Source organism: Qipengyuania sp., assembly GCF_043423005.1.
Classification (GTDB): Bacteria; Pseudomonadota; Alphaproteobacteria; order Sphingomonadales; family Sphingomonadaceae; genus Qipengyuania.
Genome location: NZ_JBHWMI010000010.1, coordinates 1 through 54,830, shown reverse-complemented (window position 1 = coordinate 54,830; position 54,830 = coordinate 1). Strand labels below are relative to the sequence as shown.

Below are 54,830 nucleotides of genomic sequence, written 5' to 3'. Positions count from 1 at the left end.
CGCCCGCGAGGGCGAAACGCTGCTGGTTCATGGCGGGACCAGCGGGATCGGAACCATGGCGATCATGCTGGGCAAGCAATTCGGTCTTCAGGTCATCGCCACCGCGGGCAGCGCAGCCAAGTGCGCCGCGGCGCGAAAGCTTGGCGCGGATCTCGTCGTGAACTACCGCGAGGCCGATTTCGTCGCCGAGGTGGCGCGTCACACCGAGGGCCGCGGAGCGGATGTCGTGCTCGACATGGTTTCGGGCAGCTATGTCGCCCGCAACCTCGAATGCCTGGCCGAGGACGGGCGGCACGTGACCATCGCCGTGCTGGGCGGGGTCAAGGCGGAACTCAACATGGCAACCATCATGCGCAAGCGGCTGACGCTGACCGGTTCGACCCTGCGACCGCGATCGAACGGCTTCAAGGCGCTGTTGGCGGACGAGATTCGCCGCAATGCCTGGCCGCTGTTCGCGGACGGCACGATCGCGCCGGTCATGGATCGCACCTATCCGCTGGCCGAGGCGGGCGCGGCCCATACAAGGATGGAAGAGGGCGAGCACATCGGCAAGATCGTGCTCGAGGTTGCCGGCGCGGGCTAGGCCGTCTGCACAGGCTTGCCCAAACCAGTGCCTTGGCCTACAGGATCGAGGCTGACGGCCGCTCCGCAAGGGGCGGCCCTTTCATTTTAAGCTTGCCGAGAAAGAGCCCTCCTATGGCCGATCAACCCACCCCGCTGATGCCCCATGCGACCGCCACCTGGCTGATCGACAATACCGGCCTTTCGTTCGAACAGATCGCCGAGTTCTGCGGACTCCACATTCTCGAAGTGCAGGCGATGGCCGATGATCTGGCCGGCAGCAAGTATACCGGTCGCGACCCCCTGCACGCGGGCGAGCTGACCCAGGACGAGATCGCGCGGGGCGAGGAGAACCCGGAATACCGGCTCAGGATCCAGCGCGCTCCGATCGCGGTCAGCCGGACCAAGGGTCCGCGCTACACGCCGGTATCGAGGCGGCAGGACAAGCCTGACGGCATTGCCTGGCTGATCCGCAACCACCCGGAAATGTCGGATGCGCAGATTTCGAAGCTGATCGGCACCACGCGCAACACCATCGGCGCGATTCGCGATCGCAGTCACTGGAACATCCAGAACATCACGCCCAAGGATCCGGTGACGCTGGGCCTGTGTTCGCAGCGCGAACTCGATGCGATGGTCGCCAAGACCGTGAAGAAGACCGCCGGCGACGAGGGCGAAGGCGATGGCGCGGGAGTGGCGGCTTCCGATAACCGGGGCGACGATCGCGCGCGCCTGATCGAGGAACTGCGCGCCGAACGCGATGCCAGCGAGCGCGCCGCCGCCGAAGCGGCACAGGAGGCCGAGGCGCAGGAATGGATTCGCGCAAAATATGCACCCGAGGACCACGGCGGCTCCTGATTTTCCGAGCAGGGAGCGGTCGCCCCTGACCGGGTGCCGGCTTGGGGCTTGTCACGCGGCGTCCGAGCAGCCATGCAACTGACATGTCTGTCAATAAGCGCTTCCCGGTCGCCACCGCCACCTATGTCCACCCCGTGCCGTGGGATGCTCCGATCGACCCCGAGCCCCTGCCGCTGACCTTTGCGCGGCAGGCGCAGCAGCAGGGTGCGGCCCCGCTGACCGACTTTCTCGGGCGCAGCTTCAGTTACGCCGAACTGTACGAGGTGGCACGCGGTTTCGCGGCGGCTCTCCGCGAAAAGGGCGTCGGCAAGGGCGACCGGGTCGGCCTCTTCCTGCCCAATGTCCCAACCTATATCGCGGCCTATTACGGGGCGATGATGGCGGGGGCGGTCGTGGTCAATTTCTCGCCGCTCTATTCGGCCGAAGAGCTCGCGCAGCAGGTGGAGGATTCGGGCACCCTGCTTCTGGTCACGCTCGATTCGCCGCTCCTTCTTCCGACGGCGGTCCAAGTGCTCGACGGGTCGAGCCTCGTCGCCCTGATCGTGGCGCGGCTGGCCGACATGCTGCCTGCCGCCAAGAGCGTGGCGTTAAGGACGCTCGGCCGCCGCCGTATCGCCGCCCTCCCTCCTCGCGGCGATGTCACCCTGTGGGCGGATTGGCAGGGCGACACGGCGAACCTGCCGGCACTCAGCCCGGCGCCGGATGATCTCGCCCTGCTGCAATATACCGGGGGGACGACGGGCACGCCCAAGGGCGCGATGCTCAGCCACGGGAACCTTGCCAGCAACGCCCGCCAGGTCGATGCGATCGATCCCTTCGGCCGCGACGAGCCCGACAGCGTGCTGGGCGCGCTGCCCCTGTTCCATGTCTTTGCCAACACCTGCGTCCTCAACCGCACCATCGTGCGCGGCGGGCGGATCGCCATGGTCCCGCGCTTCGATCCCGGCGAGGTTCTGAAGACGATCACCCGCACCCGTCCGCGCGCCTTTCCCGGCGTGCCGACGATGTTCCAGGCTTTGCTCGACCACAAGGATTGCGACCGCACCGACTGGTCCTCGCTGCGCATCTGCATTTCGGGCGGCGCACCGATGCCCGCGCCGCTGCGCGAGAAGTTCGCCGCGCGGACCGGGGTTCGCCTGGTCGAGGGCTATGGCCTTACCGAAAGCTCGGGCGTGGTCTCGACCAACCCCTATCTCGCCGAGGCCAAGCCGGGGACGATCGGCCAAGTCCTGCCGCAGACCCGCGTGCTGCTGCTGGATAAGGAAGACCCGACCCGCCTCGCGCCCGATGGCGAACCGGGGGAACTGGCGATTGCCGGCCCGCAGGTCATGCAGGGCTACTGGAACCGCCCGGCCAGTGGCCGCAGCGATTTTGCCGGGATGGACGGCGCCACGTGGCTGCGCACGGGCGATGTCGCCACGATCGACGAGGACGGCTATCTCGCCATCGTCGATCGTATCAAGGACATGATCGCGGTCGGCGGCTTCAAGGTCTTCCCGAGCCAGGTCGAGGCGGTGCTGGTGCAGCACCCTGCCGTCAAGGAAGCGCTGGTGATCGGCCGGCCCGATGCCTATTCGGGTGAAAAGCCGGCCGCCTACGTCACGCTGACGGAAGATTACGAGGCCGACGGCGCGGCGCTGGCAGAGTGGCTCAACGCCCGGATCGGCAAGCACGAGCGGGTGAGCGAGGTCGTCGTGCGGGGCGAACTGCCCAAGACGATGATCGGCAAGCTCGACCGCAAGGCCTTGCGTCAGGAAGTCCTCGCCTGACCGGGCCGTCAGCTCGCGACGCTGAGTTCCGGAGTGGCGTGCGCGGCTAGCGGAGAGACGTCGGCCGGTCCTTCGCGGTGCGAAAAGCGGCCCTCGACCTGTGCGCCCTGTTCGATTGTCAGCGCGTCGTACTGCACGTCGCCGAGGATCCGCGCGGTCTTGAGGATGACCAGTTCACGCGCGGTGATCGACCCGCGGACCGTACCGGCAAGTCGGGCGTGATCCGCCGTGACGTTGCCGGCAATCCGGCTCGTTTCTCCCTGCACCAGCTGGGCGCAGGCGATGTCCCCTTCAACCGTGCCGTCGACATGAAGATCGGCCGATGCCCGGATATCGCCGGTGATCGACAGATCCTCGCCCAGCACGGAAAACGTCGTCCCGCCGCGGCCCCCCGTCGCGCGCACCGGACTAGCGGGTGAGGGCGAGCCGGGGAGCTCGGCGGATTTCTTCGAGAACATTCGGCGCGGTCTCCAGAAACTTGCGCGGGTTCACCGCGACATCGTGCAGTCGGACTTCGAAATGCAGATGCGGCCCGGTCGACCGGCCGGTGCTGCCGATGGCGCCGATGACGTCGCCGGCTGAAACCTGCTCGCCGGCCCGCGCCGCAAAGCGTGACATGTGCGCATAGCGGGTCATCAAGCCATTGCCATGGGTGATTTCGACCGTCAGCCCATAGCCCGACTTCTGGCCGACGAAGCTGATCCGTCCCGCCGCCGCGGCGTAGATGGGCGCCCCGGTCGGGCCGCGGAAGTCCAGCCCCTTGTGCATTGCCGCCGCCCCGGTGAAGGGGTCGCGCCGATAGCCGAAGCCGGACGAGATGTATTCGAGGCTAGCCGGCTCGAGATGCGGAACCTGTGTCAATCCGTCCTCGAGCGCGGCCATACGTGCGATCGAAAGCTCCAGACGCTCGAACCGCGGATCGACCGAACCGTCCGCCGCGGTCGCCAGCCGTTCGAGGGGGCCACCCATGGCCGAACGATCGGCCCGGCGCACCATCGCATCGGGATCGAGGCCGAGCGTGCGAAGCGCGGCCGCCGCGGTCTGCGATCGGCTGTCGGCATAGCGGGTAAGGCGGGCGACCACGGCGAGCTGGCGTGCCTCGATCCGAAGCAGCGGGGCGGCGGCGGGGAATGCCGCACCAAGCTTGTCGATGGCCTTTTCGCCGGCGTCGCCCTCGCCTGCCGCAGGCGCGCCGCTCTCGGCATCGGCCTCGGCCGGCAATGCGGCGATCATCGCCTCGATGAACTCCTGCCGGTGCTGGAGATCAGACGTCACGGCCTCCAGATCGTCGCCGAAGCTCGACAGCCGCTGTTCGGACGAGGCGACCCTGGCCTCGCGCGCCTCGAGCGCGGCGAACTCGCTGCTCGCGCGGTAATGCGTCAGGCCCGCCATGACGGTCAGGGCCGCCCAGGCGACGACCAGCATCGCGATCAGGGCGGCGGCTGCCATCTGGACCCGCGAACTCAGGGTGATGAAACGCACCTGGCCCTGCGAGCGAACGAAGAACTCGCGGTCCGGAAACCACGAGCGAACGAGGGCGCGAAGGCCGCGCCCGGCTTTGTAATCAGTCAAACGACCCGTCCCTTGGTCATTGATGTCCCGGGCGGGGCCCATATCGATATGCATAGCGGAGTCGATGCGACAGCGCGCCTGACGCCGTGAACGGAGCCCGAGTTGCGTTAAAATGAACCACGAGCCGTAGGCGTGGGACCGTTTGTCGGTGCGCCGTGGCCCGGGATGCGGGCTCTCGACCGCGATTCGCATTGGCCCTAAGACCCGCGGCACGATGATCGCGAACAGCAAACCGGGCGCGGGGCGGCGCGATTGAACGGCCGCAAGCGAATCGGCCTGCTCGGCGGCAGCTTCAATCCTGCGCACGGCGGGCATCGGCGGATCTCGCTGTTTGCGAGGCAGGCGCTCGGGCTGAGCGAGGTGTGGTGGCTGGTATCCCCCGGCAATCCGCTCAAGCCCAAGGCCGGGATGGCGCCGCTGGCGGCACGTTTCGCCTCGGCCGCGGCGATGGCCCGGCGCGCCCCGATCAAGGTCAGCGCGATCGAGCGAGAACTGGGCACGCGCTACACCGCCGATACGCTGAAGGGCATCCGCAAGCGGTTTGCCGGGAACGAGTTCGTGTGGCTGATGGGGGCCGACAATCTGGCCGAGTTCCATCGCTGGAAGGACTGGCGCGGCATCGCGCGAACCATGCCGATTGCAGTGATCGCCCGGCCGGGCTATGATGCCGCTGCTATCGCCAGCCCCGCGATGGCCTGGCTGCGGCGCTATCGAATGTCTGCCGCCGCCTTCAGGACCAGGGGCAGATGGAGTGCGCCGGCACTGGTGACCTTGCGTTTCGATCCTGATCCCCGTTCGGCTACGGACATGCGCCGTACCGATCCCGAATGGGCGGCACGTCTCCGCCATACCGGGCTGCGCGATCAGGTGACCTTCACGGCTCTTCCCTCCATCCCCATATCGGCAGAGACGGCGCAGGCTTCCTGATGAGGATTGCGGCCGCAACGCTTGCCCCCAGCCAGCCCCCCGGGGCCTTTTCAAGCAGGAGTGTACCGCCCGCCCATGACCCAGGCGAATATCCCGCCGGCATCGTCCGGCCTGTTTCCGAACCCGGCGGCCACCCTGGCTGACGGCGGCGATCCGCTGCTCGCGCTGGTTCTCGGCCAGCTGGACGACGATCAGGCGGAGGAGATCGTGACCATAGATCTGGCCGGCAAGACCTCGATCGCGGACTACATGGTGATCGCTTCGGGCCGTTCGACCCGCCAGGTTGCCGCGATGGCGCAGAAACTGGCCGAGCGGATCAAGCAATCCGGCTTCGGCCCGGTCAAGCTCGAAGGCTTGCCCGCAGCCGACTGGGTGCTGATCGACGCCGGCGACGTCGTGGTGCATCTGTTCCGGCCCGAGGTGCGCAGCTTCTACAATCTGGAACGGATGTGGGCCTTCGCCGATACACCGGCCGCCGCCGGCACGGCCTGACGCACCTCTTGCGCGCGATCCGGCGATGGAACTGCACGTGATCGCGCGGGGCAAGATTGCCCGCACCCCCGAAGAGGCGCTGGTGGCCCGCTACGCCAAGCGCATTGCCTGGCCGCTGCGGCTGACCGAATTGCCCGATACCGGCGGCCGGGTCCCGCCCCCGCAAACCCCCACGCGCACCGTCCTGCTCGACGAGCGGGGCCGCGATCTCGGTTCGGCGGCGCTGGCGCAGACACTCGGCCGCTGGCGTGACGACGGTGTGCGCGAATGCCGTTTCCTTATCGGTGCGGCCGACGGGCACGAGCCGGAGCAGCGCGAGCAGGCCGATCTCCTGATTGCGTTCGGCAAGGCGACCTGGCCGCATCTGATGGTGCGGGCGATGCTCGCCGAACAGCTCTACCGCGCGACGACGATCCTCGCCGGCCATCCCTACCACCGCGCTGGTTGAGCTCATGCTGCGACCATCCTTCCTGACATTCGGCGTGGGCTTGGCTGGGGGGATTCTCGCGCTCGCCGCGGTTCAGGCAGCCCCGACGAACTCGTCTGGCATAACCGAGCGGACCACGCTGACGGGGGCAATCCGCAATGCCCGCGCGCAGCAACTGGCGGCGCAGGCGCGGGCCGAACGTCTCGAATCGCAGGCGCAAGGCCGCACGCAGGCGGCTGACCGGGCCACCGACGAGGCTGCTGCTCTCGCCGCCCGGGTGCAGCAGGCCGAAGCCGCAATACTGGCGGGCGAGGCGGAACTGGCGCTGGTCGCCCGCCAGCGCGCGGCACTCGGCCGGCAACTGGAGGCGCGGCAAGAGCCGCTGCTCCGGCTTGCCGGTGCGCTGCAGAGCATGGCGAGCCGGCCAGTTACCCTCTCGCTGCTGCAACCCGGCAGCCTGCGCGATCTGGTGCACACCCGCGCGGTGCTGGCGAGCGCGGCGCCGGAGATCCGTGCGCGCACCGCAGCTCTCAGAAGCGATATGTCGCGGATGGCGGCGCTGGAGAATCGGCGGGCAGGGGTCCTTTCGGGTCTGCGCCGCGCGGAAAGCGAGCTTGAGACCCGCCGCACCGCGCTGATCGCGATGGCCGAGCGGGAGCGGATCGCCGCCTCGCGCACTCGCGGCACGGCGGCCCGGGAACGGAACCGGGCGCTGGCGCTGGCCGAGGAGGCGCGCAGTATCGACGATCTGGTCAGCACCTTCGACGCGGCTTCCGCCTTGCGCGACCGGCTCGCGGCGCTGCCCGGCCCATTGCCGCGCCCGGCCGATCCGGCGCGAGTGCGGTATCGCTCGGCAGTAGCCCGCCCCGCTGCACGCCAGGCAACAGTCACCCCGCGATTTCAGTTACCCGTGACGGGGCGAATCGTCACCGGGTTCAACGAGCCTACCCGGGGGGATGCGCGGAGTGCCGGCCTCGAAATTTCACCCCCGGCGGATGCCCTCGTGGTAGCCCCCGGGTCGGCCAAGGTGGCATTTGCCGGTCCTTACCAGGGTTATGGCCGAATCGTCATTCTCGAGCATCCGGGGGGGTTCAGCAGCCTCCTCACCGGGCTTTCCTCGATCAGCGTGGCGATCGGGCAGGATGTCGGTGCCGGCTTTCCACTCGGCCGTGCCGGCGGGCAGGGAGCCGTGCTTGGCTTCGAGATGCGGCGCGCGGGCACTCCGGTCAATCCGCTCGACTATCTGCGCCCTTGATCGAAGGACGGCAGCACTCATCTTTCATTCACGGCCTGCGCGCGATAAACCGGGCGGCCAACGAAGGACGTTTCAATGAACATCGCCGCTCTTGCCCGGTCGGCAGCGCTGGTCACAGCCGCTGCCCTGATCCCTGCCACCACTGCGGGGATGGCACAGGTCGAGGCGCGGGCCGGGCCGCAGTTCGGCGAGCTGTTCGCGGTGTATCAGCGGATCAAGGCAAGCTACGTCGAGCCCGTCGAGGACGACGTGCTGATCAAGGGCGCGATCGGCGGGATGCTCGCCGCGCTCGACCCGCATTCCGCCTATCTCGACGGCAACGACCTTCAGCGTCTCGAGACGATGATCGATGGCAATTACAGCGGGCTCGGCCTGTCGGTGGTGGAAGAGGACGGGGCGGTAAAGGTCGTCGCGCCATTCCGCGGCAGCCCTGCCGACAGGGTCGGGATCAAGGCGGGTGACTACATCACCCACCTCGACGGCCAGTTGATCTATGGCCTCGCCCTTGACGAGGCCGTGCAGCGGATGCGCGGGCAATCCGGCACCAGCATCAGGCTGACCGTCTTCCGCCCCGGGCGCGACGAGCCGCTGGAACTCGACGTCGTGCGCGGGGTCATCGAACTCGAACCGGTCACGTGGAAGCTCGAGCCGGGCAATATCGGCCACATCTCGATCAACGAGTTTTCACGCGATGTCGGCGCAGACGTCTTTGCCGCCTGGCGCGATCTGTTGAAGCAGACCAGCGGCGGCGAGCTGGCAGGGCTGGTGCTCGACATGCGGTCCAACCCCGGCGGCAGCCTCGACGAGGCGGTAGCGCTGTCCGACCTGTTCCTGAAGAAGGGCCAGATCGTGAGCCAGCGCGGCCGCACCAGGAGCGAAAACATCTCCTACGATGCGGAGACCATGTTCCGGGGCGACATCGCCGACGGGGTGCCGATCATCGTCCTCATCGACGCCGGCTCCGCCTCGGCGAGCGAGATCGTGGCGGGCGCGCTGCAGGATCACCGCCGGGCAGTCGTCATGGGCGAGCGCAGCTTCGGGAAAGGGAGCGTCCAGTCGCTCCTGCCATTGGGCCGAACCGCGGCGCTCAAGCTGACGACCGCGCGCTATTACACGCCGTCGGGCCATTCGGTGCAGGAAGGCGGGATCAAGCCCGATATCCGCGTGCCGCAATTGTCCGACCCCGATCTGGCGAAGCGGGCCCGGTTCCAGATGCGCGAAAGCGATCTGCGCGGCCATCTGGTCAACGAACTGGGTCTCGACGATGACAAGATGGAAGCCGATCTCAAGGACGATCCGCGCTTCCAGTTCACTGCCGAGGAACTGAAGGCCAAGGGCGTCGAGGATTTCCAGCTCGATTATGCATTGAAGACCTTGCGCCGCGCGGCGCCGACCGCGATCGCGGCCCGCCCGAGCGCGCGTTGAGGCGAGGAGTACCCACCCCCGGCCCGGCTGTGCGACAAGCGCGCGCGCTGGCCCTGCTGGCGCCGGCACTGCTGCTCGCAGGCGCCTATATCTCGCAATACGTCTTCGGGCTGTACCCGTGCGAGATTTGCCTGTGGCAGCGCTGGCCGCACTGGGCGGCACTGGCGCTTGCCGTTCTGGCCTTCGTGCCGCGCCTGCCGGTGCGCCTGCTGACGGCGCTGGCTGCCGGGGGCATCCTCGTCTCGGGTATGATCGGCGGGTTTCACGCCGGCGTCGAATATGGCTGGTGGGAAGGCATCACGTCCTGCGCCGCCACGGCCGGGCCCGCCGCGCCGGGGCAGAGCGCGCTCGATGCGATCATGGACGCGCCCGTTGTGCGCTGCGACGAACCGCCGTTCACCCTTGCCGGCATCAGTCTGGCCGGCTTTAACTTCCTTTTCTCGGTAATCGCCGGCTTGGCGATCTTCCGGCTGTTGATGGAGCGCAGGCGATGACAGGGACCAGCGACACGGTCGCACGGATGATCAGGGTCGATCAGGCGGGCGAATTCGGGGCGACCCGCATCTACGCCGGCCAGCTTGCCGTCATGGGCGACCGGGCGGTCCATTCGGCCGAGATTTCGGGCATGGCCGAGGAAGAGGCCCGGCACCTCGAAAAGTTCAACGCTCTGATGGCACGGCGCGGGGTGCGTCCCACGCTGCTGCAACCCCTGTGGGACCGGGCAAGCTTCGCCCTGGGCGCGGTGACCGCATTGATGGGCCCCGAGGCCGCGATGGCATGCACCGCCGCCGTCGAAACCGAGATCGATGATCACTATTCGAAGCAGCTCGATGCGCTGCTCGAAAGCGGCGAGGACGATGAACTGGCGCAGATGATCGAGGAGTTCCGCGAGGACGAGCGCGAACATCGCGATGCCGCACTGGCGGCAGGCGCCGAACGCGCGCCGGCCTATCCGCTACTCTCCGGCGTTATCCGGCTCGGTTGCCGGGCAGCAATCCGCATTTCAGAGAGGATATGACGGGAACCGGGACGGGTGTCGGGCCGCTTCACCGATGGTTCACGGCGGGGCCGGTCAAATGATCGCTGCCGCAATGCTTACGAGGGTCTGATGTCGAACTACGCACTTCCCGCCGCCGCTGCCGCCTTCTTAACCGCCACTCTTGGCGTGCCGGCCGTTGCCCAGGACGGGGCTGCGCCGGCCATCGACGACAGCTACAATATGGTTATCGTCTATGGAGACGATGCCTGCCCGCAGAGCACCGATGAGCAGATCGTCGTCTGCGCGCGCAAATCGGAAGGGGAGCGGTATCGCATCCCAGAGGATCTGCGCTACTCGACCGATCCCGCCAACCGCAGCTGGGCCGCGCGGGTCGAGACTTTCGAGATGGTCGGGGCGTTCGGCACGATGTCGTGTTCGCCTGTGGGGGCAGGCGGCTATACCGGCTGCACCCAGGAAATGATCCGTAACGCCTATGCCGACAAGGATGCCGCGGCCACGGTCCGTTTCTCGCAGATCATCGAACGACTGCGGCAGGAACGGCTCGGGACGATCGATGCCGAGGCGGAACAGACCCAGCGCGATGTCGAGATGATCGAGCGCGAATACATGCAGAGGCTGGAGCGCGAGCGGGCGGCGGAGCTGCCCGATGAGCAGGCCCCGCCGCCGGTCACACCGTCGGCTGAAGGCGACGACTAGGCGCACGACGCCGGGGGCATGGCGCACAAGGTTCTGACGGTATTCGGGACGCGGCCCGAGGCTATCAAGCTGTTCCCGCTGCTCCACGCGCTGGCCGGAGATGCGCGCTTCGTCAGCCGGACCTGCGTCACCGCGCAGCACCGCGAGATGCTGGATCAGGTGCTGAATTTCGCCGGTATCGTGCCTGACCACGACTTGTCTCTCATGGAGGCGGGGCAGTCGCTCGACCGGCTTACCGCCCGGGCGATCGAGGCTGTCGGCGCCGTGCTCGATGTCGAGACGCCAGACTGGTTGGTGGTACAGGGCGACACGACGAGTGCCTTTGCCGCGGCCCTCGCCGCGCACTACCGCCGCATCCCCGTATGCCATGTCGAGGCCGGCCTTCGCAGCGGCAATCTCGATCATCCCTGGCCCGAGGAAATGAATCGAAGGGCGATCTCGACCTTCGCTGCCCTCCATTGCGCGCCGACCGACTGGGCAGCGCAGAACCTGCTTGGCGAAAGCATCGATCCTGCGATCATCCATGTAACCGGCAATACCGTGATCGACGCCCTGCGATGGACGGCGGATCAGGCGCGGCGCGGGCGGGCGTCCTCGGCCGCGCTGGATGACGCGCTGACGCGGTTTGCCGGCCAGAGGATTGTCGGCGTCACCGTGCACCGGCGCGAGAACTGGTCGGAGCTTGGCGATATTGCGCGGGCCGTCGAGGCGCTGGCGGGCCGCGGCGATGTCGGGATCGTCTTCCCGCTCCATCGCAATCCGGCGGTTCGAGGCGCCATGCAACGGCTGGAGCGGCACCCGAAAATCGCGCTGCTTGACCCGCTCGATTACCCCGATTTCGTCCACCTGCTCGGCCGGGCGTGGTTCATGCTGACCGATAGTGGCGGCGTTCAGGAGGAAGCGCCGTCCTGCGGAACTCCGGTGCTGGTCATGCGCGAGACAACCGAACGGCCCGAGGCCATCACCGCGGGCACCGCAAGGCTGGTGGGTACCTCACCGCATGGAATCGTGCGCGCAGCCGAGCACTTGCTGGACGATGCCGTAGTCCACGCCGCGATGGCGCAGGCCCACAACCCTTACGGTGACGGCAAGGCGGCGGCGCGGATCTGCAACCTCCTCGCCGCGGCCGGTCAGTCCCCGCGGTAACTGCGGAACCAGTCGACGAAGCGCGGGATCCCCTCGTCGATCGTGACTTGGGGGCGATAGCCGAGGTCGGCGGTAATGGCGTCGATATCGGCATAGGTGCGGGGAACATCGCCGGGCTGCATCGGATGCATCTCGATCTGCGCCTTGCGGCCGCAGGCTTCCTCGATGAGGGCTATCACCCGGGTCAGCTTTTCACTTCGGTGATTGCCGATGTTGTAGAGCGCATGGGGCTTGACGCTTCCCCCCGCCTTGATTGCGCCGTCATCGACCGGCGGGTGGTCGAGGCAGGCGATCACGCCGCTGACGATATCGTCGATGAAGGTGAAATCGCGCCACATCTCGCCATGGTTGAACACCTTGATCGGGCGACCTTCGAGAACGGCATCGGTGAACAACCACATGGCCATGTCGGGCCGGCCCCACGGCCCGTAGACCGTGAAGAAGCGCAGGCCAGTCAACGGAACGCGGTATAGGTGGGCGTAGGTTTCGCTGATCAGTTCGTCGGCCCGCTTGGTCGCGGCATAAAGCGATACCGGGTGATCGGTCCGATCGGCGACCGAGAACGGCAGGGTTTCGTTCCCGCCATAGACCGACGAGGAACTGGCATAGACCATCGGCACGGCGCCGCGATGCCGGGCGATCTCGAGCATGTTGACATGGCCAAGCAGGTTCGAGGCGACATATGCGCGGGGGTTTTCGAGGCTGTAGCGCACCCCGGCCTGGGCGCCGAGATGGATGATGGAATCAAACGCCTCGTCTGCCAGCATCCGGTCCAGCGCCTCGGCATCGGCAAAATCGACCTCGGCGAAGCGGAAGGCGCCGCTGCTTGCCTGTTCGACATGGCGCAGGCGATCCCGTTTCAGCGACACCGCATAGTAATCGTTGAGATTGTCGATCCCCAGCACCTCGTCGCCGCGCGCGCAAAGCCGCGCGGAGACCGCGGCGCCGATGAAGCCTGCCGCCCCCGTGACCAGTACCCGCACGGGGATCAGCTCTTGTCGAGCGCGATGTCGGGGGCGTCTTCCTGCTTCATGCCGACCACATGATAACCGGCATCCACATGCATCACCTCGCCGGTAACGCCCGAGGCGAGGTCCGACAGCAGGAACAGCGCCGCCCCGCCGACTTCCTTGATGGTGACGTTCCGGCGGAGCGGCGAGTTGAGCTCGTTCCAGCGCAGGATATAGCGAAAGTCGCCGATGCCGCTGGCCGCGAGCGTCTTGATCGGACCGGCGCTGATCGCGTTGACGCGGATGTTTTGCGGCCCGAGGTCGTTGGCCAGATATTGGACGCTTGTCTCGAGCGCGGCCTTGGCGACGCCCATGACGTTGTAATGCGGGATGACCTTTTCCGCGCCGTAATAGGTCAGCGTCAGCACACTGCCCCCACCGCGGCCATCTTCGCCCACCGGCGGCATCATCGCGGCGGCCCTTTGGGTCACCGCGACGAGGCTATAGGCCGAGATGTTCATGGTCATCAGGAAGTTGTCGAGGCTGGTGTCGACATACTTGCCGCGCAGTTCGGCCTTGTCGGAAAAGCCGATTGCATGGACCACGAAATCGAGCGTGTTCCAGCGCTGTTTCAGCGTATCGAACGCCTGGTCGAGGGCGGCCATGTCGGACACGTCGCATTCCAGCAGAAATTCGCTGCCCAGTTGCCGGGCCAGCGGCTCGACACGCTTTTTCAGCGCCTCGCCCTGATAGGAGAAGGCAAGCTCGGCCCCTTCGGCCGCCAGTTTCTGCGCGATCCCCCAAGCCAGCGACTTGTCGTTGGCGAGGCCCATGATGAGCCCCCGCTTGCCCGCCATCAGATCGCTCATGCCTGTTCCTTCTCGTCCCTGATTTCCTGTTCGAGCGCCGCCCGCCGCCGGTCGTCCGTCTGGCCGATCGCGTTGATCTCCTCCTCCGGCGTTTCGGCAAGGGCGGCGTTGAGTTCCGCGCCGATAACCAGCCCGAGGCCGACAAGCCAGAAAAAGAACAGCGCCACCATGATCCCGGCCAGACTGCCATAGGTAAGATCATAGGCGAAAAAGCTGCGCAGCACCGCCGGCAGCAGAGTGGTGACGGCAATCCACCATAGCGTGGTCAAGAGGACGCCCGGCCATTTGGGATAGCGCCGCCGCCGGTACTTCGACGGCGTCAGCGTATAGAAAATGAGGTAGAGCGAGCCGAACAGGCCCAGTGCCGGCACCAGCCGGGCGAGCCGCAGTTCGCTGACCACGTCGAGCAATTGCGGGATATAGGCGTCGATCACCTCCTGCGCGGCGCCGATGACCACCTGCGCCATCAGCGACAGCAGCAGCAGCAGCACCGCACCGATAATGACCCCGCTCGACAGCAGGCGATATTTCCAGAACGCGTGGGTCATCGTGGTGCCGTAGGCACGGCGCAGGATATCCCGGATCGATTCGACCAGGCTGCCGACGGTCCACAGCGCCACCGCGCCGCCGATCCACAGGAACCAGCCGCTGCGCGCCTCGATCACCCCGCGCGCCACCGGCTCGATGACTTCGGCGACGACCGGCGGCAAGGCCATCAGCACCGCATTGATCGAGGCGGCCCGCTCGCTCTCCTCGCCCAGCAGGGAAAAGAGCGCGGCGCCAAGGATGAAGAACGGAAAGATCGAAAACAGCGCCAGATAGGCGAGGTTGCCAGCGTGTATGAACCCGTCGTTGAACGTTCCGACGGCGACCCGCTTGGCGATCTCCCACGCCCGCGTGCCCGGGCCGACATGCTCCGCCATGCGTCCGCGCAAGGTCGAGGCGGCCTTGCGGCGGGCCTCGGGCGAAAGCGACTGGATGGCCCGCCGATCGGCCGGGGGGAGCTGGGCCGCAGGCACGGTCAGACGGCCAGCTTGCTGCGGGGGTCGCTGTCGTCCTTCCATCCTTCCAGGCGCCGCGAGAGGTCGGCCAGGTCGGCCGGCAGCTGGATGGCGAGTGTCACCCGCTGGTCGCCGCGGGTGCCGTCCTTGCGACTGAAGCCCTTGCCCTTGAGACGCAGGACGCTGCCTCCGCCGGTGCCGGGCTTGATCGTCATCATGACCGGCCCGTCGACCGTGGGCACGCGAATCCTGCCCCCGTTGACCGCCTCGTCGAGCGTTACGGGCAGGTCCAGAAGCACGTCGTTGCCCTCGCGCCGGAATACGGGATGCGGGTCGATCGTGATCGTGACCAGGCCATCGCCGGCGCCGTTCGGCCCCTGCTCGCCCTTGCCCTTGAGCCGCATCTGGGTGCCGTCCTCGAGCCCGGGCGGCAGCTTGAGGTCGATGGTCTTGCCGTCGGCGAGGGTAATGCGCTGCGGAGCCATCGTCGCCGCATCGGCGAACGGCACCCGCAGCCGGTAGGTGATATCGGCCCCGCGGCGCGGCGGGGCGGCGCGCTGACCGGCTCCGTTGCCGAACGGGCTGCCTCCACGGCCTCCGCCGGCCCGCCCGCCGAACAGGCCTTCGAAGATATCGCCGAGATCGACCTCCTCGCCCCCGCCGAAGCCCTTGAAATCCTCGGCCCGGAAGCCGCGCTGGCCGCCCCCGGCAAAGCCGCCGCCGTAATTGCCGCGCCCGCCGCCCATTCCGGCGAAGGGGTTCGCCGGGTTGCCATCGGCGTCGATCTCGCCGCGATCGTAGCGGGCGCGCTTGTCCTTGTCGGACAGGAGATCATAGGCGCCGGTCACCTGGCTGAACCGTTCCGCCGCCTTGGGGTTGTCCTGATTGCGGTCGGGATGCAGTTCCTTGGCGAGCTTGCGATAGGCGCTCTTGATGTCTTTTTCGCTTGCCGTGCGGGGAACGCCAAGGGTGGTATAGGGATCGGCCATGGCGGATTAGCTAGGTCGAACGCTTGAGCCGCGCAAGCTTGCCGCTTTCGCATTGCGGGGCGGCGCGGTAAGGGCGCGAGGATGGACGATCAGAGCGCGATCCCGCATGGCGACCCCTTCCTGCTGTTCGAGGTATGGTTCGGCGAGGCCAAGGCGAGCGAGCCGAACGATCCCAATGCCATGGCCCTTGCGACCGCGACGCCCGAAGGCCGCCCCTCGGTGCGGATGGTGCTGCTGAAGGAGCATGGCCGCGAGATCGGCGAGCATGGGGGCTTCATCTTCTATACCAATGGCGAGAGCCGCAAGGGCTCGGAAATCCACGCCAACATGCACGCCGCCTTGCTGTTCCACTGGAAGAGCCTGCGCCGCCAGGTCCGCATCGAAGGTCCGCTGCGCGAGGTGAGCGAGGCGCGTGCCGACGCCTATTTCCATTCGCGCCCGCTGGTCAGCCAGATCGGATCGGCGGCATCCGACCAGTCCCGCCCGTTGCCCGACCGGCGGATCTATCTCGACCGGGTGGCGGCGCTCGAAGCGCGTTACGAAGGCAAGGACACCATCCCCCGCCCGCCCCACTGGACCGGGTTCATGCTCGAACCCCGGCGGATCGAGTTCTGGCTCGACCGGCCCAATCGCCTGCACGACCGGCGCGAATTCGTGCGCACCGAAGACGGCGGCTGGGACAACGTGCTGCTCTATCCATGACCCGGCAGCGTGCAGCCCTGGCCCGTTCGGCGGCGATCGCCTCGATGGCGGTGGCGATCGTGCTGGTCGCGCTCAAGAGCTGGGCTTCGTGGCGGACCGGGTCCACCGCCATGCTCGGCAGCCTCGCCGATTCCGCGCTTGATCTGGTGGCCAGCCTGGTGACCCTGTTCGGCGTGTGGTTCGCGTCGCGCCCGGCGGACCGGGAACATCGCTTCGGACATGGCAAGGCCGAGGCGCTGGCGGCCATCGTCCAGGTCATGCTGATCGCGGTCTCTGCATTCGGCATTGCCGCGCGGGCGATAGCGCAGATGCTGGGCCAGCAGACGACCCAGGCGGCCGAGGAGGGCATCGCCGTCTCGCTGATCGCCATCGCTGCAACCTTCGCGCTGCTGATGTGGCAGCGCCACGTTATCCGGCAGACCGGATCGGTGGCGATCAAGACCGATCACATGCACTACCATTCGGACCTGCAGCTCAATCTCGCCGTCATCGCCGCGCTGGCACTCGACCAGTATGCCGGGTGGGGGTGGGCCGATCCGCTGTTCGGGCTGGCAATCGCGGGCTGGCTGGCGTTCGGCGCCTGGTCCGCGGCGGGGGAGGCGGTCGACCAGCTGCTCGACCGCGAGTGGCCCGCCGACAAGCGTCAGGCCTTCGTCGCGGCGGCGGCGCGCCATCCCGAACTGTCCAATCTCCACGATCTCAGGACCCGCACCAGCGGCACCCATGATTTCGTCCAGTTCCACGTCGACCTTCCGCGTGGGATGACCGTGGGGGCGGCACACGACATCATCGAGCGGGTGGAGAACGACCTCATGTGTCAATTCCCCGACATGGAATTGCTGATCCACATCGACCCCGAAGGCCATGTCGACGAGCCGGACAACCCCCTGGTCGAGGAAAACGAGTTTTCGCGAATGGAGCGCGGGCAATGAGATGGCTCGATTACTGGCACGTCGATGCTTTCGCGAATCGACCCTTTACCGGCAATCAGGCGGCGGTCATCCCGCTCGATGCCTGGCTGGGCGATGACGTCCTGCAGGCGATCGGCGAGGAAAACAATTTCGCCGAAACCGCCTTCGTGGTCCCGGACACCAGCGGGGCGGCGGATTATGAACTGCGCTGGTTCACGCCCACCAGCGAAGTGAGGCTGTGCGGCCACGCGACCCTGGCGAGCGGCCATGTGCTGCTGGTTGACAGCCCCAGCGAGCGGGTGACATTCCGGACCCGCCATGCCGGCGTGCTCGAAGTGCGCAGGGCAGGGGCGGGTTACGAGCTGGCGCTTCCCGTCGGCCACGTCGAGGCGCGTGCGATGCCGGAACTGCTGGCCGCGCTGGGAAATGACGGCAGGACGTTCGACAGTGTAGCCGGGGCCGAGGACACCACCATCGTTCTTTTCGAGGACGAGGCCGCGGTCCGGGCGCTTGCCCCGGATATGCGCGCACTGGAGCGGATCGATCGCATGGCGATCTGCACCGCCCCAGGAACCGCGACCGACGTCGTCAGCCGGGTCTTCGTGCCCGCCTGGGGCGTCCCCGAAGACAGCGTCACCGGCTCGGCCCATGCTGTTTTGGCGCCGTTCTGGGCCGCCCGTCTGGGGCGCAATGCCTTCACCGCTCATCAGGCCAGTCGCCGTGGCGGAAGGCTTACGGTGCGGCTGGACGGCGAGCGCGCCTGGCTCGGCGGAACCTGCGTGACCGTCGTCGAAGGCCGGTTTCGCCTGCCTTAGCGGACCGGATACAGCTCGACGATATCGGCCAGCTCGTCCAGCATCGCCTTGCGCTGGGCGGCATCGGAATGGCCCAGCCGGACGATCGTCAGCCCCTGCTCGGGCGAGACGATCACGTACTGGCCCATGTGTCCGATCATCGCATAGAGGCTGGGCGGGGCGCGCTGGGGGAACAGCGGATGCTCCTCCCCCGTCTCGGTCAGCGGACGGTTGAGCCAGGTCTGCAATCCGTAATGCGGGCTGACCGGGCTGGGCGTGGTCATTTCCGCGACCCAGCTGCGCGGGACCAGCTGTTCGCCCCGGTGGCTGCCCTTGCGGCGCAGCAACTCGCCCAGCTTGCCCCAGTCACGCGCGCTCGCATGAACGAAACTCGATCCGATGAACGTGCCGGCGACATCGAATTCGGCGACGGCGGTGCGCATGTCCAGCGGATCGAACATGCGCGCCTGGAGGTAGTCCGCCACGGCCTTGCGCCGCGCCGCGGCCGATGAATTGCGGGTCAGGGTGCGGGCGGCGATATCGGCCAGGATGACCGTGGTCGCGGAGGAATATTCGAATTGCTTGCCAGGCTCCGCCTCGAGCGGCTGGGCGGTGGCGTAATCGGCCATGTCGTCGCGCCCGTCGAGAAACAGCATCCGCACTTCGCCGCTTTCGTAGGGGGGATCGCCGGCCTCGGTATGCTCCAGCCCGCTGCGCATCTGGAGCAGATGGCGAAGGGTGATGTCGGCGCGCGGATCTCCGCTCCGTTGCCAGCGGGGTTCGGGCGCCGGCATGTCCAGCCGCAGCAGCCCGTCGCCGACCAGCATGCCGATCATCACCGCCGAAAGCGTCTTCGACATCGACCAGCCGACGAAGCGGGTGTCGGGGCCGTAGCCCTCGCCATACCGCTCGGCCGCGATCTCGCCATCGTGGAGGACGAGGAGCGCGCGGGTATCCCCAAGTGCCGGGTCATCGAACAGTTCGTCGACTTCGCGGGCAAGCTGTTCGCGCGGGGCGCCGGCCTTGTCGGTGACGGCCGCCAGAGCCTCCTCGCTCAGCGGAGCAGGCGCATCCGGGCCGGGCGAACCGCAGGCCGACAGGCCGAGGCAAACAAGGCTTGTGAGGCCGAGCAGGGTGGCGATATGGGGTGCGGGCCGCGGCGTCATGCGGCCCACTCGCACAAGGAAATCCCGCTTGGCAATGGCCAACTCCCCCGCCCGCCCGGCGTCCCGGGCATCATCTGGAAGGTCGCGCATGTGGCTGGTGCTTGCCATGCTCGCGGGGCTGGGCGCGATGGCTGGCTGGATGCGCTGGGGCGATGAGTTGAGCCGGACCGCCGCGGCTGGCACTGCCTATGGCGCGCGGGTCGCCTGTTCGTGCCGGTTCGTCGCCGGACGCAGCCTTGAAGATTGCGCGCGCGACAAGGTTGCCGGGATGGGATTGGTGCGCCTCAGCGAAGATCCAGAGGCGAAGAGCGTGACTGCCACGGTGCCGCTGCTCGGTTCGGATACCGCGCGATACCGCGAAGGCTATGGCTGCGTGCTGCCGCCCCAAACCGACTGATTGGCCGGTTCCGTCCGTTCCGCCAGAAAGGCGGCGTAGGCGCCGCGCAACCCGTCGTCGAAAGCGATTTGCGGACGCCAGCCCAGCGCCGTCAGCTTGCGGCTGTCCAGCAGCTTGCGCGGGGTGCCGTCGGGCTTGGAGGTATCGAAGACCAGCCGGCCTTCGTAGCCGATCACCGCGGCGATCCGGAGGCGCGATAGAACCCTAGCACCAAACTGATCGTCAATCGCGGAACGCAACTTCTTTTTTACAAAAAGGCATTGCGAGAGTATACTTCGGTTAACTTCGGAATAGCGTTGTGCGATGCCCAGGCCTCTCGATCTCGATTTGCCATCGCTGTCTAATTTTGGTGCATTGAGATTGAAACACGAATTGATCTCAAAAATGTGCGCTACAAGAGATTATGTATGGAGTTAGGATGGCTAGTTGAGGAAGGCACTAATGCCAAGTTAATGTAATTACTTGTCTTTCCTCATACCTAACAAGCACCTCTATTGGAGCGGTGCTACTTTGTCGGCTCCTCTAGTCTGCTCATATAGAGAAATATGCGAGAGATGAATCGCCAACAGGACATTGACCACGATGACGCAACGAGCGCGATCGACGCAATCGCTGCCTTGGTTCGCCAAGCCCGCGACCTATGCGACCGCCATCGCTTGATCGCAATTGCGATCGATTTGTCGCTCGCATTAGACAAGTTGGAATCAGAAAAAAATTAACGCTATTCGTTTAGTGTTCTTGTGACTCTCAAACATATCACCGGCTTAGTCTCTAGGTAGCTATGGCGAGTCAAAGCGGTGTTACCAAGAAAGGGAATTCCTACACTGGAGTGAAGAAATGGGTTTGGTCGCGCATTTTAATAATCATAAGTCCCAATCAGACGGATGGAGCGTTAATAAAACAGATTTTCTGAACGACTATCAGCTGCGTTTCCACGCAGAGCAGATTCTAGTGATGCGAACCCTTCGAGCGCGTCACCTTTCTGCCGTTCTTTTTGGGGAGGGGGGGTGGAACATTCTTCTTGACCTGTTCATACAGGAAATCGCGGGAAAAGATGTTTCCATTACTTCAGCTTGCATCGCCTCTTTAGCGCCACCGACTACCGGGCTTCGATATGTAGAACTACTCATCGGGCTTGGGCTGATTGCTAGAATAGCGCATCCTAACGACCGTCGTTCAAGTCATCTTACATTAACTTATACGGGCCGCGAGGCCATGCGCTCTTTGCTTAATGAGATGGCGATTGTGCAGTCGACAATTCCCACAAGCGGAAGCTTTTCTGCGCAAAAGGCAATTAACGCGGCGTAAGACGTAAATCGACACTTTCGCGGGATAGAACGGGGTGGTCTCGCGCTGCGGGGTTTCCTGTACCTTGCCGAACATCTCGCTGGTCGAGGCCTGGAACAGGCGTGTGCGCTGGGTGAGCCCGGCAATCCGCACGGCTTCCAGCAATCTCAGCGTGCCGACACCATCGGCATTGGCGGTATATTCGGGCGATTCGAAGCTGACCTGGACGTGACTTTGCGCGCCGAGGTTATAGATCTCGTCCGGCTGCACCTCCTGCACCAGCCGGCTGATGTTGCTGCCGTCGGTCAGGTCGCCGAAATGCAGGTACATGGCCTGGTGGTCGACATGGGGGTCCTGATAGAAATCCTCGATCCGGCCGGTGTTGAACGAGGAGGAGCGCCGCTTCATCCAGTGAACCTCGTAGCCCTTGGCCAGCAGGAGCCGCGCCAGATACGAACCGTCCTGGCCGGTGACGCCGGTGATGAGCGCGCGCTTGGTCACGTCGGGAAGGGTCCTTGTCGAGAGGGGGGCAGACGGATGGTGAGCCTAAATCAGGCGGCGGGCTCGGTTTCCTCGATCCAGCCGCCTCCGATGACCCGCTCGCCAGCGTAAATCACGGCCGCCTGCCCGGGGGCGACGCCGTATTCGGGCGTCTCGAAAGACAGCTCGGCCGCCGCCCCTCCACCCAAGGTGCCAACGATGCCGACCGGAACAGGGCGGGCAAGGCTGCGAACCTTTGCGGTTAATGGCACGTCGGGAATGGGGCCAATACGGTTGGTCGCGGAGAGGCGCGCGCGGCCGACGGCCAGCATCCGCCGCGGTCCGACCATCACCCGTGCTTCGGCGGCATCGATACCGACGACAAAGAGCGGTTCCGGCTGGCCGCCGATCTCCAGCCCGCGGCGCTGGCCGACGGTGTAATGGATCACCCCGCGGTGGCGGCCGAGAACCGCCCCGGACCGCGTGTCGACGATGTCGCCCGCCCGCCCGCCTTCGGGACGCATCCGTTCGACGATCCGGGCGTAGTCGCCATCGGGAACGAAGCAGATGTCCTGGCTGTCGGGCTTGGCGGCATTGCGCAGGCCGGCCTCCTCCGCCAGGTCGCGAACTATGCGCTTGTCCATTCCGCCGAGCGGGAAGCGCAGGAATTCGAGCTGCTCTTCGGTGGTGCCGAAAAGAAAATAAGACTGGTCGCGCGCCGGATCGCAGGCGCGGTGCAATTCGGGTCCGGCCGGCCCTGGCACGCGCCGGACATAGTGCCCCGTGGCGAGGCAATCGGCACCAAGATCCCGCGCCATGGAGAGAAGGTCGACGAATTTCGGGCCCATGTTGCAGCGAATGCAGGGCACCGGCGTCCGCCCGGCGAGATAATCGTCGGCAAACTGCTCGACCACGTCCTCGCGGAACGCGGTTTCGTGATCGTGCACATAATGGGCGATGCCCAGCCGATCGGCGACCAGGCGGGCATCACGGATATCGTCGCCGGCACAGCAGGCGCCCTTGCGCCCGGTCGCCGCGCCATAGTCATAAAGCTGGAGCGTGATACCGATGACCTCGGCGCCCGTGCGGGCGGCAAGCGCCGCGACCACCGAACTGTCGACCCCGCCCGACATCGCGACCACGATCCGGCATTCTTTCGCCGCGCGTGGCAGGTCGAACAGCGCGGCGGCATCGGCAGGCGCAAGGGACAGCGAGGACAGCACGGCGGGCCCATACACGCCTCCCCGGATCAGTGCCAGTGGTACCGCTCTGACCGCGCCCCCGCAACCCTGCGTGGCCCGATCTTCACGATCTCTTTACCACACCTCGCTATCCCCTCATCCCATGTTCGAGGGGAATCTGAAGAAGCAGCTTGGGGCGGGGACGCGGGGCCAGGGGTCGCTCCACTCGTTTCGCTGGACCGATCTTGTCGCGCGGCTTTCGGCCGAACGGGACTTTCGCAACGAATGCGCCAGGCAGGAGGGCGTCGGAGGGTTTGACGGTTTCGCCCGGACGAGGCGCGAAGGGCAGGATCAGGATAAAGCCCGTCTTTACCACGCCGGTTCAACCGATGGCAAAGGTCCGGACGTACATGCCGGTGGCGCTGCGGAAGAACAGACGGTCAAGGCGATCAGGACAGGCGATGATTGAACATCAGGAAATGCGGCCCGCGCAGGTCATCGGCCCACTCGGAGAGCCGCTGACGCTTGCCGATCTGCCGGCCCCCTCGACCAAGCGCTGGGTCGTGCGGCGCAAGGCCGAGGTCGTGGCAGCAGTGAACGGCGGCCTGCTGACGATCGACGAAGTGCTCGAACGCTACAGCCTCACGCTGGAGGAGTTCGCCTCGTGGCAGCGCGCTGTCGACCGGTCGGGGATGCAGGGCCTGCGGGTCACCCGCATCCAGCACTATCGCGACCTTTACGAACGGCAATTCAAGTACTGACCGCAAGTGCCCGCCCTGCGGGCCCGGGAACAATCCCTGCGCTTAATCGCTCCGTCCCCTGTCCGGCACACGCGCCGGGGAACCGTCAGGCCTGTCTGCCCGTTTATTGGCGGCAAGGTGAACGGGAGAAACAGGAGGAACCGTAATGGGTTGGATTATCGCAATTATCGTCGGCGGTGTGGCCGGCTGGCTCGCTAGCCTAGTCATGAATCGCGATGCCTCGATGGGCATCGTCATGAACATCATCGTCGGTATCGTCGGTGCGCTGCTCGGAAACTTCCTCGCCAACCTGCTGTTCGGTGTTCAGGGCAGCATTCAGGAATTCGACCTGACGGGTTTCATCATCGCCGTGATCGGTGCGATCGTGCTGCTTGCGATCGTCAATCTGGTCCAGCGTGGCCGCGTCAGGTAAGACCTTTTACCAAGACGAATAGATCTCGGCGGCGCGGAGCAATCCGCGCCGCTTTTGCTTGGGCGTTGTCGTCGTTCAGCAACGCTCGTCATGTCACGCATCGTCCTCGTCGAAACATGATTGGCCTTGATGCCGGCCCCCACTATAGGCGGGCTTCATACGCCCTTGCATCCGGTGCTATAGCGCCGTAATACACCTGTGTGGGCGGAACAACGGGCAAGACGCGATGATGTACGAAACCGGGATTGATACGCACGGGGGCAAGCCGCTCGACGTGCCGCTGGACGACATCGACAGCGCGGCCCCTGCGGACTCGCCGGCGTCGCGGCGTAAATGGGTAATCGCGGGCATCTCCATCGCCGCGCTGTTCCTGGCCCTTGCGGCCTATTATCTCACCCGGCCCGATGCCGCCCCCGCCGACGATGCGGCGGGCGATCAGGTGCCGATCGTTTCCGTCATCGCCCCGGGCCGGACCACAGTTGCCGGCGAGATCAACGCCACCGGCACCATCGCTGCCCGCCGCGAACTTCCCGTCGGTGTCGTCGGTGAAGGGGGCCGGGTGGTTTCGGTTCCCGTCGACGAGGGCGACTGGGTGCGTCAGGGGCAGGTGCTCGCCGTGATCGACCGCTCGGTCCAGAACCAGCAGAGCCAGGCCGCCGTCGCGCAGATCCGGGTCGCCCAGGCCGATGCCGACCTTGCACAGGCCAATCTCGACCGGGCGCTGAAGCTGGTCGACCGTGGTTTCATCTCGGCCGCCGACGTCGATCGGCTGACGGCGACGCGCGATGCTGCCACCGCCCGCGTCCGCGTCGCGCAGGCGCAGTCGCGGGAACTGGCTGCACGCAACGCCCGCCTGAATATCGTCGCGCCCGCCGCGGGTCTCGTCCTTTCGCGCGACGTCGAACCCGGTCAGACGGTCAGCGGCGGTTCGCCGGCCCTGTTCACCATCGCCCAGGGCGGTGAAATGGAGCTGCTGGCCCGGCTCGGCGAGAGCGAGCTCGCCCGCGTCTCCGTCGGCGAAAGCGCCACCGTTCGCCCGGTTGGCAGCGACGAGGTGTTCACCGGACAGATCTGGCAGATTGCCCCCACCATCGATGCGACCGACCGGCAGGGTACCGCCCGGGTCGCGCTCTCCTATGCCCCCTCGCTGCGCCCCGGCGGCTTCGCCAACGCGACGATCAGCAGCGGCACCGTGGTCGCCCCGATCCTGCCGGAAAGCGCCATTCAGTCCGATAGCGAGGGCAGCTTCGTCTATCTCGTCGGTACGGACAACAAGGTCGCCAAGCGCCGCGTCACCCTCGGCAACGTCACACCTGGCGGGATCGTTATCGCCGCTGGTCTCACCGGGCAGGAGCGCGTGGTGCTGCGGGCTGGCGGGTTCCTGAACGAGGGCGACGCGGTCAAGCCCGCGCTCGAGCGGGCCACCCGGAGCGCGTCCGCCCGATGAATTTCCGCAACATCTCCGCGTGGTCGATCCGCAACCCGATCATCCCGATCATCCTGTTCATCGCCCTGGTGATCGGCGGGCTGCTCAGCTTCTCGCGCATGGAGATCCAGAACCAGCCGGATATCGAGTTTCCCGCGGTCCTCGTCCAGATTTCGCAACCCGGGGCGGCGCCGACCGAAATCGAGAACCAGATCACCCAGCAGGTCGAATCCGCGGTTCGTTCGGTGCAGGGCGTCAAGAACCTCAATTCCACCGCGAACGAGGGGTCGACCACCACCTTCGTCGAGTTCGAGATCGGCACCGACATCGGCCAGGCGGTCAACGAGGTCGAGACGGCCATCGCGCAAATCCGCGGGGAACTGCCCGACGGCATCCTCGAGCCCCGGGTAGAGCGCCAGCAGACCTCGTCCGAGCCGATCGGTTATTTCGCCGTCGCTGCCCCGGACATGACGCTCGAGCAGCTCAGCTGGTTCATCGACGATACCGTGGTCAAGCGCCTGCTGGCGATCGAGGGGATGGCCGAGGTCGGCCGAGGGGGCGGGGTGGATCGCGAAATCCTCGTCATTCTCGATCCGGCCCGGATGCAGTCGCTCGGGGTTACCGCCAGTCAGGTCAATGCCGCGCTGCGGCAAAGCAATGTCGATGCGGCCGGCGGACAGGCCGAAATCGCCGGATCGCGCCAGTCGGTCCGCGTACTAGGCAATGCCGATACCGCTTTCGACCTGTCGCAGACGCAGGTGTCGCTGGGCGGCGGGCGGACGGTCAAGCTGGCCGATATCGCCGACGTCCGCGACAGTTTCGGCGAGGTTCGCTCGCTCGGCAAGATCGACGGGCACCAGGTCGTGACCTTTGCCATCACCCGTTCGCGCGGGGCCTCGGACGTCAGCGTCTATGACGCCGCGACGGCGGAGATGGAGAAGATCGCCGAAGAGAACCCAGGCGTCACCTTCACCCGCCTGTTCACCTCGGTCGATTACACCAAGGCCCAGTACGAAAGTTCGATGGCGGCGATGATCGAGGGTGCGATCCTGGCCGTGATCGTGGTCTTCTTCTTCCTGCGCGACTGGCGAGCGACCCTCATTTCCGCCCTTGCCATCCCCCTGTCGGCCATTCCGACATTCTGGGTCATGGACCTTCTCGGCTTCACGCTGAACCAGCTGTCGTTGCTGGCGCTGGGTCTCGTCGCAGGCGTGCTGGTCGACGATGCGATCGTCGAGATCGAAAACATCGTGCGTCACATGCGCATGGGCAAAAGCGCCTATCAGGCGTCTATCGATGCAGCCGATGAAATCGGGCTGCCGGTGGTCGCGACGACCTTCTCGATCGTTGCGGTGTTCTTTCCGGTCGCCCTGATGCCGGGCGTTTCGGGCCAGTTCTTCAAGAATTTCGGCCTGACCGTGGTGGCCTCGGTGCTGATGTCGCTGCTGGTGGCGCGCATGATCACGCCGATGGTCGCGGCCTACTTCCTCAAGGCCAAGGGCCACGCGGCCCATGGCGAGGGTCCGCTGATGGACCGCTACGAGCGTCTGCTGCGCTGGACCCTGGACCGGACCGGGGCCGACGCGATGCGCAGCCGCCTCGTTCGGCCCGGCTACCACTGGTATTACGGCATCGTCGGGATCGTCCTGTTCACCCTGGTGGCGATCGCGTGGGTGGGCGGCGTCGGCGCGACAATCTGGGCATTCAACAAGTTTCTGGGAGGGATGATCGATATCCGCTTCTGGAAGGATCAGCTGGCCTTTCTGCCCGATCTGGCCGCCCAACTGATCGGTTTCGTCCTCGCGCTGTCGATGATGCTCGTGCTTCTGGCCGTCGCTTTCGTTGCCGGGTTTCTTGCGGCCCGCCTGGCGTCGACCGGACTGCGTCTGGCCAGTCACGCCGGCGGGAGCGGATTTTCGTCCTGGTTCGCCTATCGCCTTGACCGGTTCCGGGCGCGCATGCGCGATCACCGGGTGTGGATGCTGGGAACGGGCATCGCCGCCCTCATCCTGACCGGGATGATCGGCACCGCCTTGCCGGGCCAGTTCTTCCCCGATGTCGACGGGGATTTCAGCCGGGTCAGGATCGAGATGGTCCCCGGCACGACGCTCGAACAGACCGAAGCCGTGTCCGACCGGGTGGCTGCGATCATCAATGCCGATCCCGATGTCGAGGCGGCGCTGCAACGCGTCAACGAAGGCGATGCGCGCTTGTTCGTGACCCTGAAGAAGGAGCGCGAGAAGACTCAGCAGGAGTTCGAGCGCGCTCTCACCCCGGCGTTGCAGAACATTCCCGACGCCCGGGTCAGCTTCCAGTCGCAGCAGGGCGGCGGCGGCACCGGCCGGCCGGTATCGGTGATGCTGTCGGGCAGCGATACCGCATTGCTCAACGATACGGCCGCAACACTGGTCGAACAGATGCGCAGCATTCCGGGTATCGTCGCCCCGCGGATCGAGGCGGACCTCCAGCGGCCCGAGATCATCATCACCCCGCGGCTCGATCTGGCCGCCCAGCTCGGCGTGACGACCGCAGCACTCAGCCAGACCATCCGCATCGCCACGCTTGGCGATATCGATCAGAATGCTGCCAAGTTCTCGCTGTCCGACCGGCAGATTCCGATCCGCGTTCGCCTGCCGGAAGAATCGCGCTCGGATATCGCCACGATCGAGAACCTGCCCGTCCCGTCAACGACCGGCGGATCGGTGCCCCTCTCGCGCGTCGCCGAGATCAGCTTCGGCTCGGGCCCGACCACGATCCAGCGCTACAACCAGAACCGCCGGATCTTCGTCGGCGCCGATCTTGCGCCCGATGTCGCCAAGGGTGACGTCACGACGCTGGTCAACGAATTGCCGATCATGAAGGATCTGCCGGCCGGCGTCTCCAACGCGCCCTTCGGCGAAGAGGAATGGCAGCAGGAGATGCAGGCCAATTTCCAGACCGCGCTCATCGCCGGCATGCTGCTGGTGTTCGCGGTGCTGGTGCTGCTCTACCACCGCTTCGTTTCTCCGCTGGTCAACATGACGTCGCTGCTGCTGGCGCCGCTGGGCGGGTTGATCGCGATCTGGGCCATCGGTCAGCCGCTGTCGATGCCGGTTTTCATTGGCATGCTGATGCTGTTCGGGATCGTCGCCAAGAACTCCATCCTGCTGATCGATTTCGCCGTCGAGGAAATGGCCGCCGGCGTTCCCAAGGCCGAGGCGATCGTCGATGCCGGACGCAAGCGTGCGCAGCCGATCGTGATGACCACTGTCGCAATGACCGCGGGGATGGTCCCCACCGCCCTCAGCCTGGCGGGTGACGGGGCATGGCGCGCGCCGATGGGCACTGTGGTGATCGGGGGGCTGACGCTGTCCACGCTGCTGACCCTTCTTATCGTGCCGGCGGGCTTCAGCCTCGCCGACGGACTGGAAAAGCGCTTCGGCCCATGGTTGCGGACCCGGTTCCTGACCTATACTCCCGGAGACGAGAATGCCGCACCTGCCGGGGGGCCGCGTCCCGCAGGATACGAACCGGCCGAGTGAGGCAGCGCGCAGCATGATCGGCCCGCTTTCCGGGCGCACCCCGACGAAGGGCCTGACGCCGCCGCCGGATCGCGCCCGAACCATGCGCCGCGCGGCCACGGCGATGATCGTCATGATGGCGGCCGTGTTCCTCGTTTCTGGTCGCTATCTCGAGGTTCACCCCGCCTGGGGCTATGTCCACGCCTTCGCCGAGGCGGCGATGGTGGGGGGCCTGGCCGACTGGTTTGCGGTGACCGCCCTGTTCCGGCGCCCGCTGGGCCTGCCGATCCCCCACACGGCGATCATCCCGGAAAACAAGGACCGTATCGCCGATACCATGGCGCAGTTCCTGCGGGAGAACTTCCTGACCCCCGCGGTGGTCGGGCGGCGCATGGCGGGAATGAACCTTGCCGCGGCGGCCGGCCGATACCTTGCCGAGCCCCGCGTCGCGCAGGGCAGCCGCATCCGTTCGGGCGCTGCTGAACTTGCCATCGAGGTGTTGCAATCACTCGATCCGCAGCGCCTCGGCACCCAGGTTCGTGCCGGGCTGGCCGGTCAGCTCGAACGGTTCGAGATATCGCCCCTGCTCGGCTCGATGCTCGACGCGATGATCGCCGACGGCCGCCATCGCGGGATTATCGACAGCACGATTCGCTGGGCCGGGCTGGTGCTGGAGGACAACGAGGCGCTGGTGCGCACGATGGTCCAGAACCGTGCCAATGCGCTGTTGCGGCTCACCGGGCTCGACGAGAAGCTGGCCAATTCGGTGATCGACGGTCTGTACCGAATGCTGGCCGAAGTGCTGGTTGATCCCGAACACCCCTTGCGCGCAAAGATCGAGGAAGGGCTGGCGCGGCTCGCCGTGAACCTGCGCGAAGACCCTGCGACCCGTGCCAAGGTCGAAGGCATGAAGGCGAACCTGATCGCCAACCCGGCGGTCGCTGATTGGTGGCAGGGCGTATGGGAGCGGCTCCGCTCGAACCTCATCGTGAGCCTGCGGACGCCGGCAGCGGCAGGCGGCGGGGCCGGCTATCTGGCGGATACCATCCGCGAACTGGGCCAGGCGCTGAGCGACGATGCAAAGTTGCAGCTTCAGGTGAACCGCTTCGCCCGCCGCACCGCCGTCGGCATCGCTTCGCGCTTCGGGGACAATATCGTGCAACTCGTATCGGAAACCGTCCGCCGCTGGGATGCGCGCACCATCACCGACCGGGTCGAGGGCGCCGTGGGCCGTGACCTGCAGTTCATCCGGATCAACGGCACCCTGGTCGGGGGGCTGGTGGGAGTGATTCTCCACGCAATCGCGCAGATGGTCTAGGAGCGCTGCCCGTTTTCGATCCGGCGTGATTGCAACTCGCCGCTGGCCTTTGCCTGACGTCGCCCGGCCGATCTTCGTCGCTTACATCCAGTAGGAGACCGTGGTTTGGTAAAAGCCTCGCACGGGTTTGCCGGTAGCATCGCGGGCAGGTTCAAAGCGGGCGTGCTTCACCATGATCTCGCACGGTTCGTTGCCGAAATTTTTCGCCTTGGTCACTTCGAAGCGGATGCACCGCTGGACGGTTCCGTCGGCTGCGATGAGAAGCTTGAGGCCGACTGTTGCCTGTTCGCCGCGCCGGAACGCCTTGGCCGGATATGTCTGCCGGATCCGCTTGGCGACATCCGCCATGTTCAGGGGCTTGGCCCCTGTCGCTGCGAGGGCGATTTCCTCGAAAGTCACCCCCCAACTGGCGTAGAGATTGCGCGTACACTCGTTCATCGCCTCGAACGCTTCGCCCAGCGGACCGGTGGCGAGCCGCACGCGGCGATCATCCCGGACGAACTCTACGTGATCGATCAGCGCGCCATCCTTTGGATCCAGCCCGGTCACGGATTCCCCGATGGGCGGCGAACCTTCCGGGGGAGGAACCGCCTGGCGGTACCCGAACCCCATGATCGCTTTGCCAAAGCCATCAAGGGTGAGCTTCGTGCGGTCTCCGTCTCGCCGTTCCCCGGGCCTTTCGGGCAGATTGACCTCAATGGGATCGAAGTTCGTCCCGAAACGGACTTCGATGCCCCGATTCGGCCCGAGTTTCTCGACCGCCCCGCCGGCCAGTACCCACGAAAAACCGGACGATGGGCCGGTTTGTTCGATCCAGAAGGCCGTCGCATGCTCCCCCTCCCCGAAGGCGCCGGCGAGGCGGCATCGGGTGTCGCCGTAATCGAGGTTCCACGGGCCCGAAGGTTGCAGGACAAGCGTGTTCGTCTCTTGCGCCTGTACCGGAAGCCCGGTCGATGCGAATGCAAGGGCCGCAGCCAGCAGAAATGAACGCAAAAAAGCCTCCCGAGAAGTGTGCCCGGGAGGCTAGCATAATGTTTCGCAACTCAAAATCAGAGCTTCTGCGTCAATTCCGGCAAGATGGTGAACAGGTCGCCCACCAGGCCGACGTCCGCCACCTGGAAGATCGGTGCGTCCTCGTCCTTGTTGATGGCGATGATGACCTTGGAATCCTTCATGCCGGCAAGGTGCTGGATCGCGCCCGAAATGCCGATGGCGAAATAGACCTCGGGGGCGACGATCTTGCCCGTCTGGCCGACCTGATAGTCGTTGGGGACGAAGCCCGCATCGACCGCCGCACGGCTCGCGCCGACGCCGGCGCCGAGCTTGTCGGCGAGCGGCATGATCAGTTCCTTGAAGGTGTCGGCATCCTTGAGCGCCCGACCGCCAGAGACGATGACCCGCGCGCTGGTAAGCTCGGGCCGATCGCCCCCTTGCGCGATTTCCTGGCTGACGAAGGTCGACAGGCCGGTATCGCCGGGGCCGCTGACATCCTCGATGCTGGCCGAACCGCCTTCTGGTGCAGCCTTGTCGAACGCGGTGCCGCGAACGGTCAGGACCAGCTTGGGATCGCTGCTCTTCACCGTGGCGATGGCGTTGCCGGCATAGATCGGGCGGGTGAAGGTGTTGTCACCCTCGACCGAAAGGATTTCCGAGATCTGCGCCACGTCCAGCAGCGCCGCGACCCGCGGGGCCAGGTTCTTGCCAGTGGTGGTGGCCGAGGCGACGAACGCATCGTAGCCCTGCATCAATTGCGCAACCAGCGGGGCGACATTCTCGGCCAGCTGGTTGGCATAGGCCGGATCGTCGGCCTTGAGCACTTTGGCGACGCCGGCGATCTTTGCCGCCGCCTCGGCCGCGGCAGAGCAGTTCGAGCCCGCGACCAGCGCCGTGACCTCGCCCAGCTTGGCTGCAGCGGTGACCGCGTTCAGCGTGGCATCGGCGACCGCCGTGTTATCGTGTTCGACCAGAAGAAGGGTATTCATGTCGCGATATCCTTTCGGCTGCCTCAGGCGAGGCCCAGCGCCTTGATCTTTTCGACCAGCGCATCGACGCTATCGACCTTGACGCCCGCCTGGCGCACCGAAGGTTCGGTGACCTTCACGGTGGTGAGACGGGGCGCGGTGTCGACGCCGTAGTCGGCCGGGCTCTTCACATCGAGCGGCTTCTTCTTGGCCTTCATGATGTTGGGCAGCGAGGCATAGCGCGGCTCGTTCAGGCGCAGATCGGTGGTGACGATCGCGGGCAGCGAGAGCTTGACCGTTTCGAGCCCGCCGTCGACTTCGCGCTGCACGGTCACGCTGTCGCCCTCGACCTCGACCTTGAAGGCGAAGGTGCCCTGCGGCCGGTTCATCAGCGCCGCCAGCATCTGCCCGGTCTGGTTCGAATCGTCGTCGATCGCCTGCTTGCCGAGCATCACGATGCCCGGCTGTTCCTCTTGCGCGACCGCCGCGAGGATCTTGGCTACCGCGAGGGGTTCGACCTCGTCATCGGTTTCGACGAGGATCGCCCGGTCGGCACCCATGGCAAGCGCGGTGCGCAGCGTTTCCTGCGCCTTGGCCGGACCGATGCTGACGACGATGATCTCCTCCGCCTTGCCGGCTTCCTTGATGCGGATCGCCTCTTCGACGGCGATCTCGTCGAACGGGTTCATGCTCATCTTCACGTTGGCAAGATCGACCCCACTGCCGTCGGCCTTCACCCGCGGCTTCACGTTGTAGTCGATCACCCGCTTGACGGGGACGAGGATCTTCATGCGCTCACGCTCCTTCGTGTGTGTCGGGGGTCTAGCTCACCTTTACGTAAGCGTCAACCGTCACGCGGCCTTCTTCACCTCGGCGACGATCTTGCGAGCTGCATCGCCCAGATCGTTGGCGCTGACGATCGGCAGGCCGGAGTTCTCGAGGATATCCTTGCCCTGCTGGACGTTGGTGCCTTCGAGCCGCACGACCAGCGGGACCGACAGGTTCACGTCCTTCGCCGCCGCCACGATCCCGTCGGCGATGACGTCGCACTTCATGATGCCGCCGAAGATGTTGACGAGGATGCCCTCGACCGCCGGATCCTTCAGGATGATCTTGAACGCGGCGGTCACCTTCTCGCGGCTGGCGCCGCCGCCGACGTCGAGGAAGTTCGCCGGGAAGGCGCCATTGAGCTTGATGATGTCCATCGTCGCCATGGCGAGGCCGGCGCCGTTGACCATGCAGCCGATGTTCCCGTCGAGCTTGATGTAGGCAAGGTCGTACTCGCTTGCCTCGACCTCGGCCGGGTCCTCCTCGGTCGTGTCGCGCAGGGCCTCGATGTCCTTGTGCCGGAACAGCGCGTTGCCATCGAAGCTCATCTTGGTGTCGAGCACCATCAGCTTGCCGTCCGATTCGGCCAGCGGGTTGATCTCGATCATCTCGCAGTCAAGCGCGAGGAACGCGTCGTACAGCTGCTTGCCCAGCTTCTGCGCCTGCTTGGCAAGGTCACCCTCCAGCTTCAGGCCGAAGGCGAGCGCGCGGCCGTGGTGCGGCATGTAGCCTTGCGCCGGATCGATGGTGATGGTGACGATCTTCTCAGGGGTGTCGTGGGCGACGTCCTCGATGCTCATCCCGCCCTCGGTCGACGCGATCATGGCGATCCGTCCGGTCGCGCGGTCGACCAGCATCGAAAGGTAGTATTCCTTGCCGATGTCCACCCCGTCGGTGACATACAGGCGGTTGACCTCCTTGCCCTCGTCGCCGGTCTGGATCGTGACGAGGGTGTTGCCCAGCATGTCCCTCGCCGCGGCCTCGACCTCTTCGATCGACTTGGCGAGCCGGACACCGCCCTTCGCATCGGGACCGAGTTCCTTGAACTTGCCCTTGCCGCGTCCGCCGGCATGGATTTGCGCCTTCACCACATATAGCGGCCCAGGAAGCTGCCGGGCGGCCTCGACCGCTTCCTCGACGGTCAGCGCGGCAATGCCCTTGGGCACCGGAATGCCGTGCTTTGCGAGCAGTTCCTTGGCCTGATATTCGTGAATGTTCATCTGCGCTGTTCCTTCGGGTGGTCCGCGGCCGGTATGAAAAAGGGGAATGCGTGTCGCCTAAGCATAGCCGGGCGCGCTTGAAAAGTGCGTCATTCGCGTGCAACCGCGCGGCCTTCGATGATCGATGAACGCCGCCTCGAACAGATCGTCTCCGAAGCGGGACGGATCGCCCATGGCCTGTGGCCGGGGGCGGGGCATGCGCTGCGCAGCTGGGACAAGAGCCCGGGCAACCCGGTGTGCGATGCCGACTTGGCCGTCGATGCCTTCCTCAAGCGCGAGCTTGGCGCGCTCCTTCCGGCGGCGGCGTGGCTGTCGGAAGAGACAATCGACGATCCGGCCCGGATCGCCCGCGACCTCGTGTGGGTGGTCGATCCGATCGACGGCACCCGCGATTTCATCCGCGGTCGGGCCGGTTGGGCGGTATCGGTTGCGCTGGTCTCGAACGGGCGGCCGCTGGTCGCCATGCTGTGCGCGCCGGCACGAGGCGAGGTCTGGCAGGCCAAGGCCGCTGCCGGGGCGTTTCGCAACGGCCAGCGGCTCGCCGCCTCGAGCCGCGAGCTGCTCGCGCAGGCGCGGGTCCCCGCCGATTCGCTGCCGCGGGTCGACCGCGATCTCGTCGCAGTGAGCAAACCCAACTCGATCGCGCTGCGCGTCGCCATGGTGGCGGCGGACGAGGCCGATCTGGTCGCCACCATGCGCTGGGGCTTCGAATGGGACATCGCCGCCGCCGCTCTTATCGCGCGCGAGGCGGGGGCAATGGTGACCGATGCGCTGGGGGCCAAGCTCGACTTCAACAAGCGCGATCCGCGCGCCTTCGGCCTGATCGCCGCGGCTCCACGAATTCACGACCAGGCCGTGGCACGGTTGGCGGACCGCGCCGCACAGGTCGCGATCGGGGCCAGCTGACACGAAAAAGGGGGCCTCCTGGTGGAAGGCCCCCGATCACGAAATGTGCAAGGATCAGTTCTGATCGCGCCGGGCGGCGTCGACATCGCTCTGGTCGAACGGCAGGATCTTGATCTCGACCCGGCGGTTGAGGGCACGCCCCTCGGCGGTGTTGTTGTCACCCACGGCATAACGCGTGTCCTCACCGAAACCCTGCCAGCGAATACGCGAGGATGCGACGCCGCGGCTGATGAGGTAATCGCTCACGGCCTGGGCGCGCTGCTCCGAAAGCCGCTGGTTGAACGATTCCGAACCCGTGGTGTCGGTATAGCCGTACACGTCGATGACGCTGTTGGGGTACCGAACGAGGTTTTCGGCCACGCGGTCGAGCGTGTTGCGGAAGGTCTGATTGATCGTGTAGCTGCCAGTGGCGAAGGTCACGCCGTCCGGCAGGTTGACGAGGATCGCCTCGCCCCCGTCGACTTCGGTAACGTCGACGCCCGATCCGGCGGTCTGTTCGCGCAATTCCTTGATCTGCTGGTCCATGCGGTAGCCGACATAGCCGCCAGCTGCGCCGCCGGCTGCCGCACCGATGATGCGCCCCGTCTTGCCGCCGATCACACCGCCCAGCAGACCGCCGGCGATCGCCCCGCCAGCGCCGCCAAGGACGGTCCGCGAAACCTTGCGCTCGCCGGTGTTGGGATCGGTGACGCAGGCCGAGGTGCCGAGCAGCGCGACCGCCGAAATGCCGGCAAGAAACATGCGTGAAGTCTTCATGGGATAATCCTCCGATTAACCGGACTTGCGCCCCGCAAGAGGCGGGGTGCTCCGGCGCGTGTTATGGCGCCCACCTCGCGCCTCCGCCCCTCAAACTGGCGAGCGGCCAGCCTGTTCCTGTCGAAACTGCCCCAGAGCCGGGTGAATAATCCTGATGTGGCACAGTGCCCTTTCTGTGCTAGCGACCGCCGTGTGACCCCCTTCCCCTGGACCGACCTCCTCGTCATCGCCGGACTGATCGTGCTCAACGGCGTCTTCGCCATGAGCGAGCTGGCGATCGTATCAGCCCGCACCGCGCGCCTGAAGGCCGCGGCTCAGAAGGGCAGTGCCGGCGCCGAAACCGCACTGTCCCTGGCTGCGAACCCGGGCAAGTTCCTGTCGACCGTGCAGATCGGCATCACCCTCGTCGGCATCGTCGCCGGTGCCTATTCGGGAGCCAGCCTCGGCGGCCCCGTGGGCGAGCGGCTGGCCGCGCTGGGGGTGCCGGGTGAGTGGTCGCAGCAGGCCGGGTTTGCGCTGGTCATCGCGCTGACGACCTATTTCAGCCTGGTCGTCGGAGAGCTGGTGCCCAAGCAGGTCGCCCTTCAGCTGGCGGTGCCGATCGCGGTCGTGATGTCGCGTCCGATGGCGCTTATCGCCCGCTTGGCCGCGCCGCTGGTGTGGCTGCTCAACGCCTCGTCCAACCTCTTGATGCGGCTGCTCGGCGTTCGCCCCAGCGGGGACGGCGGGGTCAGCGCCGAGGAACTGCAGATGCTGTTTGCCGAAGCGACCCGTCATGGCGTGATCGAGCACGAACAGCATCAGATGCTCGCGGGCGTGGTCCGGCTGGCCCAGCGTCCGGTTCGAGAACTGATGACGCCGCGGACCGAAATCGACTGGCTCGATCTCAATGCCGACGAGGAGACCATCCGTACCGCGATCGAATCCTCGCCCCATTCGCTGCTGCCCGTGGCGGAAGGTTCGCCGGACAAGGTGCTCGGCATCGTCAAGGTGCGCGACATCCTGGCCGCACAGGTGATGGGCGAGCCGGTGCAGCTCACCCACATGATGAAGCGGGCCGAGGTGGTGCCCGATCAGCTCGACGCCGTCGATGCTCTGCGGGTGTTGCAACAGGCCGAAATCGCGATGGCGATGGTCCATGACGAATACGGTCATCTCGACGGGATCGTCACCCCGGTCGATCTGCTGACGGCGCTGGTCGGCGACTTTGCCAGCGATCAGGACCCCGACGATGCGCCCGGCATCGTCGAGCGCGAGGATGGCTCGCTGCTTATTTCGGGTTCGCTATCGGCCGATACGCTCGCCGACAGGCTGGGGCTCGACTATGGCGAAGAACGCGAATTCGCGACTGCCGCCGGCTACGCGCTGGCGGTGCTGAAGAAGCTGCCCCAGGAAGGCGAGCATTTCGAGGATCAGGGCTGGCGTTTCGAAGTCGTCGACCTCGATGGCCGGCGGATCGACAAGCTGCTGATCCAGGCACTGGAGCCCCCCGCGGGGGCAGAAAGCGATGACGGCTGAGGCAGGCCCGCTTGCCGGCTGGCTCTCAGCGCTGGTCGGGAATGGTCGCCTGCGCGCTTTGCCCGTCGCCTTGCGGGGCGGCGACGATATCCTGCGTGACCCGGCCCTTGGCGACGGTGTTGGTTTCGGCGTCGCCCACCGCGCTGCGTATCCCGGGATCGGCGGTGCCGGCCCGGCTGATCACGCCGCCCTCGACTGCACTGCGCGGGGCCGGCCCGCCGAACAGGGCGTCGAGCGCCTGCTGTGCGGCAGTGCCCTCCACCGGGCGCGGGGCCCCGGGCGCCGGGGGGACGAGGTTGAAGTCCGGCGGCACCACCAGCGGCGCCTGGCGCTGCACGGCGAACTCGTCGGGACGCTCGCGGTTGAGAAAACCGCCGCTGCCGCACCCGGCCAGGAGGACGGATGCCGCAGCCGCAAGGGCGAGACGGGGGATGGTAGTCATGATGTGCTCTCCGCGGCGTCTGCCGATGTGCCGTCTGCCGCCTCGTCATCGGTATCGCGCAGGAAGAACGCCCGCACAAGGATGATGACGACACCGATCGTGATCGCAGCATCGGCTATGTTGAAGATCAGGAAGGGCCGGAACTCGCCGAAGTGGAGGTCGGCATAGTCGATGACATAGCCCAGCTCGTACCGGTCCTTGATGTTGCCCAGCGCCCCGCCAAGGATCAGCGACAGGCCGAGAATATCGCCAAGCTTGCGCTCGCGCAGCAGCCAGATGGTCACCATCACCGCGATCAGCGCGGTAACGCCAACGAGGATCCAGCGCGCCTCGACGCTGGTCGCCTCGAACATGCCCATCGAGACGCCGAAATTCTGCGTCCAGCGCAGGTCGAAGAAGGGCAGCAGGTCGACCACGCCGCGCTCGCGCAGCTTGAACGTCCACAGGATATGCCACTTGACCCACTGGTCGACCGCGAAAATCGCCAGCGCCAGAGCGAGCCCGATCAGGCGGTTCCGTACGACGGGGGTCATGCTGCAGCATCCATGTCACCGACCACGTCAGCGCAGCGATCGCACAGGCCGCCATCCTCCGCCACCGAGGGGAGCAGGCGCCAGCAGCGCCCGCATTTGTTGTCGCTGGTGCGCTGCACGATCACGCCGGCGCTATCGCCGCGCGTCACTGTCGCACTGATGAACAATTCGGCAAGATCCTCGTCGCTGACTCCGGTGGGGACGGCATCGGCCGGCACCGTGACCTCGGCCTCGAGGCTGGAGCGGATGGTCTTGTCGCGGCGCAGCGGCTCGATCGCTTCGGTCACCTGTTCGCGCAAGGCCCGCAACGCCTGCCACCGCTCCGCGTCGGCGGTGACCCTGGGCACCTGCGGCCATTCGAGCAGATGGACGCTGCCGCCCTCGGGGTAACGGGTCGTCCAGGTTTCTTCCGCGGTGAACACCAGCACCGGCGCGGCGTAACGTACGAGCGCATGGAACAGGATGTCGAGCACGGTGCGATAGGCATTGCGCCGGTCGCTTTCCGGCCCGTCGCAATAGAGGCTGTCCTTGCGGATATCGAAGTAGAACGCCGAGAGATCGTCGTTACAGAAATCGATCAGCAGGCGGGTATAGGTGTTGAAGTCATAGGCTTCGAGCGCGGCGCGCAGTTTGCCGTCGAGCTCGGCGAGAAGGGCGAGGACATAGCGTTCCAGTTCGGGCACCACCCCCATGTCGCCCATGTCACCGACGAACCCGTCGAGCGCACCGAGGAGATAGCGGAAGGTGTTGCGCAGGCGGCGGTACTGATCGCCCACACCCTTGAGGATCTCGTCCCCGATGCGGTGGTCTTCGGTAAAGTCGACCGAAAGCGCCCACAGGCGGATGATGTCGGCGCCGTACTGTTCCATGACCTTGCGCGGGTCGATGGTGTTGCCGAGGCTCTTCGACATCTTCTTGCCGTCGCTCGCCATGGTGAAGCCGTGGGTCAGGACGGCGTCATATGGCGCGCGGCCCCGCGTGGCGCAGCTTTCGAGCAGCGAGGACTGGAACCAGCCGCGATGCTGGTCGCTGCCTTCAAGGTAAAGATCGGCGGGCCAGCGCTGTTCGGGCCAGCGCCCGCTTTCGAGAGTGAAGGCGTGGGTGCAGCCAGAATCGAACCACACGTCGAGAATGTCGGTGACCATCTCGAACCCGGCTGGGTCGTGGTCGGGGCCGAGGAACTCCGCCTTGCGGCTTTCGTCCCAGGCATCGACCCCGTGCTGGCGGATGGCGTCGACCACGCGGGCATTGACCGCGGGGTCTTGCAGATAGGTGCCGTCCGGCCGCACGAACAGGGTGATCGGCACGCCCCAGGCGCGCTGGCGGCTGAGAACCCAGTCAGGCCGGCCTTCGACCATCGAGCCGATGCGCCGGCGGCCCTTTTCGGGGTAGAAGCGGACGCGGTCGATCTCGGCGAGGGCGGTTTCACGCAGCGTCATCCCAGCGGAAGCTGGGATCGTTTCCGGATCAGCGCCTTCGCCGCCAGCGACCCCAGCTTCCGCTGGGGTGACGGGCAAGGGCTTGTCCATCGGCACGAACCACTGCGGCGTGCAGCGATAGATCACCTTGGCTTTCGAGCGCCACGAATGGGGGTAGGAATGCTGGTAATCCTCGCTCGCGGCCAGCAGCGCGCCGGCTTCGCGCAAATCCGAACAGATCGGTCCATCAGGCGCGTTGAAAGCCTTGTTGATCACCGCGCGGCGGCGCTCGTCGTTGCCGCCGAGCCATGCCCAGTCGTCGCGATAGCGCCCGTCGCCCATGACCGCGAAGACCGGCTCGATGCCGTGGGTGCGGCACAGCAGGAAGTCGTCTTCACCGTGGTCGGGCGCCATATGGACGAGGCCGGTGCCGCTATCGGTGGTGACGAAATCGCCCGCGAGCAGCGGGCGCGGCTTGGCGTAGAACCCGCCGAGATGGTGCATCGGGTGACGCACGACCGTTCCGGCGAGGTCGGAGCCTTTGAAACTTGGGTAGGAACCAACTGCTCCGATTTGGGCGACAGGAACTTCGTCCAGTATGATCGTATCGACCTGGATCCCTTCGAAACCGGGCACCGAGATATTTTGGAACGCCTTCAGAAGCCGATTTAGAAAATCACCCTCTCTGTCCATCGCAATCAAAACTTGCGAAAAGCTGAGTGGGAAGATTGCTTTAAGAGCCTTTTCATAAGGCTCCCGATCTTCTTCGGCACAATCGAAAATTGGAATAATTTCGTAGAGCGTGTAGTCAATCTCCGGCCCATAGGCCAAAGCCTGGTTCACCGGGATCGTCCACGGCGTCGTCGTCCAGATAACTGCGTGCGCGCCGACCAGTTCGGGGATCGGCGACTCCACGATCTCGAACGCCACGTCGATCTGGGTCGAGGTGATGTCCTCGTATTCGACCTCGGCTTCGGCCAGCGCGGTTTCCTCCACCGGCGACCACATCACCGGCTTCGATCCGCGATAGAGATTGCCGGCTTCCGCGAACTTCATCAGCTCGGCGACGATGGTCGCCTCGCTCTCGAACTGCATGGTGAGGTAGGGATTGTCGAAATCCGCCATCAGGCCGAGGCGTTTCAGCTGCTCGCGCTGCACGTTCACCCAGTGGGCGGCGTAGTCGCGGCACTCGGCCCGGAACTCGGCCGGGGGCACGTCCTTCTTGTCGCGCTTCTGCTTGCGGTATTGTTCCTCGACCTTCCATTCGATCGGCAGGCCGTGGCAGTCCCAGCCGGGCACGAAGGGCGCGTCCTTGCCCAGGAGGCTCTGGCTGCGCACCACCATGTCCTTGAGGATGCGGTTGAGCGCATGGCCGATATGCATGTCGCCATTGGCATAGGGCGGGCCATCGTGAAGGATGAACTTCTCGCGCCCCTCGCGCGCCTCGCGCAGCTGGCGGTAGAGCCCCTGCTCCTCCCAGCGGGCGAGGATCTGCGGCTCCTTCTGCGGCAGGCCGGCCTTCATCGGGAAGTCGGTCTTCGGCAGAAAGACCGTGTCGCGATAGTCGCGGGCGGGCGGCGGAGCATCAGTCATGGCCGCGGGCGCTTAGAAGATGGCGGGCAGCCTCGCAATCCTTGTCCATCTGCGCGATCAGCGCCTCGAGGCTGTCGAACTTCGCTTCTCCGCGCAGGAAATGGTGGAAGGCGACTTCGATTTCCTGCCCGTAAAGGTCGCCCGAAAAGTCGAAGAAATGCGGCTCGAGCAGCTCCTTGGGGGGATCGAACTGGGGGCGCACCCCGATGTTGGCCGCGCCCTGCAGGATCTCGCCGGTCGCCAGCACCCGTCCGGTCACTGCATAGATGCCGTATCGGGGCCGCAGATAGTGCTCGAGCGAAAGGTTGGCGGTGGGATAGCCGATGGTCCGCCCGCGCTTGTCGCCATGCTGGACCACGCCGCGGATGGCGAAGGGGCGGGTGAGCAGGCGCGCTGCCTCCTGCGGGTCACCCGAACGCAGTGCCTCGCGCACCCGGCTGGATGAGACGGGCCTGCCGCCGTCCATCACCGCAGGCACCGCGCGCGATGCGATGCCGACCTCGCGGCCCAGCGCGTCGAGCGCAGCGCGATTGCCTGTGCGGCCCTTGCCGAAAGTGAAATCCTCTCCCGTCACCACCCCCGCAGCGCCGAGACGCTCTGCCAGCAGCACACGGACGAAATCCTCGGCCGAGGTGTTGGCAAGCTCGGCCCCGAAATGGAACACCAGCATCGCGGTCGCCCCGGCGGCGAGGTAGAGCTCCTGCCGCTGCTCCAGCGTGGTCAGCCGGAACGGCTCGGCATCGGGGCGGAACCAGCGCACCGGGTGGGGATCGAAGGTGGCGATGATCGCCGGGCGACCCTCGGCCCGGGCCCACCGGGTCGCCTCGTCCGCGACCGCCTGATGGCCAAGATGGAAGCCGTCGAAATTGCCGAGCGCGATGATCGCGCCGCGCAAGCTCGGCGGCAACGGCTCGCGGTGATCGAGGAAGCGCATCAGGCGTCCCGCCCGGCTCGGATGTAGCTCAGGAAGGCATAGGCCGGCTGCCCGCCCCGGGCGGAGTGGTCCTCCTGCCCTGCCAGATGCCACTCGGGGCCGAGCGGGGGCATGAAGACATCGCCTTCGTAGGCACGATCGATCTGGGTCAGTTCGACCCGGTCGGCCAGAGGCAGGAACAGCGCGAACACGGCCGCCCCGCCGATGACCCAGGCATCCTCGTCGCCGACCTCGCTCAGCGCCTCGCCCGGCGAACGAACCGTGGCGGCGCCCGGCGCCTCCCACCCTGCTCGCGTGGTGAGGACGATATGCCGCCGCCCGGGGAGCAGGCCAGGCAGGCTTTCGAAGGTCTTGCGGCCCATGATCATCGGCTTGCCCATGGTCATGTCCTTGAAATGCTTCAGATCCCCCGGCAGGTGCCAGGGCAGGCCGCCATCCTTTCCGATCGCGCCGTTCGCCGCCCGCGCATAGATGCAGCCGAGACTCATCCGCGGACGAGCCGGGTGACGTGGCCCATCTTGCGCCCTTCGCGGACCTCGCGCTTGCCGTAATCGTGCAAATGGGTGTCCGCCTGCTCGAGCAGGTCCTGCGCCCGTTCGATCTCCCGGCCGAGAAGATTGCGCATCTCGATCCGTTCCGCCGCGACCGCGCGCGTCTCGCCGAGCGGCAGGCCGGCAACCGCGCGGATATGGTTCTCGAACTGGCTGGTGACCGCGCCTTCGATCGTCCAGTGGCCCGAATTATGAACCCGCGGAGCCATCTCGTTGAACACCGGGCCATCCGCCGTCGCAAAGAACTCTAGCGTGAGGACGCCGACGTAATCGAGTGCCTCGGCAACCTTGCGGGCAAGCGCCTCGGCTTCTGCCACCTGATCTTCGACCAGCGCACCGGCGGGGTAATGGGTCGCCGCGAGGATGCCGTCCTCGTGGACATTGCGGGTGGAGGACCAGCTGCGCATCTCGCCATCTTGCCCGCGCACGAGGATGACGGAAAATTCCGCCTCGAAGCGGATGAAGCCTTCGAGGATCAGCCCGCCATCGCCGATGTCGATCGCGCCCGCATCGGCAGGCGATTGCAGGCGCCACTGGCCCTTGCCGTCATACCCTTCGCGCCGGGTCTTGAGGATCGCGGGCATGCCGATTCGCGCCAGCGCCGCCTCCAGGTCGGCGGGGGTGTCGACCGGGGCGAAGGGCGCCGGCCGCCCGCCGAGGCTTTCGACGAAGCGCTTTTCGATCAACCGGTCCTGCGCCGTCTCCAATGCGGCGGGGGGCGGATAGAGCTTGCCCTCGCCGATCGCCTGCGCGGCCTCGACCGGGACATTCTCGAATTCGAGCGTCACGACATCGCAGGCCGCGGCAAGGAGGGCGAGCGCTTCGGCATCGTTCCATTCGGCGGTGACGAACTCGTCGCACAGGGCGGCGGCGACATTGTCGCCCTCGGGCGCGAAGCCGATGCAGCGATACCCTAGGCGCGCGGCGGCGGCGGCCATCATCCGGCCAAGCTGTCCGCCGCCGAGGATGCCGATGGTCGAGCCGCGCGGAAGGCTGGCGGTCATGGCCGGTCGGGCCGTTCGGCGACGGCGTCGGTTCGCGCCTTGCGCCACGCCTTCAACCGCCCGGCCAGTGCCGGATCGCCAATCGCCAGGATCGCTGCGGCGAGGAGTCCCGCATTGGTCGCCCCCGCCTCGCCGATGGCGAGCGTGCCGACCGGCACCCCGGCGGGCATCTGCACGATCGATAGCAGGCTGTCCTCGCCCGATAGCGCCTTCGACTGCACGGGCACGCCCAGCACCGGAACATGGGTCAGCGCGGCGATCATGCCGGGCAGGTGCGCCGCGCCGCCCGCGCCGGCGATGATTACTGCCAGACCCGCAGCGTCCGCCCCGCGCGCAAAGTCGAACATGCGTTCCGGCGTACGATGGGCCGAGACGATGCGGACGTCGCTGTCGACCCCGAGTTCGTCGAGCACGTCGACCGCGCATTTCATGGTTGGCCAGTCGGACTGGCTGCCCATCACCACTGCGACCCTAGCCGGCATGATCAGCGGTCCTTCAGGTAATAGCGTTCACCAGCAACCGATCCGCCGTCAAAGTCGTAGACGATCGGCTGGCCGGTCGGGATCTCGAGTTCGGTAATCGCCTCGTCGGAGATGCCGGAGAGGTGCTTGACCAGTGCCCGCAGGCTGTTGCCATGGGCCGAGATGATGACGTTTTCCCCGCGTATCAGTTCGGGCAGGATTGCCGCTTCCCAATAAGGCAGCACCCGCTCGATGGTAAGCTTGAGGCTTTCGGTCTGCGGAATGGCGATACCGGCATAGCGGGGATCGGCGGAAAGATCGAACTCGCCCCCGGGCGCGAGATCGGGCGGCGGCACGTCGAAGCTGCGGCGCCACACATGCACCTGTTCCTCGCCATGCAGGTCGCGCGTCTGCTGCTTGTCGAGCCCGGTGAGGCCGCCGTAATGCCGCTCGTTCAGGCGCCAGTCGCGCTTGACCGGAATCCACAGCCGGTCGCATTCCTCAAGCGCCAGGTTGAGCGTCTTGATCGCGCGCTTTTGCAGGCTGGTGAACGAGGTCGTCGGCAATACGCCCTTGTCCTTCATCAGCCGCCCGGCGGCGCGCGCCTCGTCCACGCCCTGCGGGGTGAGGTCGACATCCCACCAGCCGGTGAAGCGGTTGGCGAGGTTCCATTCGCTCTGGCCATGACGAAGAAGGACGAGTTTGGACATTGACGCTCCGTATGACGGGTGGACGGGCAGGCGTTAGCCGTCCGCGTCGCCGTTTGGAAGCGGGCGATCCGAATCGGATGAAGGCGCTTCGCCCAGTGCCCGCCCCTGCGCCTTGCGGCGGCGCAGGTTCTCGCGCAGCTTGGCGGCGAGACGGTCTTCGCGGCTGGTCCTGAGGGTTCCGGTCATGGGCATGGCCTTTGCCAAAAACGTCGCCTCGTTCAAGCGGAGGTTGACTTTGCGCAGGCAGGCGACAATAGCGCGCGCCTCTGGCCATGGGCGGCGTCGCCCGCGGCCCGTTGCTGCTGTAGCTCAGTGGTAGAGCGCACCCTTGGTAAGGGTGAGGCCGGGAGTTCAATCCTCCCCAGCAGCACCATTCTTCTTCTCCCTGCCCTTTCGCCTTGCACCCGCCGGCCCCGCGCGGCACCTGTTGGCCGAGGGAGAACGAGATGGATTTCCGCCTTACCGACGAACAGCGAGAGCTTCAGCAGGCCGCGCGCAGTTTTGCCCGCAAGGAATTGCCGGACTTGGCGCGCGAGATGGAGGACAAGGATTTCCCCGTCCCGGCCGAAATGGTCCGCCGCTATGGCGAAATGGGCTTCCTTGGCGTCAATCTTCCGCAAGATTACGGCGGCTTGGGGCTAGGCCACTTCGAGGCGCTGCTGGTGCTCGAACAGTTTGCGATGGTGTCCAACGCGGTAGCCTTCCCGGTCTTCGAGGCGCTGGTCGGCCCGGTCCGCACCATCGAGCGCTTCGGCAGCGATGCGCTGAAAGAGGCAATCATTCCCAAGGTCGTCGCAGGCGAGGCGACGGTAGCGGTGTCGATGTCGGAGCCCGATGCCGGCACCGCGCTGACCGACCTTTCCACCCGCGCCCGGCTGGACGGGTCGGACTATGTCCTCGACGGCACCAAACGCTGGACCAGCGGGGCGGGGCACGCCCGCTACTACGTGGTCTATACCCGTCTTGCGGATGCCCCGGGGGCGAAGGGCATCGGTGCGCTGCTGGTCGACCGCGAGATGCCCGGCGTCAGCTTCGGCCAGCGCGAGGAACTGATGGGCTTCCGCGGGATCGAAACGCGCGACATCGTCTTCGACGAGGTTCGCGTGCCGCAGAGCAATCTGATCATCGAGGCTGGTGGGTTCGGCCGGCTGATGAGTGCGTTCGGGCTCGAACGATGCGGCAATGCGACACAATCGCTCGGGCTTGCTGCGGGCGCGCTCGAACAGGCATGTGCCTATGTCGAGGAACGCAAGGCGTTCGGCAAGCCGATCGCGGATTTCCAGGCGGTGCAATTGCGGCTGGCCGAAATGGCGATGCAGGTCGATGCCGCGCGCCTTCTCATCTACCGCGCTGCCGCCAATGCCGCGCACAGCGCAGACGGGTTGCCCAGCGCCTATGAAAGCAGCCTGGCCAAATGCTTTGCCAATGAAATGGTCCGCAGCGTGACCGCCAACGGTCTGCAACTGATGGGCGGCTATGGCTATCACAAGGACTACGGCATGGAGCAGCGGGTGCGCGATTCGTTCGCCTGGGGGATCGCCGGCGGCACGACCGACGTGCAGCGCACCAATATCGCGGCAGCCCTGCTCGGCCGGCGCTTCGATCAGCGCCGATGACGGCGGATACGCTGCCCGGCGAAGAGGACGGCGTTGACAGGGGGATCCTGCCGCAAGGCTTCACCCCGCTCGACCCGCGGTTTCGCCGCCTGCTCCGCATCCGCGCCGCAATCCGCAGCCTGGTGCTGCTGCTCGCTGCGGGCACCGCGGAAAACCTCGCCGATCTTGCCGGATTCGTCCTTGTCGGGCCGGCGCTGGTCCTGGCTTTTGTCATGGTGATGCTCCTCCCCGGCCGGCAATACGCCTCGCGCGGGTACCGCCTCGAGCAGGACGGATTGCGAACCGTCAGGGGGGTATGGCGGCATTCCGACATCACCGTTCCGCTTGGCCGGGTGCAGCATATCGACGTGACGCAGAAGCCGCTCGAACGGGCGAACGATCTTGCCACCCTGGTTCTGCATACCGCGGGGACCGACAATGCCTCGGTCGTGCTCGAGGGGTTGTCGCATGACGATGCCATCGTGCTGCGGGACGAGGTGCGCGCGGGCATGCGCGAGATCATGCGGTGAACCCGCCGGCCCCGCGGGTGACCGAACCGCGGCGGACCGATCCGCGCAGCTTCGTCGTGCAGGCGATCGCCGCGCTGCGCCTGGGTCTGGTCCCCGCCGTGGCCCTGATCGTTTCGCGGTCCGGGGACGATGAATTCGTCGCCATCGCGTCAGCCATGGCGATCGCGGGGATCGCGATCTCTGCCGTCTTCTCCTTCATCGCCTGGTGGCAGACCACCTATGTGGTCGCGGACGGTGAAATCCGGGTGACGAGAAACCTCCTTTCGCGTCACGTGCGCAGCGTTCCCTACGACAGGATCCAGGACGTCGCGCTGACCCAAACCGCCTTGCCGCGCCTGTTCGGCCTGGTCGCGCTGACGTTCGAGACCGGCGCCGGAGAAGGTGACGACCTGACGCTGTCCTACCTTTCGCTGGCCGAGGGCGAGCGGCTGCGCGCCGGCGTGCGCGACCGGTCGGGGCATGTCTCCAGCGGTCAGGCGGCCGAAAGCGAAGAGGACCATCCGCCGCTCTATGCGATGTCGCCGAGGCGGGTGCTGCTTCTTGGCCTGTTCAACTTCTCGCTGGTGATCTTCGGCGCGGCGGCGGCCTTCATTGCCCAGTATGACGAGTTCCTGCCGTTCGATCCGTGGGATGTGGAGGACTGGGAGCGCCGGCTTGCCGGACCCGGTGCCTGGCTGGCCCAGCTCGGTTTGCTGGCGCAGGTCATCGGATTGGCCGGATTGCTGGTCATCCTCGCACTGCTCGGCGTTGCCACCGGGATCGTGCGCACGGCCTTGCGCGAATGGGGTTTCCGGCTCGACCGGACGCCGCGCGGTCTGCGCCGGCGCCGGGGGCTCGTCAGCCGTACCGACGTCACGGTGCCGGTTCGCCGGGTACAGGCCGTAGTCCGCGGAACCGGGGCGGTGCGAAGGCGCTGGGGGTGGTACGACCTGTCGCTCGTCAGCCTGGCGGGCGATGCGGGCGCCGCCCATCACCAGATCGCCCCGCTGGCGACGCGGGGGGAGGTCTTGGCTCTGGGGCAGGAGGTCGGGGTCGACACCGCGGGCGACGGGGGCGGCTGGCACCGCCTGTCGCCGGCCGCCGCCTATGCCGCTGGCGCGGGACGCATCGCCGTGTGGCTGTTCTTCGCCCTCGTCGCCATCGCCTCTCAGCGATTGTCCGCAGCCGGCGGGTTCCTCGGTGGCCCGCTACCGGTCGTGCTTCTGGTGGCGATCGGTCTGTGGCGTTCGCTCCGCCTGACCGCCTCGATGCTCCTGACGCGCTATCGGATCGATCGCGAATTCTATCACGTGCGCACCGGCTGGCTTGCGCCGCTGCTCATCATCGGCTGGCGCGAGAAGCTGCAAACCGTCGAGGTGTCGCGCAGCCCGCTTGCCCGGCGGCTGGGCTATGCCGATCTGACCGTCGGCATTGCGGGCATGCCGCTTACCCTGCGCGGGATCGAGCACACGGCGGCCCAGCGCCTGCGCCGCGATTTGCTCGAGGCGATGGGCCGGCGGGATTTTTCCGCGGTCAACTAGGCCCGCAATTCCGCCAGTTCGGGATGCCGGCGGAAATAGGTGGCGACGTAGGAGCAATCGGGGGCGATACGGAAACCGCCGTCCCGGGCATCGGCGAGCATGGCCTTGACGAGCTGTTCGGCAAGCCCCTGGCCCCGTGCCTCGTCGGGGACATAGGTGTGGGTTGCATGGCGCACGTCGCCGCGCTCCACCCAGGTCAGTTCCGCCTCGCGCGGGGCGCCGTCGACCTTTGCGTAATAGCGGCCCCTGCCGGCGCCTTCCTCGTGCTGGATTTCGATTTGCTGCATTGCCGGATATCCTTTCTGTGCAAGCAACGCGGGCCTCGCTAGGGGCGTTCCGATGCAATTCCTGTCCGACAATTCCGCCCCCGTGCATCCTGCCGTGTGGGACGCGATGCATGCCGCCGATGCCAGCGACACGCCCTATGACGGCGACGCGCTGAGCGCCGATCTCGATGCGCGCTTCGGCGACGTATTCGGGCGCGAGTGCGCAGTCCTGTGGGTCGCCACCGGAACCGCTGCCAATTGCCTGGCGCTGGCGGCGATGGTCCCGCCGCATGGCGCCGTGGTCTGTCACAAGGAAGCGCATATCGAGATGGACGAAGGCGGTGCGCCGGGCTTCTACCTTCATGGTGCCAAGTTGCTTTTGGCGCAGGGCGAGGGCGCTAAACTGACGCCCGAGACCATTGCGGCGGTGATCGACCCGATCCGCGACGACGTGCATCAGGTCCAGCCGCACGCGATCTCCATCACCCAGGCGACTGAATACGGCCGGGTCTATACCCCGGCCGAGATCGGCGAGATCGCTGCCCTGGCGAAGGCGCGGGGCCTCAGGCTCCACATGGACGGCGCACGCTTTGCCAATGCGATGGTGCATCTCGGCGTCGCCCCCGGCGAGGTGGTGAATGGCGTCGACGCGCTGAGTTTCGGCTGCGTCAAGAACGGTGCGATGAGCGCCGAGGCGATCGTCTTTTTCGATCCGTCTCTTGCCGACGTCGCGCGCTATCGCCGCAAGGGTGCCGGGCATTTGCAGAGCAAGGGGCGCTTCCTCGCCGCGCAGCTTAAGGCGATGCTGGCCGACAATCTGTGGCTGACCAGCGCGCGGGCCGCCAATGCCGCGGCGACCGAGATCGCGCAAAGTTGCGCCGGCCGCCTGCTTCACCCGGTCGAGGCGAACGAATTGTTCGTGCGCTGCACTGCGGCCGAGCGCGAGACCCTGCGAGCGCAGGGCTTCGGTTTCTACGACTGGGGGGCGGAGGCGGCGCGCTTCGTCACCGCCTGGAACACCCGGAGCGAGGATGCCGGGGCGCTGGCGAAGGCGATCGCCAGCCTGTGAGCGGCTTGCGCGGCGAAGACAGCCTGCTGAACCCGCGCAATCTGGCGGCGTTCGTGCTTGTCAGCCTGATCTGGGGCGGCACCTGGCTGGTCATACGGGACCAGATCTCGACCGTGCCCGCCCAATGGTCGATCGCCTATCGCTTCATCGTGGCGGCGGTGGGGATGTTCGCGCTGGCCGCGATCCGCCGCGAACCCCTGCGCCTTCATCCGGGGGGACAGATGTGGGCCTTCGTGCTCGGCCTGATGCAGTTCACCCTCAACTTCACCTTCGTCTACAATGCCGAGCGGTTCGTGACGTCCGGCCTCGTGGCGGTGATGTTCGCCTTGCTGGTGGTACCCAACGCGATTCTCGGCCGGCTGTTTCTCAAGCAGCCGATAACCCGGCGTTTCGTGGCCGGTTCGGCGATCGCAGCCATCGGCGTGGCCCTGTTGTTCGCCCAGGAATACCGCGTTTCGCCCGCGGGCCTTTCGGAGGTGCTGCTGGGGGCGGGGCTGACCCTTGCCGGCATTCTTTCCGCCAGCTGTGCCAATATCGCCCAGGCCATGGACGGGGCACGGCGGCAACCCTTCATCGCCCTGCTCGCCTGGGGAATGGCGTGGAGCGTTGCGATCAATTCTGCGGCCGCGCTGGCAACGGCAGGATTGCCGGTGGTCGACCTGCGGCCAAGCTATGCGCTGGGCACGATCTACCTCGGCCTGCTCGGCTCGGTAGTGACGTTCCCCCTCTATTACGGGCTGGTGCGCAAGGTCGGTGCTGGGCAGGCCGCCTATTCGAGCGTGGTGGTCCCGGTCATCGCGATGATCCTGTCGACCATCTTCGAAGGCTTTGCCTGGGGCCTGCTCCCGGCCGCCGGCGCCGTGCTGGTGCTGGGGGGCATGGTCGTCGCCCTCAAGGGACGCTCGGCGCCTCCGCCCCGGCGGGCCGTGCCCGAGCCATGATCGCGGCCAAGCCGTCGCGATAGGTCGGATAGCGCAGCCTCCAGCCGAGCATCCGCTTCGCCCGGCCATTGGCGACCCGGCGGTTGTCGGCATAAAAGCTGCGCGCCATCGGCCCGAGCCCGGCCTCGTCCATCGACTGGAGCGGCGGCGGCACCGTGCCCAGGAGGCGACACGCTTCCTCGATGACGGCATTCTGGCTCGAGGGCAGATCGTCGGCAAGATTGTAGGCCCCGGGCGGCGCGCCGGTCGCCAGCGAGCCGACGATCCCGCCGACGATATCCTCGACATGGATGCGGCTGAAGACCTGATCCTCGATCGCGATGCGGTGAGCGGTGCCGCCGCGCACCCGGTCGATGGCGCTGCGACCGGGGCCGTAGATGCCGGGCAAACGAAACACTCGCGCCCCCAGCGCCAGCCAGGCCGCATCGGCCTCGGCGCGCGCCGGCCGGGCGGTGGGACGGACAGGGCTGGCCTCGTCCACCCATGCGCCGCCGGCATCGCCATAGACCCCGGTCGAGGACAAATAGCCAAGCCAGCGACCTGCAAGCGCGTTCCCATACAGGTCGAGGACCGGATCGCCGCCCGCTGCCGGAGGGACCGAACTCAGCACATGGGTGCTGGCGCGAAGCGCGTGACGGACCGCGTCTGTATCGTCGAAGGCGACCGTGCCGGCAGAGCCGGTGGCGGCGATGGTCCATCCCTCCGCCGCCAGCGCGGACGCCAGAAACCGGGCGGAATAGCCGAGACCGAATATGAACATTTGGGGCATCGATGCGTAATAGACTCTGACGCCTCTCAGCACAGGATTTTTGATGGACATTGCCCGTACCCCCGCCGCGCCCGACGGCAACCCGTATCTCGCCGATGCCGCGCCCCAGCCGCAGCAACCGGCCGAGATCCGGCGAGCGGACTATCGGCCGTTCCCATGGCTCGTCCCGGCCACCCGGCTGGAGTTCGCGCTCGGGATCGAGACGACGCGGGTGATCGCCACGCTGGAAGTCGAACCCAATCCATCGGCCGATCCTGCGCGCTCCATCCGTCTCAACGGCGATGGGTTGACGCTGGTCGATCTTGCGGTCGACGGGCAGCAGCGGACCGATGATACGATCGAGGGCAACGACCTCGTGATCGCGCTTTCGCCGGGGCGGCACGAAATCCGCATCGTGACCGATATCATGCCGGCGCGAAACTCGCAGCTGATGGGCCTCTACGCCTCGAACGGGATGCTGTGCACCCAGTGCGAGGCCGAGGGCTTTCGCCGGATCACCTTCTTTCCCGACCGGCCGGATGTGCTCAGCACCTATACCGTGGTGATGCGTGGGCCGCGGGGCCAATTCCCCATCCTGCTCAGCAATGGCAACGAGATCGCGACCGGCGAGGACGGCGATAATCACTGGGCCGAATGGCACGACCCTTGGCCCAAACCGTCCTATCTGTTCGCGCTGGTCGCCGGTAACCTTGTCGCCCGGACCGACCGCTTCACGACGATGAGCGGGCGCGAGGTCACGCTGAACGTCTGGGTTCGCGAAGGCGATCTGGCGCGCACCGAACACGCCATGGAGAGCCTCAAGCGCTCGATGAAATGGGACGAGGAGGCGTTTGGCCGCGAATACGATCTCGATCTATTCAACATCGTCGCGGTCAGCGATTTCAACATGGGCGCGATGGAGAACAAGGGACTGAATGTCTTCAACACCAAGTACGTCCTCGCCGATGTCGAGACGGCAACCGACGGGGATTTCGACGCGGTCGAAGGGGTGATCGCCCACGAATACTTCCACAACTGGTCGGGCAACCGCATCACCTGCCGCGACTGGTTCCAGCTCAGCCTCAAGGAAGGCTTTACGGTCCTTCGCGATCAGCTGTTCAGCCAGGACATGGGCAGCGCCCCGGTCAAGCGGATCGAGGATGTGCGCATCCTTCGCGGGGTGCAGTTTCCCGAGGATTCGGGTCCGCTCGCGCATTCCATCCGCCCCGACAGCTACCGAGAAATCAGCAACTTCTATACCTCGACGATCTACAACAAGGGCGCCGAGGTCATCCGCATGATGCGCACGATGGCGGGCGAAGAGCGGTTCAGGCGCGGAACCGATACCTATTTCACTCGCCATGACGGCGAAGCGGCAACCTGCGAGGAATTCGTCGCCGCGATCGAGGATGGCGCCGACCTCGACCTGCGACAGTTCCGGCTATGGTATTCGCAGGCGGGGACGCCGCGGGTCACCGTCACCCAGTCGCACGAGGGGACTGCGGCGTGCCTGACCCTGCGGCAATCGGTCCCGGCGACGCCCGGCCAGCCCGACAAGCAGCCTATGCCCATCCCGCTGCGCCTTGCCCTGTTCGATCGCGACACCGGCGCCCATGCGGGCGAGCAGCTGGTAGTGCTCGACCGCGCCGAGCAGGACTTTCGTTTCGAGGGAGTTGAGAAGCCCCCGGTGCTGTCCATCAATCGCGGGTTTTCCGCCCCGGTGACGATCCAGCGCACGATCCCGCGCGAGGATCTCGTGTTTCTTGCGGCCACGGACGATGATCCGTTCGCCCGCTTCGAGGCGATGCAGGAACTCGTTACCGGCTATCTCGTGACGGAAATCACCGGGAATGCCGGTGATGACGAGCGTGAAGGGGCCCTTGCCGATATTGCGGGCGCCGTGGACAAGGTTCTTGCCGATCCCGCGCTCGACGACCTGATGCGCGGGGAGTTGATGATGCTGCCGAGCCAGTCCTATCTGGCCGAGCAGATGGAGGTAGCCGATCCGGGCCGCATCCATGCCGCGCGCGAGTTGCTCAAGGCCGATTTGGGCGGTCTGCTGGCATCGCAGCTGCGCAATGCCTACGACCGGGTTGCCGGCGTGCCTTTCTCGCTCGACAGTGCGGCAAAGGGTGCGCGCAAGGTCAAGACACTGGTGCTGACCTATCTTGCCGCCAGCGACGCCGAACTCGCCGCAGAGCTTGCCGCCCGCCAATATCACGGCGCCGACAACATGACCGACCGGCAGGGCGCACTGATGGTGCTGACCGGGCTCGACACGGCGGAGCGCACGGCGGCGTTGATCGACTTCTACAATCGCTATCGCGGCAATGCGCTGGTGATCGACAAGTGGTTCGCGCTGCAGGCGGGATCGCTCCATCCGCAAGCGATCGAGCATGTCAAGGCGCTGGCCGAACATTCCGACTTCACGCTCGACAATCCCAACCGGGTGCGGGCGCTGTACATGGCATTCGCCGGCAACCCGCAGGCGTTCCATGCGGCGAGCGGCGAGGGGTATCGGATGATTGCCGACCTCATTCTCGCCCTCGATCCCCGCAACGCGCAGACCGCGGCGCGCTTCGTGCCGCCGCTCGGGCGTTGGCGCCGGATCGAACCGGGTCGCGCCGGCCTTATGCGGGGCGAACTCGAACGGCTTGCCGCCAGCCCGGTGCTGTCGCGGGATACGGCCGAACAGGTCATGCGTTCGCTTGGCTGACCGGCCATGAGCCCGCCGATCCGATCTGCGCTGCTGGACACGGTCCCGCATGGCTTTTCGCTCAAAGATGGCCTTGCCCCCGGCATGCTTGTCGCCGGCGGGCGGGACGTCACGCTGAGGCAGGTACATTCGGCACGGGTGATCACCGCCGAAGAGGCGCCGGACCAGCCGGTCGAGGCGGACGGGCTGGTAACCGGGCGGGCCGGGCTGGTGCTGCACATCGTCACCGCCGATTGCGCGCCGATCCTCCTTGCCGACATCCGCGCCGGCATCATCGGCGCAGTCCACGCCGGCTGGCGCGGAGCGCAGGGCGGCATCATCGGCAACGCGGTCGCCGC

The 54,830-nt window shown here is 66.3% G+C and carries 56 protein-coding genes, 1 tRNA gene and 1 pseudogene (1 of these 58 running past the window's edge); 32 read left to right on the top strand and 26 right to left on the bottom strand.

Annotation, left to right across the window (positions count from 1 at the left end):
- The 3 genes from ACHFFA_RS01995 to ACHFFA_RS01985 all read left to right on the top strand — a co-directional run.
- Positions 1-583, top strand: the 3' portion of a protein-coding gene (locus ACHFFA_RS01995; protein WP_394269166.1) for an NAD(P)H-quinone oxidoreductase. It extends 398 nt beyond the left edge of the window; the window shows 583 of its 981 coding nt (coding positions 399-981); its start codon lies beyond the left edge, outside the window; its stop codon occupies positions 581-583.
- 113 nt (positions 584-696) lie between these two features.
- Positions 697-1,419: a DUF1013 domain-containing protein gene (locus ACHFFA_RS01990; RefSeq protein ID WP_394269165.1), complete on the top strand. Its 723-nt coding sequence runs from the start codon at positions 697-699 to the stop codon at positions 1,417-1,419.
- 83 nt (positions 1,420-1,502) lie between these two features.
- Positions 1,503-3,188 carry an AMP-binding protein gene (locus ACHFFA_RS01985; RefSeq protein ID WP_394269164.1) on the top strand — a complete coding sequence of 562 codons (1,686 nt, stop codon included), beginning with the start codon at positions 1,503-1,505 and terminating at the stop codon, positions 3,186-3,188.
- Between the two features lie 8 nt (positions 3,189-3,196).
- Here ACHFFA_RS01985 and ACHFFA_RS01980 read toward each other — a convergent pair whose 3' ends face one another.
- On the bottom strand, positions 3,197-3,592 hold the full coding sequence (locus ACHFFA_RS01980) for a polymer-forming cytoskeletal protein (protein ID WP_394269163.1): 396 nt from the start codon (positions 3,590-3,592) through the stop codon (positions 3,197-3,199).
- A 4-nt stretch (positions 3,593-3,596) separates the two neighbouring features.
- Complete coding sequence (locus tag ACHFFA_RS01975; protein ID WP_394269162.1) at positions 3,597-4,760, bottom strand: M23 family metallopeptidase; 1,164 nt, start codon at positions 4,758-4,760, stop codon at positions 3,597-3,599.
- A gap of 252 nt (positions 4,761-5,012) precedes the next feature.
- Between ACHFFA_RS01975 and ACHFFA_RS01970 the strand changes: the two genes are divergently transcribed.
- The 9 genes from ACHFFA_RS01970 to wecB all read left to right on the top strand — a co-directional run bounded on the left by ACHFFA_RS01970 (position 5,013) and on the right by wecB (position 12,128).
- Positions 5,013-5,687 carry a nicotinate-nucleotide adenylyltransferase gene (locus ACHFFA_RS01970; RefSeq protein WP_394269161.1) on the top strand — a complete coding sequence of 225 codons (675 nt, stop codon included), beginning with the start codon at positions 5,013-5,015 and terminating at the stop codon, positions 5,685-5,687.
- A 75-nt stretch (positions 5,688-5,762) separates the two neighbouring features.
- The gene (gene rsfS / locus ACHFFA_RS01965; RefSeq protein WP_394269160.1) at positions 5,763-6,179 is read left to right on the top strand and encodes a ribosome silencing factor; all 417 of its coding nucleotides are present in this window, start codon (positions 5,763-5,765) and stop codon (positions 6,177-6,179) included.
- A 25-nt stretch (positions 6,180-6,204) separates the two neighbouring features.
- Positions 6,205-6,627, top strand: coding sequence for a 23S rRNA (pseudouridine(1915)-N(3))-methyltransferase RlmH (locus ACHFFA_RS01960; protein ID WP_394269159.1), 423 nt, complete (start codon positions 6,205-6,207; stop codon positions 6,625-6,627).
- Between the two features lie 4 nt (positions 6,628-6,631).
- A complete protein-coding gene (locus ACHFFA_RS01955; RefSeq protein ID WP_394269158.1) occupies positions 6,632-7,861 on the top strand; it encodes a murein hydrolase activator EnvC family protein in 1,230 nt (409 codons plus the stop codon).
- 75 nt (positions 7,862-7,936) lie between these two features.
- Complete coding sequence (locus tag ACHFFA_RS01950) at positions 7,937-9,286, top strand: S41 family peptidase (protein ID WP_394269157.1); 1,350 nt, start codon at positions 7,937-7,939, stop codon at positions 9,284-9,286.
- A gap of 29 nt (positions 9,287-9,315) precedes the next feature.
- The gene (locus ACHFFA_RS01945; RefSeq protein WP_394269156.1) at positions 9,316-9,780 is read left to right on the top strand and encodes a disulfide bond formation protein B; all 465 of its coding nucleotides are present in this window, start codon (positions 9,316-9,318) and stop codon (positions 9,778-9,780) included.
- Positions 9,777-10,304 carry a demethoxyubiquinone hydroxylase family protein gene (locus tag ACHFFA_RS01940; RefSeq protein WP_394269155.1) on the top strand — a complete coding sequence of 176 codons (528 nt, stop codon included), beginning with the start codon at positions 9,777-9,779 and terminating at the stop codon, positions 10,302-10,304. The genes ACHFFA_RS01945 and ACHFFA_RS01940 overlap by 4 nt, the downstream gene beginning before the upstream one ends.
- Before the next feature lie 90 nt (positions 10,305-10,394).
- Positions 10,395-10,982, top strand: a complete 588-nt coding sequence (locus ACHFFA_RS01935; protein WP_394269154.1) for a hypothetical protein — start codon at positions 10,395-10,397, stop codon at positions 10,980-10,982.
- 18 nt (positions 10,983-11,000) lie between these two features.
- Positions 11,001-12,128, top strand: a complete 1,128-nt coding sequence (wecB, locus tag ACHFFA_RS01930) for a non-hydrolyzing UDP-N-acetylglucosamine 2-epimerase (protein WP_394269153.1) — start codon at positions 11,001-11,003, stop codon at positions 12,126-12,128.
- On the opposite strand, the gene ACHFFA_RS01925 is transcribed toward wecB, so the two are convergent.
- The 4 genes from ACHFFA_RS01925 to ACHFFA_RS01910 are packed head-to-tail and all read right to left on the bottom strand — an operon-like array spanning position 12,113 to position 15,937.
- Positions 12,113-13,111, bottom strand: coding sequence for a GDP-mannose 4,6-dehydratase (locus ACHFFA_RS01925; protein WP_394269152.1), 999 nt, complete (start codon positions 13,109-13,111; stop codon positions 12,113-12,115). The two genes, wecB and ACHFFA_RS01925, sit on opposite strands and share 16 nt — an antisense overlap.
- A gap of 5 nt (positions 13,112-13,116) precedes the next feature.
- Positions 13,117-13,947, bottom strand: a complete 831-nt coding sequence (fabI, locus tag ACHFFA_RS01920; protein ID WP_394269151.1) for an enoyl-ACP reductase FabI — start codon at positions 13,945-13,947, stop codon at positions 13,117-13,119.
- Entirely contained in the window at positions 13,944-14,966 is a 1,023-nt protein-coding gene (locus ACHFFA_RS01915) for a YihY/virulence factor BrkB family protein (protein ID WP_394269150.1), read from the bottom strand. The genes fabI and ACHFFA_RS01915 overlap by 4 nt, the downstream gene beginning before the upstream one ends.
- A gap of 2 nt (positions 14,967-14,968) precedes the next feature.
- Entirely contained in the window at positions 14,969-15,937 is a 969-nt protein-coding gene (locus ACHFFA_RS01910) for a DnaJ C-terminal domain-containing protein (protein WP_394269149.1), read from the bottom strand.
- 81 nt (positions 15,938-16,018) lie between these two features.
- Between ACHFFA_RS01910 and pdxH the strand changes: the two genes are divergently transcribed.
- From pdxH to ACHFFA_RS01895, 3 genes are read left to right on the top strand one after another with little or no spacing between them, the layout of a single operon-like run.
- The gene (gene pdxH / locus ACHFFA_RS01905; protein ID WP_394269148.1) at positions 16,019-16,639 is read left to right on the top strand and encodes a pyridoxamine 5'-phosphate oxidase; all 621 of its coding nucleotides are present in this window, start codon (positions 16,019-16,021) and stop codon (positions 16,637-16,639) included.
- A complete protein-coding gene (locus ACHFFA_RS01900; protein WP_394269147.1) occupies positions 16,636-17,571 on the top strand; it encodes a cation diffusion facilitator family transporter in 936 nt (311 codons plus the stop codon). Before pdxH ends, ACHFFA_RS01900 begins: the two co-directional genes overlap by 4 nt.
- A complete protein-coding gene (locus ACHFFA_RS01895; RefSeq protein WP_394269146.1) occupies positions 17,568-18,365 on the top strand; it encodes a PhzF family phenazine biosynthesis protein in 798 nt (265 codons plus the stop codon). The genes ACHFFA_RS01900 and ACHFFA_RS01895 overlap by 4 nt, the downstream gene beginning before the upstream one ends.
- Here ACHFFA_RS01895 and ACHFFA_RS01890 read toward each other — a convergent pair.
- Positions 18,362-19,510, bottom strand: a complete 1,149-nt coding sequence (locus ACHFFA_RS01890; RefSeq protein WP_394269145.1) for a serine hydrolase domain-containing protein — start codon at positions 19,508-19,510, stop codon at positions 18,362-18,364. The two genes, ACHFFA_RS01895 and ACHFFA_RS01890, sit on opposite strands and share 4 nt — an antisense overlap.
- A 34-nt stretch (positions 19,511-19,544) precedes the next feature.
- Between ACHFFA_RS01890 and ACHFFA_RS01885 the strand changes: the two genes are divergently transcribed.
- Positions 19,545-19,907 (top strand): hypothetical protein, encoded by a 363-nt coding sequence (locus ACHFFA_RS01885; RefSeq protein ID WP_394269144.1) that lies wholly within the window; start codon positions 19,545-19,547, stop codon positions 19,905-19,907.
- On the opposite strand, the gene ACHFFA_RS01880 is transcribed toward ACHFFA_RS01885, so the two are convergent.
- The 3 genes and pseudogenes from ACHFFA_RS01880 to mnmA form a co-directional block, all read right to left on the bottom strand.
- Entirely contained in the window at positions 19,874-20,083 is a 210-nt protein-coding gene (locus ACHFFA_RS01880) for a hypothetical protein (RefSeq protein ID WP_394269143.1), read from the bottom strand. The two genes, ACHFFA_RS01885 and ACHFFA_RS01880, sit on opposite strands and share 34 nt — an antisense overlap.
- A gap of 1,153 nt (positions 20,084-21,236) precedes the next feature.
- Positions 21,237-21,695, bottom strand: a pseudogene (locus ACHFFA_RS01875) (GDP-mannose 4,6-dehydratase); the annotation flags it as partial.
- 50 nt (positions 21,696-21,745) lie between these two features.
- Positions 21,746-22,897, bottom strand: coding sequence for a tRNA 2-thiouridine(34) synthase MnmA (gene mnmA, locus ACHFFA_RS01870; protein ID WP_394269142.1), 1,152 nt, complete (start codon positions 22,895-22,897; stop codon positions 21,746-21,748).
- A 121-nt stretch (positions 22,898-23,018) separates the two neighbouring features.
- Here mnmA and ACHFFA_RS01865 point away from each other — a divergent pair, with 121 nt between their 5' ends.
- The 6 genes from ACHFFA_RS01865 (at position 23,019) to ACHFFA_RS01840 (ending at position 30,272) form a co-directional block, all read left to right on the top strand.
- The gene (locus tag ACHFFA_RS01865) at positions 23,019-23,324 is read left to right on the top strand and encodes a hypothetical protein (protein WP_394269141.1); all 306 of its coding nucleotides are present in this window, start codon (positions 23,019-23,021) and stop codon (positions 23,322-23,324) included.
- Positions 23,317-23,616, top strand: a complete 300-nt coding sequence (locus tag ACHFFA_RS01860; protein ID WP_394269140.1) for a DUF1153 domain-containing protein — start codon at positions 23,317-23,319, stop codon at positions 23,614-23,616. The genes ACHFFA_RS01865 and ACHFFA_RS01860 overlap by 8 nt, the downstream gene beginning before the upstream one ends.
- A 145-nt stretch (positions 23,617-23,761) precedes the next feature.
- A complete protein-coding gene (locus tag ACHFFA_RS01855) occupies positions 23,762-24,028 on the top strand; it encodes a GlsB/YeaQ/YmgE family stress response membrane protein (RefSeq protein WP_394269139.1) in 267 nt (88 codons plus the stop codon).
- Positions 24,029-24,254: 226 nt separating this feature from the next.
- Positions 24,255-25,475: an efflux RND transporter periplasmic adaptor subunit gene (locus tag ACHFFA_RS01850; RefSeq protein WP_394269138.1), complete on the top strand. Its 1,221-nt coding sequence runs from the start codon at positions 24,255-24,257 to the stop codon at positions 25,473-25,475.
- Positions 25,472-28,975 carry an efflux RND transporter permease subunit gene (locus ACHFFA_RS01845; RefSeq protein ID WP_394269137.1) on the top strand — a complete coding sequence of 1,168 codons (3,504 nt, stop codon included), beginning with the start codon at positions 25,472-25,474 and terminating at the stop codon, positions 28,973-28,975. The genes ACHFFA_RS01850 and ACHFFA_RS01845 overlap by 4 nt, the downstream gene beginning before the upstream one ends.
- A gap of 82 nt (positions 28,976-29,057) precedes the next feature.
- Entirely contained in the window at positions 29,058-30,272 is a 1,215-nt protein-coding gene (locus ACHFFA_RS01840; protein ID WP_394269177.1) for a DUF445 domain-containing protein, read from the top strand.
- 81 nt (positions 30,273-30,353) lie between these two features.
- Here the strand turns inward: ACHFFA_RS01840 and ACHFFA_RS01835 are convergent, their stop codons facing one another.
- The 4 genes from ACHFFA_RS01835 to sucC are packed head-to-tail and all read right to left on the bottom strand — an operon-like array spanning position 30,354 to position 34,281.
- Entirely contained in the window at positions 30,354-31,265 is a 912-nt protein-coding gene (locus ACHFFA_RS01835; protein ID WP_394269136.1) for an energy transducer TonB, read from the bottom strand.
- Positions 31,266-31,321: 56 nt separating this feature from the next.
- Positions 31,322-32,254, bottom strand: coding sequence for an electron transfer flavoprotein subunit alpha/FixB family protein (locus ACHFFA_RS01830; protein WP_394269135.1), 933 nt, complete (start codon positions 32,252-32,254; stop codon positions 31,322-31,324).
- Positions 32,255-32,277: 23 nt separating this feature from the next.
- Positions 32,278-33,024, bottom strand: a complete 747-nt coding sequence (locus tag ACHFFA_RS01825; RefSeq protein WP_394269134.1) for an electron transfer flavoprotein subunit beta/FixA family protein — start codon at positions 33,022-33,024, stop codon at positions 32,278-32,280.
- A gap of 60 nt (positions 33,025-33,084) precedes the next feature.
- Positions 33,085-34,281 (bottom strand): ADP-forming succinate--CoA ligase subunit beta, encoded by a 1,197-nt coding sequence (sucC, locus tag ACHFFA_RS01820; RefSeq protein WP_394269133.1) that lies wholly within the window; start codon positions 34,279-34,281, stop codon positions 33,085-33,087.
- Between the two features lie 117 nt (positions 34,282-34,398).
- Between sucC and ACHFFA_RS01815 the strand changes: the two genes are divergently transcribed.
- Positions 34,399-35,187 carry an inositol monophosphatase family protein gene (locus ACHFFA_RS01815; RefSeq protein WP_394269132.1) on the top strand — a complete coding sequence of 263 codons (789 nt, stop codon included), beginning with the start codon at positions 34,399-34,401 and terminating at the stop codon, positions 35,185-35,187.
- Between the two features lie 54 nt (positions 35,188-35,241).
- On the opposite strand, the gene ACHFFA_RS01810 is transcribed toward ACHFFA_RS01815, so the two are convergent.
- Positions 35,242-35,943 (bottom strand): OmpA family protein, encoded by a 702-nt coding sequence (locus tag ACHFFA_RS01810; RefSeq protein ID WP_394269131.1) that lies wholly within the window; start codon positions 35,941-35,943, stop codon positions 35,242-35,244.
- Between the two features lie 192 nt (positions 35,944-36,135).
- Here ACHFFA_RS01810 and ACHFFA_RS01805 point away from each other — a divergent pair, with 192 nt between their 5' ends.
- Positions 36,136-37,461, top strand: coding sequence for a hemolysin family protein (locus ACHFFA_RS01805; protein WP_394269130.1), 1,326 nt, complete (start codon positions 36,136-36,138; stop codon positions 37,459-37,461).
- A gap of 25 nt (positions 37,462-37,486) precedes the next feature.
- Here the strand turns inward: ACHFFA_RS01805 and ACHFFA_RS01800 are convergent, their stop codons facing one another.
- The 9 genes from ACHFFA_RS01800 to ACHFFA_RS01760 are packed head-to-tail and all read right to left on the bottom strand — an operon-like array spanning position 37,487 to position 45,293.
- Positions 37,487-37,903 (bottom strand): DUF3035 domain-containing protein, encoded by a 417-nt coding sequence (locus ACHFFA_RS01800; protein ID WP_394269129.1) that lies wholly within the window; start codon positions 37,901-37,903, stop codon positions 37,487-37,489.
- Positions 37,900-38,436, bottom strand: coding sequence for a signal peptidase II (lspA, locus tag ACHFFA_RS01795; protein WP_394269128.1), 537 nt, complete (start codon positions 38,434-38,436; stop codon positions 37,900-37,902). Before lspA ends, ACHFFA_RS01800 begins: the two co-directional genes overlap by 4 nt.
- Positions 38,433-41,447: an isoleucine--tRNA ligase gene (locus ACHFFA_RS01790; RefSeq protein WP_394269127.1), complete on the bottom strand. Its 3,015-nt coding sequence runs from the start codon at positions 41,445-41,447 to the stop codon at positions 38,433-38,435. Before ACHFFA_RS01790 ends, lspA begins: the two co-directional genes overlap by 4 nt.
- A complete protein-coding gene (locus ACHFFA_RS01785; protein ID WP_394269126.1) occupies positions 41,440-42,381 on the bottom strand; it encodes a bifunctional riboflavin kinase/FAD synthetase in 942 nt (313 codons plus the stop codon). Before ACHFFA_RS01785 ends, ACHFFA_RS01790 begins: the two co-directional genes overlap by 8 nt.
- Positions 42,381-42,869 (bottom strand): dihydrofolate reductase, encoded by a 489-nt coding sequence (locus ACHFFA_RS01780; protein WP_394269125.1) that lies wholly within the window; start codon positions 42,867-42,869, stop codon positions 42,381-42,383. Before ACHFFA_RS01780 ends, ACHFFA_RS01785 begins: the two co-directional genes overlap by 1 nt.
- Entirely contained in the window at positions 42,866-43,936 is a 1,071-nt protein-coding gene (locus ACHFFA_RS01775; RefSeq protein ID WP_394269124.1) for a 5-(carboxyamino)imidazole ribonucleotide synthase, read from the bottom strand. Before ACHFFA_RS01775 ends, ACHFFA_RS01780 begins: the two co-directional genes overlap by 4 nt.
- Positions 43,933-44,418, bottom strand: coding sequence for a 5-(carboxyamino)imidazole ribonucleotide mutase (purE, locus tag ACHFFA_RS01770; protein WP_394269123.1), 486 nt, complete (start codon positions 44,416-44,418; stop codon positions 43,933-43,935). Before purE ends, ACHFFA_RS01775 begins: the two co-directional genes overlap by 4 nt.
- A gap of 2 nt (positions 44,419-44,420) precedes the next feature.
- Entirely contained in the window at positions 44,421-45,107 is a 687-nt protein-coding gene (gene gpmA, locus ACHFFA_RS01765; protein WP_394269122.1) for a 2,3-diphosphoglycerate-dependent phosphoglycerate mutase, read from the bottom strand.
- Between the two features lie 33 nt (positions 45,108-45,140).
- Positions 45,141-45,293 (bottom strand): hypothetical protein, encoded by a 153-nt coding sequence (locus tag ACHFFA_RS01760; RefSeq protein ID WP_394269121.1) that lies wholly within the window; start codon positions 45,291-45,293, stop codon positions 45,141-45,143.
- A gap of 112 nt (positions 45,294-45,405) precedes the next feature.
- Between ACHFFA_RS01760 and ACHFFA_RS01755 the strand changes: the two genes are divergently transcribed.
- The 4 genes from ACHFFA_RS01755 to ACHFFA_RS01740 all read left to right on the top strand — a co-directional run bounded on the left by ACHFFA_RS01755 (position 45,406) and on the right by ACHFFA_RS01740 (position 48,752).
- Positions 45,406-45,480: transfer RNA gene (locus ACHFFA_RS01755), tRNA-Thr, on the top strand.
- Between the two features lie 73 nt (positions 45,481-45,553).
- A complete protein-coding gene (locus ACHFFA_RS01750) occupies positions 45,554-46,723 on the top strand; it encodes an acyl-CoA dehydrogenase family protein (RefSeq protein WP_394269120.1) in 1,170 nt (389 codons plus the stop codon).
- Entirely contained in the window at positions 46,720-47,232 is a 513-nt protein-coding gene (locus ACHFFA_RS01745) for a PH domain-containing protein (RefSeq protein WP_394269119.1), read from the top strand. Before ACHFFA_RS01750 ends, ACHFFA_RS01745 begins: the two co-directional genes overlap by 4 nt.
- Positions 47,229-48,752, top strand: a complete 1,524-nt coding sequence (locus tag ACHFFA_RS01740; protein ID WP_394269118.1) for a PH domain-containing protein — start codon at positions 47,229-47,231, stop codon at positions 48,750-48,752. Before ACHFFA_RS01745 ends, ACHFFA_RS01740 begins: the two co-directional genes overlap by 4 nt.
- Here the strand turns inward: ACHFFA_RS01740 and ACHFFA_RS01735 are convergent.
- The gene (locus ACHFFA_RS01735) at positions 48,749-49,039 is read right to left on the bottom strand and encodes a GNAT family N-acetyltransferase (protein ID WP_394269117.1); all 291 of its coding nucleotides are present in this window, start codon (positions 49,037-49,039) and stop codon (positions 48,749-48,751) included. The genes ACHFFA_RS01740 and ACHFFA_RS01735 overlap by 4 nt on opposite strands.
- 52 nt (positions 49,040-49,091) lie before the next feature.
- On the opposite strand from ACHFFA_RS01735, the gene ACHFFA_RS01730 reads away from it, so the two are divergent.
- Together ACHFFA_RS01730 and ACHFFA_RS01725 are read left to right on the top strand one after the other, a co-directional pair.
- Positions 49,092-50,087: a threonine aldolase family protein gene (locus ACHFFA_RS01730; protein ID WP_394269116.1), complete on the top strand. Its 996-nt coding sequence runs from the start codon at positions 49,092-49,094 to the stop codon at positions 50,085-50,087.
- Positions 50,084-51,028, top strand: a complete 945-nt coding sequence (locus ACHFFA_RS01725) for a DMT family transporter (protein WP_394269115.1) — start codon at positions 50,084-50,086, stop codon at positions 51,026-51,028. Before ACHFFA_RS01730 ends, ACHFFA_RS01725 begins: the two co-directional genes overlap by 4 nt.
- Here ACHFFA_RS01725 and ACHFFA_RS01720 read toward each other — a convergent pair.
- On the bottom strand, positions 50,979-51,797 hold the full coding sequence (locus ACHFFA_RS01720; RefSeq protein ID WP_394269114.1) for an SDR family NAD(P)-dependent oxidoreductase: 819 nt from the start codon (positions 51,795-51,797) through the stop codon (positions 50,979-50,981). The genes ACHFFA_RS01725 and ACHFFA_RS01720 overlap by 50 nt on opposite strands.
- A gap of 43 nt (positions 51,798-51,840) precedes the next feature.
- Here ACHFFA_RS01720 and pepN point away from each other — a divergent pair, with 43 nt between their 5' ends.
- Entirely contained in the window at positions 51,841-54,492 is a 2,652-nt protein-coding gene (gene pepN, locus ACHFFA_RS01715) for an aminopeptidase N (RefSeq protein ID WP_394269113.1), read from the top strand.
- Between the two features lie 6 nt (positions 54,493-54,498).
- Positions 54,499-54,830: laccase domain-containing protein (locus tag ACHFFA_RS01710; RefSeq protein WP_394269112.1), on the top strand; the 332-nt coding region annotated here is incomplete at its 3' end.

Bases quoted from the DNA above. Each gene is read 5' to 3' on its own strand.
- ACHFFA_RS01990 (WP_394269165.1), top strand. From the start codon at position 697: ATGGCCGATCAACCCACCCCGCTGATGCCCCATGCGACCGCCACCTGG.
- ACHFFA_RS01985 (WP_394269164.1), top strand. From the start codon at position 1,503: ATGTCTGTCAATAAGCGCTTCCCGGTCGCCACCGCCACCTATGTCCAC.
- rsfS (WP_394269160.1), top strand. From the start codon at position 5,763: ATGACCCAGGCGAATATCCCGCCGGCATCGTCCGGCCTGTTTCCGAAC.
- ACHFFA_RS01960 (WP_394269159.1), top strand. From the start codon at position 6,205: ATGGAACTGCACGTGATCGCGCGGGGCAAGATTGCCCGCACCCCCGAA.
- ACHFFA_RS01955 (WP_394269158.1), top strand. From the start codon at position 6,632: ATGCTGCGACCATCCTTCCTGACATTCGGCGTGGGCTTGGCTGGGGGG.
- ACHFFA_RS01950 (WP_394269157.1), top strand. From the start codon at position 7,937: ATGAACATCGCCGCTCTTGCCCGGTCGGCAGCGCTGGTCACAGCCGCT.
- ACHFFA_RS01940 (WP_394269155.1), top strand. From the start codon at position 9,777: ATGACAGGGACCAGCGACACGGTCGCACGGATGATCAGGGTCGATCAG.
- ACHFFA_RS01935 (WP_394269154.1), top strand. From the start codon at position 10,395: ATGTCGAACTACGCACTTCCCGCCGCCGCTGCCGCCTTCTTAACCGCC.
- wecB (WP_394269153.1), top strand. From the start codon at position 11,001: ATGGCGCACAAGGTTCTGACGGTATTCGGGACGCGGCCCGAGGCTATC.
- fabI (WP_394269151.1), bottom strand. From the start codon at position 13,947: ATGAGCGATCTGATGGCGGGCAAGCGGGGGCTCATCATGGGCCTCGCC.
- ACHFFA_RS01910 (WP_394269149.1), bottom strand. From the start codon at position 15,937: ATGGCCGATCCCTATACCACCCTTGGCGTTCCCCGCACGGCAAGCGAA.
- pdxH (WP_394269148.1), top strand. From the start codon at position 16,019: ATGGACGATCAGAGCGCGATCCCGCATGGCGACCCCTTCCTGCTGTTC.
- ACHFFA_RS01900 (WP_394269147.1), top strand. From the start codon at position 16,636: ATGACCCGGCAGCGTGCAGCCCTGGCCCGTTCGGCGGCGATCGCCTCG.
- ACHFFA_RS01895 (WP_394269146.1), top strand. From the start codon at position 17,568: ATGAGATGGCTCGATTACTGGCACGTCGATGCTTTCGCGAATCGACCC.
- ACHFFA_RS01890 (WP_394269145.1), bottom strand. From the start codon at position 19,510: ATGACGCCGCGGCCCGCACCCCATATCGCCACCCTGCTCGGCCTCACA.
- ACHFFA_RS01885 (WP_394269144.1), top strand. From the start codon at position 19,545: ATGGCCAACTCCCCCGCCCGCCCGGCGTCCCGGGCATCATCTGGAAGG.
- ACHFFA_RS01865 (WP_394269141.1), top strand. From the start codon at position 23,019: ATGTTCGAGGGGAATCTGAAGAAGCAGCTTGGGGCGGGGACGCGGGGC.
- ACHFFA_RS01860 (WP_394269140.1), top strand. From the start codon at position 23,317: ATGATTGAACATCAGGAAATGCGGCCCGCGCAGGTCATCGGCCCACTC.
- ACHFFA_RS01855 (WP_394269139.1), top strand. From the start codon at position 23,762: ATGGGTTGGATTATCGCAATTATCGTCGGCGGTGTGGCCGGCTGGCTC.
- ACHFFA_RS01850 (WP_394269138.1), top strand. From the start codon at position 24,255: ATGATGTACGAAACCGGGATTGATACGCACGGGGGCAAGCCGCTCGAC.
- ACHFFA_RS01845 (WP_394269137.1), top strand. From the start codon at position 25,472: ATGAATTTCCGCAACATCTCCGCGTGGTCGATCCGCAACCCGATCATC.
- ACHFFA_RS01840 (WP_394269177.1), top strand. From the start codon at position 29,058: ATGCGCCGCGCGGCCACGGCGATGATCGTCATGATGGCGGCCGTGTTC.
- ACHFFA_RS01830 (WP_394269135.1), bottom strand. From the start codon at position 32,254: ATGAATACCCTTCTTCTGGTCGAACACGATAACACGGCGGTCGCCGAT.
- ACHFFA_RS01825 (WP_394269134.1), bottom strand. From the start codon at position 33,024: ATGAAGATCCTCGTCCCCGTCAAGCGGGTGATCGACTACAACGTGAAG.
- sucC (WP_394269133.1), bottom strand. From the start codon at position 34,281: ATGAACATTCACGAATATCAGGCCAAGGAACTGCTCGCAAAGCACGGC.
- ACHFFA_RS01815 (WP_394269132.1), top strand. From the start codon at position 34,399: ATGATCGATGAACGCCGCCTCGAACAGATCGTCTCCGAAGCGGGACGG.
- ACHFFA_RS01810 (WP_394269131.1), bottom strand. From the start codon at position 35,943: ATGAAGACTTCACGCATGTTTCTTGCCGGCATTTCGGCGGTCGCGCTG.
- ACHFFA_RS01800 (WP_394269129.1), bottom strand. From the start codon at position 37,903: ATGACTACCATCCCCCGTCTCGCCCTTGCGGCTGCGGCATCCGTCCTC.
- lspA (WP_394269128.1), bottom strand. From the start codon at position 38,436: ATGACCCCCGTCGTACGGAACCGCCTGATCGGGCTCGCTCTGGCGCTG.
- ACHFFA_RS01790 (WP_394269127.1), bottom strand. From the start codon at position 41,447: ATGACTGATGCTCCGCCGCCCGCCCGCGACTATCGCGACACGGTCTTT.
- ACHFFA_RS01785 (WP_394269126.1), bottom strand. From the start codon at position 42,381: ATGCGCTTCCTCGATCACCGCGAGCCGTTGCCGCCGAGCTTGCGCGGC.
- ACHFFA_RS01780 (WP_394269125.1), bottom strand. From the start codon at position 42,869: ATGAGTCTCGGCTGCATCTATGCGCGGGCGGCGAACGGCGCGATCGGA.
- ACHFFA_RS01775 (WP_394269124.1), bottom strand. From the start codon at position 43,936: ATGACCGCCAGCCTTCCGCGCGGCTCGACCATCGGCATCCTCGGCGGC.
- purE (WP_394269123.1), bottom strand. From the start codon at position 44,418: ATGCCGGCTAGGGTCGCAGTGGTGATGGGCAGCCAGTCCGACTGGCCA.
- gpmA (WP_394269122.1), bottom strand. From the start codon at position 45,107: ATGTCCAAACTCGTCCTTCTTCGTCATGGCCAGAGCGAATGGAACCTC.
- ACHFFA_RS01760 (WP_394269121.1), bottom strand. From the start codon at position 45,293: ATGACCGGAACCCTCAGGACCAGCCGCGAAGACCGTCTCGCCGCCAAG.
- ACHFFA_RS01750 (WP_394269120.1), top strand. From the start codon at position 45,554: ATGGATTTCCGCCTTACCGACGAACAGCGAGAGCTTCAGCAGGCCGCG.
- ACHFFA_RS01745 (WP_394269119.1), top strand. From the start codon at position 46,720: ATGACGGCGGATACGCTGCCCGGCGAAGAGGACGGCGTTGACAGGGGG.
- ACHFFA_RS01735 (WP_394269117.1), bottom strand. From the start codon at position 49,039: ATGCAGCAAATCGAAATCCAGCACGAGGAAGGCGCCGGCAGGGGCCGC.
- ACHFFA_RS01730 (WP_394269116.1), top strand. From the start codon at position 49,092: ATGCAATTCCTGTCCGACAATTCCGCCCCCGTGCATCCTGCCGTGTGG.
- ACHFFA_RS01720 (WP_394269114.1), bottom strand. From the start codon at position 51,797: ATGCCCCAAATGTTCATATTCGGTCTCGGCTATTCCGCCCGGTTTCTG.
- pepN (WP_394269113.1), top strand. From the start codon at position 51,841: ATGGACATTGCCCGTACCCCCGCCGCGCCCGACGGCAACCCGTATCTC.